We start from the raw sequence: 56,133 nt of genomic DNA, 5'->3' as shown, positions 1-56,133 counted from the left end.
ATCTGAACTGATCCGCAGTTTGATAGCAAAACTTCCTGACCCTTCGCCCAAAAAGCATTCGCGAGACTAAAGTCTCACGCGGAACCCCGGTCTAAAGACACGGGGCTTGCGCGCTTTGTTCTGTCAATATAGTTCCCAAAATCTCATACAACTAAGGGTCGAGCTGTTGCTTGGGCGGTTTCTACCCCCAGAGCGATAAAGTGAATTTGAGCGGTTGTTAGCCTGTGGATGTAGATTGAGCGTGCCAATAGAATGCACCGATTAGGGTCACCATCGGTGCTTAAACCTTGGATGCATTTGCTCCAAGGCGATCGCGAAAGCGCGTGCATTCCCTAGGAGAATTTTATGCAAACTAATGAAAGACTACAGCCACCGCAACACCAGGATCGTCAACCGGGTATCGAAGCCGAAATGACGCCGCAACCGATTGTAGACGACCCGAAATATAAAGGTTGCAATAAGTTACGCGATCAAGTTGCGTTGATTACTGGCGGCGATAGCGGCATCGGTCGTGCGGTGGCGATCGCCTACGCTAAAGAAGGCGCTGATGTAGCGATCGTGTATCTAAACGAACACGAGGATGCCGAAAAAACCAAACAAATCGTCGAACAATACGGACGCAAGTGTCTGTGCATCCCAGGTGACATCGGCGACGAAAAGTTCTGCCAAGAAGCGGTACAAAAGACGGTTCAAGAATTCGGTAAACTCGATATTCTGATCAATAACGCCGCCGAACAGCATCCCCAACAAAGTATCGAAGATATCAGTGCCGAACAGTTGGAGCGTACTTTCCGCACCAACATTTTCGCCATGTTCTTCCTCACCAAAGCCGCACTCAAACACTTAAAAGAAGGGAGTGCCATTATTAACACGACTTCGGTAACAGCTTATAAGGGAAATCAGCAACTGTTGGATTATTCTTCCACTAAAGGAGCAATAGTTGCATTTACGCGATCGCTTTCCCAATCTTTGGCAGAAAAGAACATTCGCGTCAACGGCGTCGCACCCGGTCCGATTTGGACACCTTTAATTCCCTCCACTTTCCCAGAAGATAAAGTTGAAAGTTTTGGCGCTCAAGTGCCAATGGGACGCGCCGGACAACCCGTAGAAGTTGCGCCTAGCTATGTATTTTTGGCCTCAGATGACTCTTCTTATATGTCAGGTCAAATTTTACATCCCAACGGCGGCGAAGTTGTCAACGCTTAAAAGTTTGATCGAAGGTTGTGAGTAAAGGCACGGCATTTAAAAGTCTTGTGGTTTCTGCCAGAAGTTATTAATTTGCTCGCCGGTTGTGATTCGGGGCACGGCATTTAAAATTCTGGTGGTTTCTCCCAGAAGTTATTAACATGCCGTGCCCCTACAGCCATAAATTTATTTAACTCAAGTTGCTAGTTATCTCATTCTCATGAATAGAAGCGAATGGCTAATGGCTAATGGCTAATGTGAGTAAAAATCCTAGATTAGCAATTAGCTATTAGCCATTAGCAACGCCCTTGTTTATAACTAGCAACTTGCGTTATTTACCTTCATAGAGCGAGCCATCCGGCATAATAGCCCCGGTTAAATCAGCCCCAGTTAAATTAGCCCCGCTTAAATCAGCCCCAGTTAAATTAGCCCCAGTTAAATTAGTTTCACTTAAATTAGCGCCGCTTAAATTAGCCCACATTAAATTAGCTTGAGTTAGGTTAGAACGAAATAAATTTGCCCCGATCAGGTTGACTCCAGAAAGCTGAAAGCCACTCAAATCTGTTTCTGGCAGCGATATTTCCGGGCCAATAAAATAAGCTTCAAACTGGGTTAGATCGAAACCTTCAGGAAATTTAGTGTTTTCGTTATAAATAATTTTTTGAAAATTAGCCTCGCAAATATTCGCCTCGCTCAGGTCGGCTTCAAATAATTGACTGCCGCTTAGGTTTGTTTGATTTAGGTTTGCTCCATTCAAATAGGCTCCGCGCAAGTCAGCAAAATACAAGTTGGCTTGGCTCAGTTCTGCGCCAATTAAGTCAGTCCCTATCAAGTCAGCAAAACTCAAATTGGCACCCCTGAGATCGGCAGCAGTCAAGTCAGCTAAACTCAGATTGGCTCCGCTTAAGTCAGTGCCAAGTAAATCGGCTCCGCTTAAATCCGCTTTACGCAAGTCGGCTTCGCTCAAATCGGCTTCACCCAGAAATGCTTGGCTCAAAATCGCCCTTGCTAAATTGCTTCGCCTTAAAATCGCCTTCTCTAAGTTAGCCTGACTCAAATCTATGCCGCTCAGATTCACCTCGCTTAAGGTGACTCCACTCAGGTCGGATAGATAAAATTCTCTCTCTCCAGCTTCATACAGGCTCAAGAGTTCATCAGAATTCATATAGTTTTCTTGATCTTGTTCTAAGGATAACTCTGTTTTAACAGTTAACCCTTAAATCAGACAAATGCCGCTTATTTTATGGGATTGTTAGGAGCAAGTCAAGTAGTTTATGAGTCTAGAAATTTCTTTAATTAATTGAAATAAATATTCTCTCGCGCTAAAGAAACCCGGTTTCTTAAAGAAACCGGGTTTCTGATTAGGCAGCGATGTCTTCCTGAAGCTTGGTTTTTGTTTGCTGGAACTCTTGGGCAAGTTGCTGCAATTCTTTTTTCTTCATGCACTCACTGACTGTAGGTAGCAGTGAGTTTTCTTCTTCTTGCACGTGATGCTCAACAGCTTCTTTCAGTTTCTTAATTTTGGATTTAAACTGCGAGGAGTCGGGGTCGAGAGATTTAATTTCCTCTAGCAGTTCTTTGGCTTTGACATGCTCCTCTTCAGCTGCTTCAACGAATTGATTGGTTTCTTCGTATTCGCGCATGGCTGGGTAGAGGACTAACTCTTCTGTTTGAGCGTGTAAGTTGAGTTCTTGGTAGATTTGCTGAAAGTAATCGTAGCGTTGGGTAGGGTCATCTGCACTTTCAATCGCTGAGAAAAGTTCTTCAGCTTTGCGATGCTCGGCTTTGATTAATTCAAAAACGTCCATTTTGTTGCACCATTGAGATACTGGGACTCGAATTAGAGAAAAGCGGGTTTAGCTGTTTACAGCAGATTGCAAGTCAGTGAGGTACAGCCTTTGGGCTCTCGTTTGTGTAGCGGCAGCGTTAACGCTGCCGCTACACAAACTCAGGTGTACCTCATACGGTTGCAAGACTCTATAACCAGGTACTTGGTAGAGACACCCATCAATAAAACCCGCTTTGACGACTCAATTTTGATTGGCAAGATTCTACTTCATGGCAGATGCCATTTCTTCTTGAATCTTGCTCTTAGCTGCTTTGAATTCGGTAGACAGTTGCTCGCGTTCCTCTGCGCTCAAGTTGTTACCAATTGCCGCGAACATAGTGCTTTCTTCTTGACGGATGTGATCGCCAACTACGTCGATCAATTGCTTGACTTTGTCTTTGAATTCAGGCGCAGAAGGACTCATCGATTTGATTTCGTCGAGCATCTGCTTCATTTGGGCTTGCTCGTCGTACAATTCTTGAGTGTTGTCGTCGCCGTAGAAACCGCGAACTTTGGGGTAGACGACTTGTTCTTCTGCGATCGCATGGACAGTGAGATCCTTATAAAGCTGCCCAAAATATTCTTGGATCTTTTGCGGATCGTCAGTCGCGCCGATTTCGGTGAAAATGGTGTTGGTCTTGTTGTGGTCGAGTCGGATCAGATCGCGGATGTCCATATCCTGCTTATCAGAAGTTTGGGTAACGGCACTGCCAAACACCCCTGATAAAGCTGCGATCGCATCTTGTACTCGTCCCCACAATCCTTGATCCGGATCTTTGCCAGTTAGTTCGCGAACGCCCAAAATTTCGAGTATTCCTTTGAGTTGTTCTTGGTGCGCGCGGTTTTCAAAGTTGATCGTATTTAAAGGTGCGATCGCAACTGCAACATCGGCACCCACAACTTGAGCTACTTTGTGAATTAACAATCCGGTCATTACCTGTTGGTGCTTCAGCAATTCGTGCTGAAATGCCTTTTGGTAAAGCGTCAATTCGGACCCTTCCATCATTTGCTGAAGCTTCTCTACCATCTTGTTAATCGTATCGCGGGGTTCTGCTTTGACGCCGTATTGAACCATGACTGTTTCTAAAACGCCCATGTTCTTGCGATCGTCTTCCAGCATATGCTCGAAGCGCTTGCGAATTTCTTCATCGCCGATGGCAGAAATCAGTTTTTCTTCGTTGGTAATTAGCAGGTTTTGCACTTCTTTCATGTCTGCTAATTCCATTGCGATCGCCATGCGCTTGGTGTCGTCAATAGTTTGTACCATATCTTTTGTTCCTTGCCTTTTTTAAGCTTTCTGAGTTGATTTTCACACAATCTTTCAAGTCAATACATCTTTCTCTTGACGTAAAATCCTTCTTATGTATTGACAACACTTCTCAACTTTCGCAATGTAAGTATGAATTGACATTAAGTAGGTGAATATAAATAAACTGAACACGGGGCGGGCGGGACGCCCACCCCACAAGAGAGCTGAAATTATTGTGGGGTGGGGATTGGATCCCACCCCACAAGAGAGCTGAAATTATTGTGGGGTGGGGATTGGATCCCGCCCTATGCTTACATAAAAAACCGGGTTTCTTCCAACCAAAAAACCCGGTTTTTTATAAGTCAGATGACTACTTCATCGAAGCTGCCATCTTTTCCATGAACTGGGATTTAACTGTCTTGAATTCCGTAGCCATTTGCTTTTGCTGTTCGTCGCTGAAGTTGTCGCGAATCTTCGGGAACATTTCGTTCTCTTCTTGACGGACGTGGTGCATCACAGCATCCATTAGCTGTTTAACATGGTCTTTGAAGTTGGAAGAAGAGGGGCTAAGAGTCTTAATTTGCTCCAGCATCTGCTTCATTTCGGCTTGCTCTTGATACAGCTCTTGGGTATCTTCGTAATAAGGACGCACTGCCGGATAAACGATTTGCTCTTCAGCTTCAGAGTGAGCGCTCAAGTCTTTGTAAATTTGACCGAAGAATTCTTGAATCTTTTGAGGATCGTCAGTTGATTGGATCTCGCCGAACAGGGTATTTACCTTGGTGTGATCCATGCGGATGAGATCGCGGATGCTCATTTCGGTATCGGTACGAGTAACGACGCTACCGGCGACGCCTGTGAAGGCTGCGATCGCATCTTGCACTCTTGCCCAAATGCCTTGATCTGGGTCTTTACCCGTCAATTCGCGAACGCCCAAAATTTCCAGAATTCCCTTGAGTTGCTCTTGGTGAGCGCGGTTTTCAAAATTGAGCGTATTTAACGGAGTAATTGCGGCTTCGATGTCAGCGCCAACGACTTGAGCTGCTTTGTGGACTAACAAGCCTTTCATGACTTGACCGTGTTTGAGCAGTTCGTGCTGAGCGAATTTCTCACATAGAGTCAGTTCCGAACCTGACATCAATTTGCGAGTTTTTTCAACCATTTCTAAAACCGTTTGTTTTGGCTGTCCCTTGACACCGTATTGCACAATCACCGTATCGAGAACGCCCATGTTTTTTTGGTCATCGCGGTGCATATCGCGCAGGCGAGCGCAAATTTCTTGATCCGCGCATTGACCGAGCAGGGTTTGCTCGTTTTCAATTATCAGGTTTTGGATCGCTTTCATATCTTCTAAAGCACCTGCGATCGCTAGACGCTTGGTGTCGTCAAGAGTCGATACCATGACTTGGTTCTCCTTTTGTTCTTCTTAAATAATGCAACAAGCACTATCAAGATAATGTCATGGCTTCTTAATCGACTTCATCTCTCTTTTGACTGAATTATCCTAAAATTAATTAACGTTTATTCCGACTAAAAAATTGCCAAAAAGGGGCAATTGTAAAATTTACAGCCAAGCAGATTAAAGAGGCAATCTACTTAGAGATAGAGAATGTTTGGTTAGTGCTTCCACCGTAAGACAGATACGAGATAAAAAACTATATTTTAAAGTAAATCAAAAGCTTGCCATTTCCTTAGTAAATTCTTGCCTTTAGGCTTAGGTATCCCCCTCGACCGATTAGCTATTAGCCATTACCCATTACCAAGATAGAAAAATATGACGCGAACTCCAGATATCCCGCCCGTTATAGAAAGTGACGAAAGAGAATATCGCGACACGGGTATACCGAGTACAGTAGCGATCGCCGGACACCCCCTCCATCCGGCGATTGTCACCCTACCAATCGGTTTTCTAGTCGCGCTACCGTTAACCGATATCGTCTACTGGTTCACGCAAGATGCGTTTTGGGCGCGAGCCTCTTTTTGGCTGGTATTAGCTGGGTTTGTAACCAGCATCGCCGCCGCCCTCACCGGGTTAATCGACTTCCTGAAAATCGAACGAGTCCGCAAGCGCACCGCTGGGTGGGCGCATCTGTTTCTTAACGTAACTGCAATGGCACTAACGCTGATCAACTTAATCTTGCGTTGGGGTAACGTCACCGGAGCAATTTTGCCCACAGGGATAATACTTTCTATCATTGTCGCCACCCTTCTCGGTGCTTCGGGTTGGTACGGCGGCGAACTTGTATATCGCCATAAAATTGCCGTAATTGGCTACGGCAATCCTCACGAGCCTTAACAGTTCAGCGTTCTCCTCGACATTGATAATTTCACCTGTCCGAGCAATAAGCTATACTCGGACAGGTGTTTTCCTTTGGTTTAACTAAAATCTTGTTCCAAAAAATAACTATTCGCAACTTAACCATCCTCTCGCTGTTAGTCTCGTTCCTACTCGGCTTGCTGACTAAGTTTTACACTGGGCCTGCTCAGTTTTTGGTTAATAATTATGTCAGCAGCATTCCCTACGAAACTTGCTGGTGTTTGTTATTCTTTTGGCTGATTCCCACTCGCAAGGCGGTGCAACAAATTCCGATTTGGGTTTTCATCGTCACCTGCATCCTCGAAGTTTTGCAACTTTGGCATCCGCCGTTTTTAGAACTGCTGCGCTCTAACTTATTGGGAAAACTAATTTTGGGTATTCAATTTGACGCTTGGGATTTTATTGCCTATGTTATAGGCAGCTTTTTGGGTTGGTTGTGGTTGCGGCAAATTTGGCAGATAAGCTATGAAAAAGCAAGTCAAGGTTAAACCGAATTCAAAACGTCAAAGTATCGAAGAACAACCCGATGGTAGCCTTACGGTACATTTAAAGTCGCCGCCAGTGGATGGTAAGGCGAATCAAGAGTTAATTGCACTGTTGGCAGAAAGGTTTAACGTATCAAAATCAAAAATCAGCATTAAGTCAGGTTTAGCGTCAAAAACTAAACTGGTTGAAATCGATACTTAGAACCCACATTCCGGGATCTTCCATTTTTAGTATGCTTTCGCGAGCAAAGGGGATGGGGGAGCAAAGGGGATGGGGGAGAAGAAGAGTAAAAATGTTCGTGATGAACATTGGCATACCAATTCCGAAAGAGCCAAAAACACCGAATATCTGACTCTAAAAGTTTTGATATATCTTAGGACTTACGCAACTGGCATATTTTTTCGCTCCGGGTGCGTGACGCTGCGAGAATATTTGAACGTAGCAATGAGACTTGTAGCGTCACGCACCAACCACCAATTGTGACTGGCATATTTTTTCGCTCCGGGTGCGTGACGCTGCGAGAATATTTGAACGTAGCAATGAGACTTGTAGCGTCACGCACCAACCACCAATTGTGACACGCAGCTTTAGTCCTTTAACAAAAGGCATCACCTTGGGGCGACCTTAATGCCTTACCCAATTCAGTTTGAGAGCCGTCGTCGTAGCGCTGCATTGGTTTCTCAAATTATCTTGCCTTGAAATAGAAACTCTGTGGTTTCCTCTGGTTCAAGAAATTATCAAGACAAAATTTTCACGCTCCTCAACCGCTTAAACTAACTATTGCTCGCACTCAATGGCGAGACAAAAATGTTTTTGTAATTAACGTAAGTTGCTAGTTATATCCAAGAACCCTGGTAATGGGTAATGGGTAATGGGTAATTGTCACGATTCCAGCACCAATTAATCCAATTACCAATTACCTGAGTCAGAAACAAAGGTGATGCGTCGATTTCTCGCTGTCAAACCGACGATTTTTCAGATCGCCTTTGTTTCTTTGCCGCCAAAGCTGATAACTAGCAACTTGCGTTAATTAGTTTGATTTGGCACAAGCGAGCTATTCCATTATACTGGCAACTGTTGAATAAAAGAGGAAGTAGTAACCAGGCCGATCATAAATCTCTAATTACGCCAAAAAAATAGCTCTATGAGCGGCAATTAAAGTTTGTAATTAGAGTCAAAAAAGAGCATTATATTCAACAATAATCTTCAGAATACACTCGCCTATCAGAGTTAGGATTGCTGCCTGGAACTAGCTTTTTATTCACGGTTGTTAAAGTCACTAAACAACCAGGACAGAACTAAAGCTGCGTGTCACAATCGGTGGTTGGTGCGTGACGTTACAAGTCTCATTGCTCCGTTCAAATATTGAAGCAGCGTCACGCACCCGGAGCGAAAAAATATGCCAGTTGCGTAAGTCCTGCAGGATTTGGCGAGTTTAACGTGGCGGGTTATTGGCGACGTAAATATCGGGTAAGGTCGAGGATGATGGTTGGTAAGCTGCTGGGCACCTAATTTGAGAGCCAAATTTTACCTTCTTCTTGTGGGGTGGGCATCTTGCCCGCCCGTTTATTGGATTTAAATGCTCCCGCAGCTTATCTTCTGACTAACTTAGGGAGATATGCCCCAGCAATTGCTGCTCCAAGTGCAGTGGGATAGAAGCCATGTTCAAATATTGTCAGACAGGTGGTTATAATTTAGAGAAGAGTCACGCTAATAATGAGCGGTTAAAAAACTTACAGCAGATTGCAAGCGAGTGAAGTACAGCCTTAAGGCTGAGTTTGTGTAGCGGCACCCTTAATGCTGCCGCTACACAAACTCAGCCGTACCTCATACGGCTGCAATCCGCTATAATTCTCCTGATTTCTCTAGCTTACACTTGTGCTATTCTCCCAGGCCAGAGAATCAAGCACATGGGAATTCAAAAATATGTTGGTCGGCTAACCGAATTCAAGCGTTCGCAGCGCCGACACAGTAGTTTTTGGATTGGATTATACGGTCAATCTTGGGTATTTGAAATGGAATTTTGTCAATAAATTATAGTCGATTTAATCAGAATAAGACGCAACAAACTGCCATTCTTTCATAGAGGTTTGAGGGCTATGTCCTTGATTTTACAAATGTTTTGACGGGGTTGTCACCCCGTCAGGCAGTCTCCGCCAGCCGCGCTCGACTACATTTTGTTGTATTTTGGAGTCATTTTTGCAGACATTATAGGTTTTTTATATCGAGCTGAGGTTAGTATAAATAATAGCCATCTTTGCTTAAAGATTTGTATGGAAAACAACGCAAGTCAATCGATAGATCAGACAATCTCAAGCCAAAATCACCTCGTGCCTCGCTTCTTCCAAATGGCTCTAGCCAATGTCCTCTCCAACATCATGGTACCTCTGGCGAATACGCTCAACGTGGCTTTTTTGGGTCATCTGTCAGAGCTCGATCACCTAGCGGGGGTGGCGCTAGCAGGAAACCTGACTAGCTTAGTCTTCCTGCTGTTAATTTCTTTGCGGATGAGTACCACTGGACTGACTGCTCAAGCGGTGGGACGAGATGACCAGGAGGCAATACTACTGGTAGGACTGCGTAATAGCTTAATTGCTCTGGCGCTTGGTGTTGCCATTGTAAGCTTGCAGCACCCTTTGCAAGAACTGGGGTTTGCCCTGCTCAGTGCCACCCCAGAGGTCAAAGCTTCAGCAATTACCTACTTCAACGCCCAAATTTGGGGAGCACCTGCCGTTTTGCTCAACTTTGTGCTGATTGGTTGGTTTCTAGGACGGGAAAAAAATGGCTTGGTTGTGCTGTTGTCCGTCGTTGGTAATGTTGCCAATATCGCACTCGACTACTTATTAATTATCCGGTGGGGCTGGGAAAGTATGGGGGCTGGAGTGTCCTATACTACCAGCCAGTATCTAGCTCTGTTGGTGGGATTGATTGTTTTCTGCGTAGAAGTCAAGTGGCAAGATTTACGAGCCATAGCTGGAAAAATTTGGGACACCTCAGCTATAATCTCCAGTTTCACCCTAAATGGAAACATTTTTGTCAGCAATTTTATTTTTCTCTTAGCTATCTTAATCTTCAACTACGAGAGTGCAAGCCAGGGGACAATTACTTATGCTGAAAATGCCTTACTCTTACAGGTATTTTTGTTCAGTAGTTATTTTACTGAAGGACTGGGATTTGGCACGGAAACCCTGAGTGGAAACTTTAAAGGCAAAGGAGCTTCCGAGCAGCTAGTAGCTCTAGTTAGGATTTCTGTGGGAACCAGTCTGGTAGTGGGGATTGCTTTGGCTGGTGTTTGTGTGCTATTTCCTCAAACTGTATTTCGGCTATTAACCAACCACACCGAAGTCACCGAACACATTAATCTTTATGTTTTTTGGTTACTACCCGTCCTAGGATTTAGTTCAGTTGCTTTCATGCTAGATGGATACTTCTTGGGTTTAGCAGAAGGGCATACCCTCCGCAATATTAGCTTAGCTTCGTTTGCCGTGGGATTTCTACCTGCAGATGTTGCTTCTTTTTCTTTTCATAGTAACGATAACCACATCTTGTGGTTAGCTTTGTCTTTGTTCTTAGGAGTTCGACTGGTGCTGTTTGGAGTACAGCTGCCCAGGACATTTAAAACCGAGATGACGCAACCAGCACTGTCACAATCGGTTATTACTGAGACGAAAATTTAATCTAGTACAAGCGTATTTTCATCGACATACACGGGACTTACGCCAAGAAACTAAGGGCGATCCGAAAAATCGTTGGTTTGTCAGCTCGAGATTGACAAAGAAACCGGGTTTCTGGTCTAGTCGTGCGTAAGTCCTGATACAGATACCTGACGGGGTGACAACAATCGTTCAGGGGGCGACAAGCGCCCCCAAATATAGATAAGGAAATGGTTTTAGTTTCCAACCCCTCAATAAAATTTGGTCGGGTGAGCAGACCAGAATTAGTAGCAACAACCGTAGAAATAGCTTTGATATCGTTTCCTTAGGCATCGGAATTACGACCTGTAGGGGCAATTAGCAATTAGCAATTAGCAATTAGCAATTACCAAGAAAGGCCGATCATTCCGATGCAACAGGATTTGATATGAGATGCTCACCCGACCGAGCTATTGTCAATAAGCCTGTCAATAAGCTCAAATGTCTTCGAGATTTAAGAGAGCCAAAACCTTGATAAATAAGGGATTCAGCACAGTTGTCGCCCCCTGAAGCAATGGCTTCTGAATCTACTGTTAAGCGATGTTTCTTCTTTGCTACGAGGCATCCCGCGCTATTTAGGTGTGCTGGCTCGTTGTTTTAATTCTAGAATTTTGTCAACTGCCCTTTGAGTGCCGCCTGCTTCTACCAAGGATTTGCCTAATCGCTCCACATTGCGACGAATGGACGAATCCTGCATTACCTTTTCCACCAATTCGCGCAATTTATGCGGCTGAATGTTTTGCTGTTTAACCCATACTCCCGCACCCAATTCCTCTATCCGACTGGCTACTAAGTACTGATCTGTAGCTTGGGGAAATAGAACGAGTGGCACCCGGTGTTCTAGTGCTTCCATAGTGCTAGTCATACTAGCATGAGAGATGAAGACGCTGGCGTATTTGAGGACTTCTAATGGTGGCACATCATTTCTGACAATAAAGTTAGGCGGAATCTCTCCTAGCAAATTAATATCCACAGACTTTCCCACTTTCATTACTACCAGATGGTTACTATAACCGAACGCTAGTAGGCACTTTTTATAGAAGGGAATGTTGTCAGTAAAAATCGTTCCTAACGAAATATAAATAACCGACTTCCCCTTAATATCTGCTAAAGAAAAGTCAGGATCAAGGAGGCTGTTAGTATAGCACCGACCGACAAAAATGTAACTAGTATCAAACAATTCGCGCTTAAATTGGATGGCTTCTGAGGTGAAGACAATATTTAGATCGCCCCGTGAGTGGAACAGCTCGTTAATTTTTAATCCTTCTACTTGGTATTGTTGTCTAAATTGCGCCCAAAGGATTCTGTGTTTATGGACTAGTCGCAGTTTTTCTAGAGGTGTGTAGAAGTTGGAATCTGGAAAGAAACACGGTAACACTGGGAAAATATGAGGCGGTAGGAAGGCTAGCAACAGCTCCGGTGAAATTAGCGGAGAAAAACTAGGTGGTAGGATCGCCGAGGCATGAGTTGACACAGTGGGAAGCTTTAGCAATTTACCAAGAAGATATCCCCAGAGGCACGTTGCATCAAAAATTAGCACCTTTGGCGGAGTCTGTCGGAATTGTTTTAACAAAATCGGCAACACTTCTAGGCTAGTTTCTATCAAATAAGATTTGCCTGATGCTGAACTAAATAGATCTACAGTAGACGGTAGCACTTGAAATTGTACACCGGCTTTTTCAATTAGATACCGGAATTCTTCAGTGCAATAATAGTCTACTTTTTCTCCACGTTGAACCAGTTCCTGTGCTATTCCTAGACTAGGATTAATATGTCCGTAAGCCTGAAAGTTAAAGAAAACTATATTTGACACTTTATTTTATCCTTGCTTTATTTAAAGGAAGAAAACATTTCAAAAGCTTGGTTGCGATTTAATCATTGACCCCATAGCATTCATCATATCGGTCAGCAACTTCATAATAATTTTTTTGTACAACATTTATTTCTTTCATTACTTTATCCTTTATTTAAAATCTGCGAAATTGCTGTTTGAATTCTAGAATTTTGTCAACAGCCCTTTGAGTGCCGCCTGCTTCTACCAAGGATTTGCCCAATCGCTCCACATTGCAACGAATGAACGAATCCTGCATTACCTTTTCCACCAATTCGCGCAATTTCTGCGACTCAATGTTTTGCTGTTTAACCCATATCCCCACACCCAACTCCTCTAATCTATGGGCTGTCAAATACTGCTCTGAATATTGAGGAAATAAAACTAGCGGAACTTGGTGAGTTAGCGCGTCCAAAGTACTCTGCATACCACCATGATAAATAAAGACACTAGCGTACTTAATAACTTCTAGTTGCGGCACAAAATTTTTGACAATAAAGTTAGGTGGAATCTCTCCAAGCAAATTAATATCCACAGAATTGCCAACAGTCATTACCACAATATGATGACTATTGCCAAACGCTTGCAGGCATTTCTTAAAGAAGGGAATATTCTGATTGAATACTGTTCCAAGTGAAATATAAATCACCGACTTTCCTTCAATTTTCGCCCAGCAAGACTCCGGTTCAAGCGAGCTTTTGCTGTAACACGGACCAGTGAAGATGTAACTGGAGTCAAAGTTTTCTCGCTCGATCTGGAAAATTTCAGATGTGAAGACAATATTCAGATCGCCGTGGAAGAAGAGCATATAGCGCATTAGCTTGAACAAATCGTTTTTGTTCACGCGCTCAAACTGATATTTTTGCTTCAACAGAGTCCAAAGGCTTCTGTGTTTGTCAACAATTTTTGGGTTTTCAGAAAATCTTCTGATGCAGTTTGGTGCTAAAAGTACTGGAAGCGGTGGAATAAATCGACGTGGTACAAGGTGATGGATGTGAGTAGCAACTGTGGGAAGCTTCAGCAACTCACCAAGAAGGCATCCCCATAAGCAGGCTGAATTAAAGATAAGTAGCTTTGGGCGATCGCGTTGGAAATGTTCCAATAGAATCGGGATTGCTTCCAAACTCGTTTCCATTGAGGCAGATTGCGGCGTTGCGGTTTCGTCCAACCACAAATCTGGATTGGCAGGAAGCTGATGGAATTGGGCACCTACAGACTCGATTTTATTGCGGAATTCCTCATAACAATAGTAATCTACCTGTTCTCCCCGCCGCACTAACTCCTGCACTATTCCGAGAGTGGAATTAACAGTTGAGTGGGCACGTAGGTTGAAATAAACGATGTTCGACATTGTACTGATAAAGTGAGAAGAAACCAATATGGCTGCAAGTCCCTAAGTTCACATCTTGCAGCAGTATCAACAACGAGGCGGAGCCTCGATATCTCGTTCCCAGGCTCAGCCTGGGAACGAGGGTTAACTTAAGTATTTAGTTTACTGCTCCCAACGCTCAAAGACAACAGGTATGCCCTCAGATGTTCGGCTATGACTTGGGCGTTGGGAGCGTAATTCATAGTAATGTGATTACCAGGGACTTCGTGAACCTCTAATCCTCCCGCTGCCAAATTCACCCAAGCTAGCTCTGGGTTTTGGGGATTAGTTGCATCCCGCTCGTTGGCGCGGAAAAAGATGACCCGACCTGGGTAGATTCGTGGTATGTAGCTCCGCATAGCTTGAACGTCCACCTTGAGGAGGTGAAGGAAGAAGCGAAGCTCGGCAAGCCCGTAATCAGGAGGCAATCTCATAGAGTGCCTAACCTGCTCTACAAATTGAAGCAATCGCTCGTCCGGTTCCATTTGTTGAAAATCTTCTGGAGAAAAGGAAAAGTTAGCACCGACATTGAGTAAATAAGCCAACAAAAGCAGATCATCATCTTCCACTTTCGCGGGCATTTGACCAGGACCTGGAGTATCTATGAGTGCGAGCAGTGCTACTTGTTCACCCAGTGCCAACAATTGCTGTGCCATCTCGAAAGCCACAGTACCTCCAGAAGAAGCACCCCCAAGAAAATATGGTCCATCAGGCTGGACAACGCGCAGTGCTTCGATATATTTAGTCGCCATCTCCTCAATTTGAGTGAGTGTTTGTTTTTTCCCATCTATCCCTTGTGCCTGTAGCCCATAGACTGGATAATCTGAGCCTAGATATTTTGCCAAATCACGATATATGTAGACTTGTCCGCCAGCAGGATGTATTAAGAAAAGAGGTTGTTTAAAACTACCGGACTTAATTTCGACCAGTAATTCGGGCAGGGCTTGTTTAGGTGGTTGGTTAAGAAGGGTAGAGGCGGTCGCGGTTTGTTCTATTAATTCAGCCAAACTCGCAATAGTGGATGAACTGATCAAGCTGTGAGAAGACAATTCTATTTTCAGGGTTTCACATAATTTAGAAATCAGGTGAACTGCCAGCAAGGAATCTCCCCCCAATTCAAAAAAGTCATCGTAGATTCCCACCTGCTCAATACCAAAGAATTTTTGCCATATTTCAGTTATGGTTCGTTCGATCTGATTGCGGGGAGCAACATAGGGATTCGGTAAATTCGGTCTTGTTGAGTGGAGTGAGGAGAAATCTTTCTTTGGAGACTTTGCCTGCAAAGTTTCAACATCGGTCTTGATAGCATCATCAGGGCATACTGTAAATGCTGTAGTCGCCGATACATTCGCGAATCCAGAAGCCTTAGCCAGCAAAATATGGAATCCTAAAACTTCTGTTTCAGGCAAAGCAGCTACCTCAACAAATCCATGTTCCCGTAGCGCCCAGATCCACTGTTGTTTTGATAAAAATGGATTACTTTGGCTTCGTTCTCCATCATCTAACGGTTTCATCAGAAAACCATCGGTGATATCAAACTCTAACAGAGGTTGCGTTACTTCCCAAACCAGCAGAAAACCTCCAGGAGCCAATAAAGAGCGGACATGCTCTAGGGTTTCTCCCATATTACGAGTTACATGTAGCACATTTGCGGCTACTACCATATCAAAGCTATGTTCCTCATACCCTTGAGCCTTGGGTGATTCCTCAATGTTTAGTAGGCGGTATTCGAGAAATGGATAAGCACTAAACTTCTGTTTGGCATTGTCCAGGAAAAGACGTCCCACGTCAGTAAAGGTATAGCTAGTTTGTTGCAGTGGCAGAACCGGTAGCAATTCTGCTGTGGTGAGTCCCATTCCCGCCCCGATTTCCAAAATTCGGAGCTTAACTTGGGGTGACAATAATTTCACTACCCGTTGCAAACTTGCCCGCGCGATCGCATTATAGTAATGCAGCATGGGCCAATCTCCAGCTACAGTTTCCGCCTTATCGAAGGAGCCTTTAGCAAAAAACACATCCCGCGAGTTTTCTCGTCCCGTTAGTAGGGCAGCAAGCTTTTCGCGAACAAGCAGAACCGTTTCTGCCCATAGGGGCGTGTCTGCCCATCTGACTTTGACCTCTTCTGCAAGCGCATTCCAAGACTCTGTTGAAATTGGCACAAAGTTGGTAAACCTTTCCCCATCTTGCTGTAACTGATCGTGTTCGACCAAAACTTTCAGCCATCGAGACAGCAATTGCTCATATTCCGGCAGAATCGAAAATTGCGACAATAAATCTTTAATCGAATGTTTTTCGGCTGGATTGCTAAAAGCACCTAAGTCTCTCAAAGCAAGGTTCATGTTAGCAACGCACAAAAGATTCAAACACTGTTGTTTTGCGTGGTACGTGGGGTTGTCAAAATTCGGGAGTTCAGATAGTGCCTGCGTCCGACCGGCTTCTACTATTGATGTCCATTCCGGGACAGCGTTGTGGAAGTGGGAATTTAATTCTTTTCGCGTCCCTGCTTCTTTAGGCGGTTCAATCCAGTAACGCTGCCGTTCAAATGGATAAGTCGGCAACGGTAGGCGGTAACGTTGGGAGCCAGCATAGAATCCTGCCCAATCTACTTGTATTCCTGCAAGCCAGAGTTTGCCTAATGCGTTCAACAAAAAAGCCACATCAGATTGTTGGTCTTGGGGATGTCTTAACGAAGAAAGTATAACCTGTTCTGCCGCTTTATCTACATGTTTTTTCGCAATCGCACTCAGCGTCTTTCCAGGACCAACTTCTAGTAAAATAAAGTCTTGTTCTTGCAACAACCTTTGCAAGCCTGAACTGAAAAGTACAGTTTGGCGTAAATGTCTAGCCCAATAACTTGGATTTGTTGCCTCCTCTGCTGTAATCCAAGTTCCGCTCACGTTGGAAATATAGGGAATTTGAGGGGGTTTTAGGTTGACTTTTTTCACCTGCTCGGTAAATGTCTCTAAAATGGGTTCCATCATATAGGAATGGAAGGCATGAGAGGTATGCAGGAGGCGACATTCCACGCCTTGTGCTTGAAGTTGCTGTTGCAGTGCTTCTATTGCATCTGTAGCACCTGAAACCGTGCAAAGGGATGACCCGTTAATTGCAGCTAGGGAGAGTTTATTGTCAAGGAGGGGTTGCACCTGCTGTTGGGGAAGTGGTACAGCAAGCATCGACCCTGAAGGCATTTGCTGCGTGATCTGGCCCCGTGCAGCAACGAGGGATAATGCTTCTTCTAAGGAGAAAACGCCTGCAAGAGTTGCAGCCACATATTCGCCAATGCTGTGACCAATTGCTGCTTTGGGATGCACGCCCCATGACATCCATAATTTAGCTAAGGCGTACTCAATGGTAAATAGTGCGGGTTGTGCGATCGCAGTCTGCTTCAATTGTTCTGCCGCTTGTTCTGCTTGTTCTTCACTCGGATACAGCACAGAGCGCAAGTCAAGTCCCAGGTTGGGTTTAAGCAGTTCTGCACAAAGGTCGATATTTTCGCGAAATGCCGGTTCTTCTTGGTAGAGTTCCCCAGCCATATTCACATATTGCGATCCCTGACCCGAAAACATGAACGCGACCGAGCGATTTTTAGGTTCTTGGACGTTGGGAAAAATTCGTTTCGGATCTTGGGTAGAAAGTGTATTGGCAGCATCTTCCCTGTCACGGCACACCAATATCCGTCGATAGTTGAAAGCTTTGCGACCAACCCCTAGCGTGTAAGCTACATCAGCCAGGTTAATATCAGGATGATGAGTTAAATGTTCAACCAAATTTGCAGTTGCAGTATCGAGTGCCCTCTCAGTTTTGGCGGAGAGTACCAACAACTGAAACTTTCTCCCCGGCTCCCCAGATTCCTGACTTTTGTACTCAAATTCAGCAGGAGTTTCCTCCAAAACGACGTGTGCATTAGTACCCCCCATACCAAAAGAACTGACCCCAGCACGGCGGGGAGTGCCGTTTGTTTCCCACGGGGAGAGTTTGGTATTGACGTAAAAGGGACTGTTGGCGAAGTCAATCTGGGGTGATGGTTGTTCAAAGTGCAAGCTAGGTGGCAGTAACTTGTGTTTTAGTGCTAGAACAGTCTTGATTAGACCTGCCACCCCAGCAGCCGTATCTAGATGTCCGATATTTGTTTTCAGCGAACCGATTGCACAGAAGCCTTTCTTCTGGGTACTGGCACAAAATGCTTGTGTTAGCGCTGCAATTTCAATGGGATCTCCTAGAGGAGTTCCAGTGCCATGAGCTTCTATATAAGTAATTGTCTCGGCATCAATTCCGGCTACAGCCTGAGCTTGAGAAATTACTGCGGCTTGACCATCTATACTGGGAGCTGTATAGCCGACTTTCAATGAACCGTCGTTATTGATGGATGAGCCTTTAATCACTGCATGGATGTAGTCACCATCGGCGATCGCATCTGCTAAGCGCTTGAGAACGACAATTCCCACACCGTTACCACCTACAGTTCCCTTTGCTTTGGCATCAAAAGCTCGGCAGTGTCCATCGGGAGATAAAATTAAGCCTTCTTGATACAAATAGCCTGTCTTTTGGGGAAGATGGATGGAAACGCCACCCGCGATCGCCATATCGCATTCGCCATTCAGCAAACTTTGACACCCTAAGTGTACGGCAACTAATGAAGTAGAACAAGCCGTTTGTATGTTAAGTGCAGGTCCTTTGAGGTTGAGTTTGTAAGAAACCCGAGTCGTCAGATGATCTGGAGCATTGCCAAAACTCAGGTTGTCAAAATCGTTCAACTCTAAAATATCGCGGTTAGGATAAAGATTTTTTAGTAAGTAATCATTCCCGCCACATCCTGCGTAAACCCCAATCAACCCCTTGTAGTTTTCTGGGTCATAACCTGCTTTTTCTATGGCTGACCAAGCACATTCTAAGAATAAGCGTTGTTGCGGATCTATCAATTCAGCTTCTTTGGGACTATAACCAAAAAAATAAGCATCAAATAGCTCTATGTCTGACAATACACCGCTGGCTCTTACATGTTTAGCGTTATTCAGCCACTTTATGTTAACACCTTCGGCGACCATTTCTTGTTCCGAAAAAAATGATATAGATTCTATCCCGTTGCATAGGTTATTCCATAAGGAATCTATATCTTGAGCTTTTGGAAACTGACCCGACATAGCAATAATGGCTATATCTGACTGATAATGCTGCCTAAGTTGCCTTTGTAGCTGCATTGAAGCTTGGCGAGCGCGAAGATTCAACCCATGACCATTGCTTTGTCTTGAAGCATCCTGTATACCTAAATTATCACTTAAGTGTTCGCTCAAAGAATGTATAGTTGGGTATTGAAACATTTCAACTACTGATAACTTCACTCCCAAGATTTCTTGCAATTTGTGGTGAACCTGAACCACAAGCAATGAGTGACCTCCCAACTCGAAGAAATTGTCATAAATCCCCACTTTCTCTACATGAAGCATCTCTTGCCAAACGGCTGCGACGATTTGTTCGACCCTAGTTTGCGGCATTACATAAGTTGCGTCGGGTCTAGTAGTTTGGTCTGGGGCTGGTAGGTTGTGGCGGTCTATTTTACCATTGGGAGTCAGGGGTATTGCCTCTAATATTACAAAGGCATTTGGCACCATGTAGTCGGGGAGCTTACTTTTGAGGAAGGAGCGCAACTCACTGACTGTAGGTAGTGCTGCGTTTGGTTCCGTCTTGGTCTTGGGAACGATATAGGCGACGAGGCGCTTATCGCTTTGGATATCTTCTCTGACGATGACTGTGGTTTCTTGAACTTGGGGATGAGTGGCCAGCACAGCTTCAATTTCTCCAAGTTCGATGCGGAAGCCGCGAAGCTTCACCTGATTGTCAATTCGACCCAGAAACTCGATATTGCCGTCACTTAGGTAACGGGCTAAGTCTCCTGTTTTGTACAGATGTGATCGTGGGTCATTACTTATGGGGTTGGGGATAAATTTTTCAGAAGTCAAATCGGGACGGTTCAGATAGCCCCGTGCCAGACCATCTCCACCGATGTACAGTTCTCCAGGGACACCGACGGGAACAGGTTTTAGATGCTCGTCGAGCAGAAAACAATGAGTGTTGGCTATGGGGCAACCGATGGGAATGGTTTTTGCCCCTTCTGGAACAGCTTGTATCAAATACCAAGTGGTGAATGTTGTACTTTCGGTAGGCCCATAAACATGAAGCAACCGTACAGGTGGACCATTCTTCAGCACTTCTTTAACCCACCGAAGTTCGACAGCTTCTCCTCCAAATAAAAGGTGTTGCACTGAAGAGAAAGCCGACGGGACTTCTCTTGCTAGCAAATTGAACAAAGCAGTCGTCAAGAACAATACGGTAATTCCTTGCTCTTTGATCGCGGCGGCAAAATCCAAGGGTGAAAGCGCTACATCCTTAGTTATAACAACGAGCTTCGCCCCGTTAAGTAAAGCTCCCCAAATCTCGAATGTAGCAGCATCGAAAGAACTGTTCGAGACTTGAGCAATTACATCTTTTGAACCTAAGTTAATGTAGTTTGTGTTAAGTACCAAGCGGTTTACTGCCAGATGAGGAACAGCAACTCCCTTAGGTAACCCCGTTGAGCCGGAGGTGTAAACGACATAGATCGTTTTGTCAGGCGTCACGCTGGTTTTAAGATTCTCCTTGCTTTGTTGGGCAATGACTTCCCAGTCTGTGTCTAGACAGACAATTCGTGCTTGATGTTTAGGAAAAGACTCTACTAACTTCGCCTGAGTCAGCAGCACTGGCACTTGAGCGTCTTCTAGCATGAAGACCAAACGCTCGGAAGGATAAGTTGGGTCAAGAGGTACATACGCGCCACCAGCCTTGAGGATGCCCAGCAATCCTACTACCATCTCCAGGGAGCGCTCTACGCAGATCCCCACTAGCACTTCTGGCCCCACGCCCAGGCGTTGCAGGTGATGTGCGATCCTGTTCGCCCGTTGGTTAAGCTCATTATAGGTCAGTTGTTCCCCTTCAAAAACCACCGCAATGGCGTCGGGCGTAAGCGTAACCTGTTCCTCAAATAACTGGTGGATACACTTATCTTTGGGATACTCTTTTGTGGTGTTGTTCCACTCTATCAATAGCTGGTGCCGCTCTCGCTCTGTCAGCAGGGGCAATTCAGAAACCCGCTGTTCTGGATTCGCGACGATCGCCTCTAGTAAAGTCTGGAAATGTCCTACCATCCGCTCGATGGTGGTACCATCAAACAGATCGGTATTGTATTCCCATTCCCCAATTAGTCCAGAGGCGGTGTTTTCTAAAGATAAAAGCAAATCAAACTTCGCCGTAGCGCTTTCTACCGCTAATGGACTCGCCGTTAAGCCTTCGATCTGTATCTCGGGCATCGGCACATTGTGAAACGCCAACATCACCTGCACCAGTGGTGTGTAGCTTAGGTCACGTTTTATCTGCAATTCCTCTACTAACTTCGCAAACGGTAGGTCTTTATGGGCATAAGCTCCCTGCGTCACTTCCCGAACTCGATACAGTACATCCTCAAAACTCGGATTGCCCGACATATCAGTCCGCAGGACGAGGGTATTGACGAAAAATCCAATCAATCCCCCAATTTCGGCGCGATCGCGGTTAGCGTGCGGCGTCCCTACGCAGATATCAGTCTGCCCTGTATAACGGTAAAGCAATGTTTGAAACGCCGCCAGAAGCGTCACAAAGAGGGTGACTCCTTGCCGCTGACTTAAACTCATCAGCTCCGCAGTTAGCTCTTTTGAAAGTGTAAATCTTTGATGCGCTCCCCGGAAGGTTTGAGTTGCTCTTCGCACTCGGTCGGCTGGCAGTTCCAATAAATCTGGCGCACCGGACAGTTGTTGCTTCCAATAAGCCAGTTGAGACGAAAGTAGCTCTTTATTTAACCACTGACGCTGCCAAACAGCAAAGTCTTTGTACTGAATCGGTAGAGAGGGTAACTCGGGGAACAAGTCATTGCAAAAGGCTGAGTAAATAGTTGCTAACTCTCGTAAAATTATTCCCCATGACCAACCATCAAAGACAATGTGGTGTATTGTTAGCAGCAATACGTGTTCTACCTCTGTTAGCTTAAGCAAAGTTGCTCGGATTAAAGGAACACTTGCGAGGTCAAAGGGTTGTTGGGCTTCTGCCGTTGCTAATTGCTGTACCCGGATTTCTCTCTCACTTTCTCTTAAGTGTTGCAAGTCTACTACTGGTACACTTAAGGTCAAAGATTCAGTAATTACCTGAACTGGTTGCCCATCAACCGTTACAAAATTTGTACGTAAAGCTTCGTGACGTTGGATAATCTTGTTGAGACTTTTCTCTAACGCAACGACGTTCAGGAAACCATGAAATCGTAGAGCTTGTGGTTCGTTGTAAAGGGGGTTAGTTGGGTCTAACTGGCTCAAGAACCACATTCGTTCCTGGGCAAAAGACACAGGCAAGTTCCCAGTTCGTGAAACAGGTACAATGGGTAAGTGAGTATCATTTGCCCTCGCGTTGCTATGCCGCAGCAACTTCACAAGCTCTGCCTTATGCAATGCCAGTAAGTCACGCAGATTTGGTGTCAATACTCCTTTTGCAGCACGAACGCGCAACTGATCGTCTTCGACCCACAACTTTACACCCTGCTCGGCAAGTTCACCTACAAATTGCTTAAGGTTCATTAGTTTTTTCCCTGGTCACTCACGCTATACCTGTTTCCCTAAACTCTTGACAAACATGCTATTTTCTATTTTCCATATCTGTACAAAGTAGTACCTACAGGACAGGTGTTACAACCGCAAACAGAGTTTTGATCTTCAACTGTAGTAACCCATTCACCGCTCCAGCCACCATGTTCGGCACAAATAGAGGGACATTTGCTTTCTGCATCCTGCTGATTCCAAATTGATCCTGCAACAATATCGCAACCGCAGACATAATTTTCGCTCACCATTCGTGACAGTGTGCCTTTCATGCTCTCCAACCAGGTCTTTGCATCCTCATCTAAGGTAAACAAGATCGGATTAGCGCTGTTTACTAGGTCGTACATTTTTTGATAATTGGGATAAGAATTGGCCAATTGAGAAAAAACTGTGTGGCGAGTAGGCATTAAGTACTGTGGCTGACCAGATTGCTCTGCCCCAATACTATCAATCATATTTTCAGAAGACGCCAATAAATTGGCCAGTTTCACAGCTAATTGACGGGTACCGCGTTGCTCAACATTTGGATGAATGCCAATCACGTCCGCATAAAATAGGGCTTTTTCGTCATTATCGGAAAGTGGCATCACTTTGAAATCAATGTGCTGTAGGGCTTCTGGACTTATTGCCGACATTGATTCGGTAAACCCTACTACAGCTCTACCATACCCATTGCTAAACCAAGAAGCAGCTTCATAAGACTGTTGCTGAGTACCGTTATAGTAACTGCCCATCTTTAACAGCGTACGTAAGTTGTCCATCGCCTGGGTGTCAACCTGTTGTTCATCCCCAGGCTGTGGCACAGGGAATTCATTTTTCACGCTGGCAAGGGCATCCATGTAAAGGCAAGAATTCGTGGTTCCGCCTCCCATATCAATCATTAACCCCCGTGAATCAGGAGGTATCTTACTGGTGTAACTACACTTGCCTATTGTCTGATATATTTCGGTTAATTGTGTAGCGTTTTTCAGGGCAGTATCTGTGTCCCAATAAAACAACATATTAGAACAACCCAATTGAGGAATCGCATATAATTTGTCGTCAAATTGCACACCCTCACTGGCATAGCTTAAGAAGTCTTCCTTCCCTTCAATCTCGGTTTTTTCCAATGGCAATAACAGCCCATTTGATTTGAAATAATTGAGAAAAATGGCATCAAATACATAAACATCCACATTCTCTGGAGGATCTTTTTCATATCCCCCATCCCAATCCTCTGAGGACAGTATTTTCAGAGTAACGTTGGGTTCAACCTCTTGCCATTTTTGCTGAATTGAATTTTTGAATTGTTCAAGTCTGGGAACGTAAGGGTACAAGGCTAAAACAAGTTCTTGCGGATTCTCAACAGCCAAAACAGGAGCACAAAGGGCGAAAGTACTCGTTATAACGATAAATCCAATTACTAAGATGGAGATAGCGCCTTTTAGGACTTTTTGAAATTTCATTGGCTTACTCTTCAAACAGAACATAACGGTTAATGAGTTTATACAGTAGATTCATGCCAAGCAAACGAACATTAAACTACAACGAACGCAGCAATTATAAAAGTAATACAGCAGATTTCAGGTTTATGAGGTACAGTAGCAGCAGTTAGCAAACCAATTTCTTAAATGTCTAGGATTAAACAAATCGAGTGCGATCGCAATTAATGTATCAACCATTTTTGTTGTTTTAGGAGAAAACTGGCGTAAGCTTTCATTGTCGTAGTTGATGCACCAAATCTTAGTGTACCTCATTACCCGCAATCTGCTGTATCTTACAGAGTGATTTCCTCCATATCCTCAGCGAGTTCAGTGGATGGTAGCGCTGACAGCATTATCTTCGCCAATGCTAATTCCTCAAGTATTAGCTCTGCTAGTTGGGAAATGCTTGGACCTTGAATGATTTTCATTACGGGCAAGTTTACCCCCGTCTCCTTATTGAGCCTATTCCTCAGTTCGATTGCCATTAAGGAGTCAAGTCCTAGACTGGTCAACGGTTTCGCGATGTCCAATTTGGTGGCAGAAAATCCTAGTACCTTGGCTACTTGTTCGCAAATGTGAGACTTCAATAATTGTTTACGCTCTGCTAGCGTCGCAGACACAAGAGCGTTGCGAAGCGAAGGAGATTCACTCTTTGGACTCTCTTCCCAAGACTGAGAGCGCAATCCCTGAGTTTCTCCGCTCAAATCAGCCAAGAATGGCGATTTCGCCAATTGTCCTACCAGGAAACGCGACCAGTTGATGGACATAACCCCAAGTTGTACAGGTGCTTCTTTGAAAAACTTCTCCAGTACCTGCAATCCTTGCTGAGGGGCCATATTTTCCATTCCCATCCGATTAAGCCGTTCTGCTAGCTGTTGGTTTCTCGCTCCCATTCCTACCTCGCCCCAAAGTCCCCAGTTGATACTGGAGCCAGGTAGTCCCTGCGCCCGACGATAAGAGGCTAAAGCATCCAGAAAAGCATTGGCCGCAGAATAACTGGTTTGATTCACAGCGCCGAATAAAGAGGAAACGGAAGAGAACAGCACAAAGAAGTCTAAAGCCTGGTTTTGGGTTAACGCATGTAGATTCCATGCCCCAAGCACTTTTGGAGCCATCACTCGCGTAAACTGCTCCCAGTTTTGCTGCTGCATTAACCCCTTATCCAAAACACCAGCAGCGTGGATAATTCCTCGCAGAGGTGGTGAGGATTGCACAAGGGAGTTCAGCAACTGGGACACTTGCTCGTAGTCAGACACATCTGCTTGCGCGACTACCACCCTTGCGCCAGAGAGTTCTAGTTGCTCTAACTGACTGCGGACAGCAGGCTTAACTGCACTGCGCCCCACCAGCACCAAATGTCGTACACCACATTCTACCATCCAGCTAGCCACCAGTAAACCCAAATCGCCCAAACCGCCAGTAATCATATAGCTGCTATCCTGACGAAAGCTAACACTATGGGAAGCGGCATCGCCTATTCTTTGTTCAGATGTCTTTAGCTGGAAAGACTCTGAGCGTAACCAACTAGCTGGGGGTTTTCTGCGTACCAGTCGCGCCACATAGCGCGTACCCTTACGAAAAGCAACTTGATCTTCTGGAGTCTGTGAACTTATTTCTTCAAAAATTACCCGAACTGCGTCTGGCGCGTCGGGGTCTAAGTCCAAGCGCACACAGTTCAGTTCGGGATGTTCCAGAGCGATAACTTTCCCCATGCCCCATAAGGAAGATTGAGCTACTCCGGGCACACCAGACGCTATTCCTACAGCTTGTGCCCCTTGGGTTACTAACCATAAGGAAGGAGGTTCAGAATAGTTCTTAACGAGAGCTTGGACTAAGTATAAAGTACTACCACAGCTTACCTTTGAGGCAATCTCTAAGTCCGAGCTTGCCTGGGTTTGTGGTGCATCTAAACTCCACAGATGCACTACTCCTTGTATGCTAGGGACAGCTTCACATAGTTGCTGAAAGTGTTCGGCATTAGCTGGGTCTATCCTGAATTCTCGATCAGTTATTTGTTGGTATTCGTTTCCTGGCAATACTATGGTACAATTCTCTTCCTTGCCACGCAGGAGTGCTGCTAACTGCTGACCAACCTCTAGACCATCAGCAAAAATCAGCCAGTTCTTCTTTGTGCTTGGATCTGGAATAGCTGCGGTAGCTTGTGCCACGATCGCGGACTGTGGCATAAAAACTATTCCTTGGGTAACACTGAGATCCGGCTCAACCTTGAGGATTTCTTTAAACCCTATCTCCTGTAATAGTTTTTGCCACGAGCGAGTAGGTAGCAAGGGATAGTCTGGTCGTAACTGATGGTCTGCAAACTTCCACCAACCTTCAAGTAACCCAAATGTCAGATCTATCCAGCGCACAGGAGCAGTTCCTTCCATCAACACCAGCATACCACCAGGAGCCAACAACTGCTGTACGTGTTGCAAAGAGGTACGTAAATTTCTCGTGGCATCCAGCACGTTTACCGCCACTACTAAATCGTACTGATGGCGTTTAAATCCTTGAGATTGTGGGTCTTTTTCAATATCCAAAACTTCATAGCGCACAAACGGGTAAGCTTTAAACTTCTCCTGCGCTTGCTCGACAAACAAAGCTCCAATATCGGTAAAGACATACTCAGTTCTTTCTGTAGATAGATGCGGTAGGATGTAATTCGTTGTACTGCCAGTGCCAGCACCAATTTCTAAAATTCGCCACCCGCGTCCTTGGGGCAAACGCTCCAGTGCTGCTATGACTGCTTTTTGCACCAGAACGTTCATTGTCCGCAACATGGGGGAGTGCTGATAGAGTTTGGATAAAGTTGTTGTGTCTCCTTCGGGGAATAATAACTGTAGCGGCTCGCATGCTCCCTGGAGTACCTGCGCTATTTTGAAACCGCAACGCGTTAGTAGGGTGATTTCGGCTTCGGCTTCTGGGCAGGATAAGGAATTTATTACCTTGCTTGGGTCTTGAATTTCAGGGGTTGAGTTTACTTGCCACTGTTTACCTATTTGTTGGAGGATTCCCTCGGAGGCTAGCATTTGAAGCAAACGACTCAACAATTGCCGATGTTGACTGACCACACCTAAGTACTGGGCTATTTGCTCTGTGGAAAAGCGCTCACCAAGCTGAAACTTCCATCCCATTTCCTGGAAAGCCACCAGAACATAAGCGACACTCAAAGCTTCGAGTTGAGTAAATATTTCCCCATAAACTGCCAGACTGGGGTGGGTCAATAAATCAGTGAATTGGGGCAGGAGGCGATCGCTAATTTCATTGGCAGTAGGCATATAATCCACTGGGAGACCATAACGCACCTGAGGTATCCACTTTACCTCATAAAGCCAGTTCTCCCAGGATTCTTGTGGGATGCCTAACATGGCTTCGCGACGGACAGGCTTAAGTTGAACGCCTTCTAAAACAGCAATGAGTTCTCCAGAATCAGCAAACAACTCTATATCAGCGTTCAGGATCTGTTGTTGTTGACCTTCGCCCTCTACTTTTCGCTTTCGTGCATAACTCCACATAGAGACGCTAGGACGACCGTAAACCCGCAGGCGTTCTAAACCCACTGGCACATAGGTATTTTGTTTTTCATCGTCAGGGGAGATGACATCTAAAACCTGTAAGGCAATGTCTAACAACACAGGGTGCAGCTGATAGTCTTCCAGTTGAGAAACCACTTCCTCCGCTAATTCTATCTTGCCCAGAGCCACTCCTTCATACCTAAAGAGCTGTTTAATCCCCTGGAAGCTTGACCCATAATCCAGTTTCTGCTGTTGAAACCGTCGGTACAACTGATCGATGGGAATCTCTTGGGTGCATTGCGCCTTTATTTCCGCCAAATCTACCGACTCAGCTACTAACTCTTTTTCTTCTTTAATAACTAGCTTGCCAGAAGTATGCAGCGTCCACGATGGGTGAGGATTGTTTTTATCTGTAGAAGGTTCAAGGCTGTAAACTTTAAATGAATAGACATTAGCTTCTTGGGGAGCCAAAATCACTTGAACGGTTTTGACTTCATCCTCCTGCCAGATCAGAGCTTGTTGGAAGACAACATCTTCTAAGCTAAGATTATCAGCTTTGGCTACAACAGACCCTGCTGCTAACGCCATTTCCAAGTAACCTGTTCCTGGCAAAATCGTTTTTCCAAAAAGACAATGGTCTTTTAGCCAGAATGGGAAGTCTTGGCTAATTTGGGATTGGAAACGAATTTCTTGGGTTGCTGCTAAATATAATTGTTGCCCTAGGAGAGGATGAAGGTTCTGGCTGCGGGCAGTATTATTCTGGGAAAGCGTTCTATTCGCACGCTCCCCGCCTGCTTCTACCCAATAGCGCTGTCGCTGGAAGGGATAAGTCGGCAGGTGTTGTCGGCGACGGGAATAGCCTTGGTCAAAGTTCAACCAATTTACAGAGGCTCCGCGCACATATAGTTCTGCCAAACTGGTCAATAGCACCTGCCAGTCGTCTCGATCCGGGTGCAAACTGGGGAGCCAAAGTGCTTTTTTATCGGGCAGGCAAAGGCTCGCCATTCCTAATAAAATTGGCTTTGGTCCAATCTCAACGAATACTTCCACTCCATGGCGCTCAAGGCTTTCCACACTTGCAGCAAATCTAACAGGTTGTAGAACATGGCGACACCAATATTCTGGAGTTGCTATCTCCTCTGTTGCCTCCGTACCAGTAACATTAGAAATTAGCTTAATCCGTGGTAAAGAAAAGCTTACTTGTCGTGCAACTCGCTCAAATTCTACCAACACCGATTTCATTAACGGTGAGTGAAAAGCATGAGAGACATTTAATTTTTTGGTCTTGATCCCCGAAGCTTCCAACGTAGCGCAGATGGAGTTAATCGCCTCACGCCTACCGGAAATTACGATGCTTTCTGGAGCGTTGATAGCAGCAATTGATACCTCTTGAACATAGGGTTGAATGGCCGCTAGTGCCTGTGCTTCATCTGTTAACAGCGCTACCATCTCGCCATCTTGAGGCAGCGCTTGCATTAAACGCCCCCTAGAGGCAATCAATTTCAAGCCATCTTCCAGGCTAAAAACTCCAGCTACACAGGCTGCTACGTATTCCCCAACACTATGGCCTGTGACGAAATTGGGTTCTATGCCCCAAGATTTCCACAACTGGAAGAGTGCGTATTCCAGGGCAAATAAAGCAGGTTGAGTGTAGGCAGTCTCATCTAATTTTGGATGAGACCGATCGCTGTTGGGATACAAGATTTCCAGCAAGGATACTTCTAGGTACGGACGCAGAATTTCATCGCAGCGATTGAGGGTTTCCCGGAAAATCGGTTGAGTCTGGTAAAGTTGGCGTCCCATATTCACGTACTGGGACCCTTGACCCGTGAAAAGGAAAGCGATTGCGTCTTTTGATTGGGAGTTGTTCGCGCTCCCTATCGCCACATCAGCACTCTCTTGTCCCAAATTACTCAGGCGATCGCAAAGCTGCTCTAAAGAGAAAGCCGTAACTGCGAAACGATGGTTAAAGTGCTTGCGCCCTGCATTCCCTGTGAAACAAATATCTGCAAGGGAAACATCTGGATGGGACTTTAGATAAACTACATAATTTTGTGCCAACTCTTCCAGAGCCTTCTGTGTTTTTGCCGCTAGTGTCAAAATATGTAGCGGACGTTCATTTGACTCTTGATTTTTGGTTTCTTGGGGTGCTTCTTCCAGAACTAAATGACAATTCGTCCCCCCCATGCCGAAAGCACTAACTCCAGCACGTCTTGGAGTCCCATTCGCTTTCCATTCAGATAGCGTTGTATTAACGTAAAAGGGGCTGTTAGCAAAATCAATATTGGGATTGGGTTGACTAAAGTGCAGACTAGGTGGTAATTCTTTATGTTTTAGTGCCAGGACTGTCTTGATCAAACCTGCGATACCTGCTGCTTCAGCGATATGTCCTATATTGGTTTTGACAGAGCCTATTGCACAAAAACCCTTTTTATTGGTACTTTGGCGAAAGGCTTTTGTCAGCGCTGCGATTTCAACGGGATCTCCCAGACTGGTAGCGGTTCCGTGGGTTTCTAAGTATGTGACCGTGCTTGGGTCAATTTGTGCTACTGCCAGCGCCTCAGAGATGACAGCGGCTTGACCCTCCACGGAAGGAGCTGTATAACCCACCTTCGCTGCACCATCGTTGTTAATAGCTGACCCTTTGATCACAGCGTGGATGCAATCCCCATCGGCGATTGCCTGACTGAGCAATTTCAGGACAACGATTCCGCCGCCATTGCCGAACACAGTTCCCTTCGCTTCAGCATCAAAGGCTCTACAATGTCCATCGGGAGACCAAATCATGTCTTCTTGGTACAAATACCCCATTTTTTGCGGAACGCATACGGCAACTCCTCCTGCCAGAACTATGTCGCATTCACCGTTGAGCAAACTTTGGCAGGCCATATGAACTGCTACCAGTGCTGTGGAACAAGCCGTTTGAATATTAACACTTGGTCCAGTTAAATTGAGCTTGTAAGAAACCCTTGTGGGCAGAAAATCTTTTTCATTCCCAAGCCTAACTTGTAAATCGTTGGTTGATTCTAAGAAGGTGCGAGCCGGAGAAAAGCCCCTGTTGGGATGAACGTTGTTGTGCAGGTAAGTGTTCATGCCCGAACCTGCGTAAACTCCTATCAACCCTTGATAAGTTTCTGGATTGTAACCAGCACTTTCAAGGGCTTCCCAGGCACATTCTAAAAAAATCCGTTGTTGCGGGTCCATGATTTCGGCTTCTCTGGTGCTGTAGCCGAAAAATTCTGCGTCAAACTCTTCAATGTTGGGTAAAACAGCGCCTGCTTTTACATACTTGGGATTGCGCAGTAAACTCTGGTCTCCTTGCTCCAATTCATCATTATAAAAAAAGGAAATTGATTCTATCCCATCTTGCAAGTTCTGCCAAAATGCATTAACATCCTTAGCGCCAGGGAAGCGGCATGATATACCGATGATGGCGATATCTGATTCTCTAATATTAATAGTCATAATTTTTTCTTTTCCCGATGGCTTTGCCTTAGATCTCTTTGTTGCTGCTGTCTTGGAAACTGCCGGTCAATTCTAGCACTTTGCTGGTGTTTAACTGTATAAAATTCTCCATTACTTTGACTTATCTGTTGGGCTAAAGTATGAATCGTAGGGTATTCAAACAGCGATACAATTGATACTTCTGAACCCACAATTTCGCCTAGTTTATTACGAACTTGGAGGAGGAGCAACGAATGTCCGCCTAAATCAAAAAAATTGTCATGAATTCCTACCACCTCCAATTGAAGGACTTCCCGCCAAACCTTAGCAATGAGTTGCTCAGCATCTGATTGAGGCATTACTAGAGCTGTTGATAATTCAGGTCTAGCCATTTCTGGGGCAGGTAGCGCACGACGGTCTACTTTTCCATTAGGTGTCAGAGGCATTTTATCGATTACAACAAAAGCTGGAGGCACCATATAGTCAGGTAGACGTTCTTTCAAATAACTTCGTAATACCGATCTGAGCTGGCCAGCCTTTTGTCTGTGAAGGGGATTATTAGCATAAGCTGTCCAAGGTTTTATCTGTTCATTGGACACCGAGTTCGACAAAGTAGGTGAAAATGTATTGCTTTGTTGAAAGATTATATCGTAGCAATCTAAAGCCTCTGCCCCAGAACAGTTAATGTAAATCGTATAAGATAACTCATCACTCAAAGCCCACCAATCTTCTGGTTCCACCCCATGTCCGTAAAACGGTTGCAAGGCTTCTCGCAATTCACCTACTGTAGCAGATCCTTCATTACAAGAAAGCAAATCTAGGAGCTTGATTTCTGCACTCAGACGGGCGTTGGGTACGTGTTTGATCCCTAAAATTTCTGGTTCGGTTTCTGTAAGTATCTGGCGGACAATTGGCACGCTGAGTTTATCTTTCTGCCAATCTAACCAATGTGCTTCTCCTGTGGGGCAAACCTCTTTTTCTATGTGAAGAATAACATCGTAGCGGAATTTAGTTAGTTCATTATGGTAGCGACCGCGCTTGATTTGAATTTGGACATGGCTGATTGACGGGATAAGTTGCTTTAGTGCCGTGAAAAAATTTGGCTCGACCACTAACTGCTCTTCCCGGTTCATGCTGTTTTGCACGTACTGCCGCAACTGGTCTCTGGATAGCTCGGCGGGAGCTTTATACAGTTCAACGTCGGCATAGAAAGCTTCTAGCAGTGGCAAGCTACGTACATCCCCGATAAAAACGATTCCTCCGGATTTTACTACCCGCACGGCTTTTTCCAAGACACTGACTAAGTAATTCATGCTGGGAAACAGCTCGATTACAGAATTGATCACCACAGTGTCAAATGACGAAGGTTCGATTCCCTCAAAATTATCTGCTGCTCTGTGCCAAAGGGAAACTTGCGACCAAGTGCCGTCTAACTTTTGCAACTGCTGCTCGACGTACTGCAAAGCCTCATGAGAAATGTCAGTGCCCAGGTAATAACTACAGTGAGGGGCAATCTTAAACAACAGCATTCCGGTTCCGCAGCCGATTTCCAATACGCGGTTTGGTTGCCAACAGAGAATACGCTCTACTGTAGTATCCAGCCATTCGCGCATCATGTGGGGGGAAATTGGCTGACCTGTATAACTATCTCTCCAACCTACAGTATTAAAGCTGGGATCGCCTTCAGCAGCTGGCAGGCTGTAATTTGTATCCCATATCAACTGCCACTGTGCAATTTGCTCAACATCAGATTCTTGGTTTAAAGCAAAAGCTGCGTTTGAGTTTGGAACTACATAGGCGACTAAGCGTTTGTCGCCGGGGACATCTTCGCGAGGAATGACTACGCTCTCTTTAACGATGGGATGTTGTGCCAGTATGGCTTCTATTTCCCCCAGTTCAATGCGGAAACCCCGCACCTTAACCTGATGGTCAGCACGACCAAGATACTGGATATTGCCATCTCTTAGGTAGCGGGCTATATCTCCAGTTTTATACAGGCGACCAGAACCGAAAGGATTGGAAATGAACTTCTGTTGAGTTAACTCTGGGCGGTTAATATAGCCCAAAGCCAGACAATTGCCACCAATGTAAAGTTCACCGGGAATCCCGATGGGAACTGGTTGCAGAAATTTATCGAGTATGTATATTTGTGTATTATTTATAGGACGACCGATAGGAGGAAGGGCAGACCAGCTGCTTACTTCTCCTGTCAGCTTATAAGCAGTGACCACATGGCTCTCTGTTGGTCCGTAATGATTGTACAGAATGCAATCTATTTGACTGAACAAGTTGGCGATCGCACTTGTAATCTGTAACTGTTCCCCAGCAGTAATTACTTCCCGCAATGTAGTAGGAACTGATGCTGAGTTTGCAGCAATAGCCAATTGTTGTAAAGCGACAAAGGGAAGAAATATTCTTTCAATTTCTTTGTCAGTCAGGAAATTTAACAAAGCTACCGGATTTCGTCGCACTTCCTCTTTTATCAAAACCAGCGTTCCCCCAGAACACCAAGTAGAGAAGATTTCTTGAAAGGAGACATCGAAGCTTAAGGGAGCGAATTGTAGAGTTCTCGCTGTGCTGGAAACTGTCGTATTTTGGAGTTGCCAGGAAATCAAATTACAAAGAGCAAAATGCGTCATGGCTACCCCTTTGGGTTGCCCTGTAGAACCTGACGTATAAATGACATAAGCCAAGTTGCCCGGTTGAATCTGACTGACTAGATTCTGCTCGCTTTGTTGAGAAATGACCTCCCAGTCTTTATCTAAGCAGATTATTTCATACCCTTGGGCTGCCTGAGCTAGCTGTGGTAATGCACTCAGTAACTTCTTAGTCGTCAGCAGTACCCCCACAGAGGAATCTGACAACATATAAGCTAAACGCTCTTGAGGATAAGCTGCGTCTAACGGAACATAAGCGCCACCAGCTTTGAGAATCCCCAACAGTCCCACTGCCATATCTAAGCAGCGATCAATACAGATACCCACCAGCATTTCTGATCCTACTAAGAGCGATTGCAGATAGCGCGCCAGTTGATTAGCTTTTTGATTCAGCTGTTGGTAGGTTAGCTGCTTTTCTTCATAGACTACAGCTTCTGCTTGGGGAGTTCGTTCCACCTGAGCTTCAAACAGTTCGTGGATACACTTATCTTGCGGAAAGTCTGTTTGGGTATCGTTCCATTCTACTAATAACTGATGTCGCTCTTGCTCTGTAAGCAGTGGCAAGGTGGAAATACACTGGTCTGGATTGGCGATGAGGTTTTCCAGTAGGGTCTGCAAATGCCCCAACATCCGCCTAATTGTGGCTGACTCAAACAACTCGGCGTTGTATTCACAGGTTATGATTAAGTTCCCTTCTTTTTGAGAAGCCAAAAAAACTAGATCGCACAAGGTGCTATGTTTCTGAATAGACACCATATTCTGTTCTTCTATTGGTGCTTCAGAAAGACAAAACGGTACACCGCACAGCACCAACATCACTTGAAAAATCGCTGCCGCACTTAAATTTTGCTTCCCATTAAGTGCCACAACCAGCTTTTCAAATGGGTAATCTCTATTCTGTGCAGCCTCCTCAACTGTTTTAGCAACGCGCCTTAAAACTTCTTTCGCAGTTAGCTCTTCGGTTATATTGGTTCGCAGGACTACTGGATTGATAAATTTCTCATGACTCGCTCCCTCTTTTTCCCGAATACTATCGGCGGATATGGCTCCTACAATTATATCATTCTGTCTCGTATAACGAAGCAAAATAACTTTAAACGCAGCCAGGAGCGTGGTAAAGGTAGTAAAGTTCTCATCTAGACAAAATTTATCTAATTTTAGGCAGATATTTTCATTAAGCTCAACTGCTTCCTTATCTCTAATAAATGATTTGATTACCGAGGAGCGTGGATAATCTGATGGTATTTCTAATAAAGGCAGCTCGCTATCAATCTGCTGTAGCCAATATTTCTGCTGCTGATTTAGACTATTTCTGCTATGCATCGCCTGTACATACCTCCATTAATCACAACCTATTACTAGCAATGCAACTTTGTCATATGTAACTTTTTATTTTTTATCTCATAAATAAATAAATAAATAAATAATTTCTGCTTTAAAAAAAGCAGCCCGAAATATTTGGTTTATATCCCTAATTTATAGCAATCCACAAAGCAAATAACAATAATATATTTATCATATTGTTAGCGCGTTGTCAATCTCCTTTGCAATAGGTTTTTGTCGCCAGTTTTCACAGTTAACTTAAAAAATTTTTTTCCGCTATATATATAATTTAAAATAATTAATCAACGGATGCGGAAAGCTTGCATTCCTCTGCTTGACGGTGAAACATATGCCAGAATTAATTTGACGCTCCCCATGCATAAATGCAAGGGGATTCTCTAAGAGTTTCTGCCGTATCTCTTAGATTTCCGACTGTCGGCAGTTGTGTACGCAGTTGTATCAAAGAGAGACAACTGAACACCCAACTGCTCAGAGGCATGGTTCCTACGCTCAGCACGTTGTACTGATAATCTCGTAGGCGTGACTTTCCGAGAGTCCCTCGGTAGAGTCTTTCTGATTTTTTTTGGGAAGACTAGCCCCACTCTCTTCCCGACCGTTCGAGAAGCTTTTGTGTCTGCGTGGTCTGTATAGTTGCAGTTTACACACAGAAATTTTTCGCCATCACGGTTGCTTTTGTCGATGTGATGGCACTTTGGACACTCTTGACTGCTGTGTTTGGGATTGACTTTGACTACTGGTTTTCCCGCTTTTAAGGCAAGCCAAGCAATCTTATTGAACAGGTCGTTCCATCCGCAGTCTAAAATGACTTTGTTTAAGCCTGTTTTGGCTTTGGCTCCATTCTTTTTGTAGCCACCTTTCCCATCATGTTTGGGCTGGGCACGCTTGACCATGTTGCGGACGTTAAGGTCTTCGTGTCCAATCACGTCTGCTGTGTTGACCATCTTTTGCGCTGCTTGCCAGTTGCGTCCATCCCGCTCTTGGGCTATTTCATGCTGCATCTTGGCAACACGTTGATATGCCTTTTTACGGTTCTTAGAGCCTTTGAGCTTCCGGCTTGCAGCACGTTGACGCATTTCTAGGCGTCGTGCAGTTCTCTTATTAGTAGCTGGACGGGTATTCTCGATGAAGCTACCATCCGACAGGGCAACTAGCTTGTTGACTCCGACATCAATGCCGACAACGGATTTAGCGTTTTCTAGCTTTTTGGTTTCTGGTAGGTCGGGAACCTCAAATATTGCTGATATGTACCAGTTGCCGCCTTCACGCTTGACAGTACATGTTCCAAATCTCTCAATGCCGCTTAAATCACGGCTATTATGAATCTTGACATCACCGATGCCAGGAAGATAGATGGTAGCATAGTTGTCTCTAGCGTCCCTGACGAGTACTCTGCCAGTTTTGAACTCGAAAGAATCAAGCCTCTTTATGTATTGAGGAAAGCCACGCCCATGCTTCCAGAAATTAGAGTACGCTGTATCTAGCTTAGCTAGATTGGTTTGCAATACACACGAATCTATCTCGGCAAAGTTAGCGCGAGTTTGTCTCAACTCGGTTGTGATTTTGGATTGGATGCCACTTGCTGAATCCCATCCAACAATGCCCGTCTTCTTGTTAGCCTTTTTGGCAACGTTCAAGTCTTGAGGAACTACGCCATGCTTGAGAACAGGGCAAGTTAAAGGGCAGCTTGACCCATACTCTGTTTTGGTTTCGATGTCGCAGAACGACCCAAAAGCATAAACAATTTGGGTATCAATGTTTTGGTTGTTGGTGTTGTAGCCTGTTTCTCGTTCCCGCAAGGCAAAGTTACGATGCTTCCTCAAAGTGTCAAGGTGACGTGACATCATTTGGTCTTGCGTCTTGGTTGCCTTGATGCAAGAAGTTCCATCTTACTTGCACTTGCCTGAACCTCCTTGTTATTTGCTAGACTTGATATAGTATATACACAATATCTAAAAATGGCAACTAAAAAGCGATTAAGAAATGTACCAATTTTGCATGATGAAGTAAAGGAAAGGCATCAAATAGTGGTAACGCCTACGGCTTGGGAGAATATGAGGCGAGAAGCCGAAAAGCGGAAAATTAGTATCAGCGAACTAATTGAGGAGTTTGCACGGGGAATAAATTCCCCTACGGGCTTACCCCATCCCTAAAGGGTAGGGGCTTGCGCCCTATGATTTTCGGTCATTACGCTTCTGCCACTGTATATGCGACGGTTGAGGGTGCGGAATGTGCGTTAGAATCCCGGTTTCTTAAAGAAACCGGGATTCTGCTGCTGAGAATCCCGGTTTCTCTAAGAAACCGGGATTCTGCTGACCATTCTTAAACTTGAGTAATGCTAATATGTCGAGGTTGCGCTTGCACTCGTTTAATCCAAGCTTGGATAGCCGGAAATTGAGTTAGCTCGAATCCGCCTTCATCGGCGACATGAGTGTAAGCAAACAAGCCAATATCGGCAATCGTGTATCGCTCTGCAACGAAAAAATTATGATGGGTTAAATGCTTCTCCATCACGGCGAGTGCTGCATATCCGGGTTCGCGTTTTTGCTTGAGTGATTCCCGGTATTCCTCAGCCTTTTTTAAGATAGAAATCCAATATCTGGAAGTCGCAATAAAAGGCTCGTGGCTGTACTGTTCAAAAAATAACCATTGCAGCACTTGCGACTGCTCAAAAACATCGTTAGGGAAAAAGTCTGTATCCGCACTGAGATAAAATAGGATAGCGTTTGATTCGGCGAGGAATTGCCCTGAGTCTGTTTCTAAAACCGGAACGCGCCCGTTGGGATTTTTGCTTAAAAATTCTGCCGTCCGGCTTTCTCCTTTGAGGATATCAACGTCTATCCTTTCAAAAGGAATGCCAAGTTGGGTTAACAAAAGGCGCACTTTGTAGCAGTTACCGGAGGGCAAAAAGTCGTAGAATTTAAACATGGCAATTTTGGCAGCAGATCGTTAGTTTACAGCGGATTGTAGCCGTATGAGGTAAACCTTCGTTTGTATAGCGGCTGCCATTTTTGCTGCCGCTATACAAACTAAGCCATAAGGCTTTCCTTCACTCGAAAAGCAATCCTCTGTAACATTTTAAACTCTGGAGAAATGGGAGGATAAAAAGATGTGCGGACGATTTAGCTTTACTCAGTTAGCGCAAGCGATCGCTGAATCATTCAACCTCACCTCAGTTCCTGAACTCTCGCCGCGTTACAACATTTCCCCAACCCAGCCAGTAGCCACAATATTGCAAAATTCTCAGGATAGCGCTCGCGAGTTTAAATTATTGTACTGGGGTTTAATTCCATCTTGGGCAAAAGACCGCAAAATGGGCGCTAAACTGATTAACGCCAGGGCAGAAACAGTCGAGGAAAAGCCAGCTTTTCGTTCGGCTTTTAAGAAACGGCGGTGTTTGATTTTAGCGGATGGTTTTTACGAATGGCAGCAGCAAAACGGCAAAAAGCAACCCTATTATTTCCGGGTGGAAGATGGTAAAATGTTTGCTTTTGCCGGACTGTGGGAACATTGGGAAAGTCCTGAAGGTGAGGGGATTGATTCTTGTACGATTATAACGACTGAAGCCAACGATATTTTACGTCCAATTCACGACAGAATGCCAGGGATTCTCGACCCAAAAAACTACGAACAATGGTTAGATACAAAGCAAAAACCTGAAGCGCTGAAAGCTTTGTTGCAACCTTATCGCTCGGATGTGATGACTGCCTATCCGGTAAGCGCAAAAGTGAATAATCCTAAAAATGATAGTAGGGATTGTATTGAGGCGATTTGAAGGGAAAGTAAATACTAACATTATGAGAAAAATACGCTTGTTCATTGCTTCTAGTCTCGATGGATACATCGCCAGGACATCAGGAGAAGTAGATTGGCTATTTACCGACGCTGACTACGGTTACGCTGAGTTTTTTGACTCGATTGACACCGTAGTCATGGGTGGTAAGACATATCGCCAAATTCAAGAATTTGGGGAATATCCATACAAAGGGAAGAAGGGTTTTGTTTTCTCCAAAACTATGCAAGGTAAAAATGACGACGTGGAATTTGTGGGGGAAGATATAAAAAACTTTACCAACAAGCTGCGCCAGCAGTCCGGTGGTGATATTTGGTTAGTTGGGGGAGCAGAGATTATTCATTATTTCATCAAAGCTGGTTTGCTGGATGAACTGATTCTTTCAATTCACCCAATTATTTTAGGGGATGGCATTCCATTGATTGTGAGAGATGCAAGTTTGGAGACAAAACTTGAGTTGAAAGAAGTTAAAAGATTTGACTCTGGACTGTTGCAAGTGTCTTACAATTTCACGAAGTACACAAAGATTATAGATGTAGGGTGCGTTAACCCAGTGTAACGCACCGCCACCACCATATATGGAGTTGCGGCGTAAGATGCGTACAGATGTTTTGTCGTAGGGGCACGGCACCGAAAGTCTTTTGGATAGTGGGAAATATTGTCTATGCCGTGCCCCTACGGCTGCGTATTTTATATTACAGCGGAGCAAGCGAGTGAAGGAAAGCCAAAAGGCTGAGTTTGTATAGCGGCAGCAAAAATGGCAGCCGCTATACAAACTCAGGTGTACCTCATGCGCCTGCAATCCGCTGTAAAATGTTTCCAGCATTGACGAGGGATTTAAAATTAAGTTAATGCAGGCAATATGACAAAGCTCTTACTAATCGAATCTCCCGGTAAATTAAAAAAGTTAGGCCAAATTCTCGGAACAGGTTGGATTGTCAAAGCTAGCATGGGTCATATTCGAGAGTTAGCTGACGATGGGGAAGATGCTTTAGGGTTTGATTTAGAGGGCGATCGCATTCACTGTCGCTACACTCCCAGAAGCGATCGCGCTCGTTCTATCCTCAAGGAACTGCGGCAAGTTGTCCAGCAAGTAACAGAAGTTTACATCGCCACCGACCCCGACCGGGAAGGGGAAACTATTGGTTGGCACTTAGCGCAAGAATTGCGATTAAACCAACCTTTTCGCATCACTTACAACGAGATTAGCAAACCTGCCGTCATGGCAGCGCTTGCCAATCCAAAAACCCTCGACCAAAATTTAATCGCTGCCGGACGTGCTAGAGATTGTTTAGATAAATTGGTCGGATATAAAGGCAGCAAGCATTTAGTATGGGCGCTGAATAATGGTGCAAAATCAATGGGAAGGGTGCAAAGTGCTACCCTGCATTTACTGTGCCAAAGAGAAACAGAAATTATTACGTTCGTCCCTCAAGATTACTGGTCGGTTTGGGTTGAATATGTAGAAGGATTTAAAGCTTTTTATCGGGCAAAAGGGAACGAAAAGAAAGATGAAACATCCTCAGAACCCGATGATGCAGCGACTAAAACCGATGTCTTACCGGAATCAGACTGGGTAACTTCCCAAGCGGAAGCAGATCGCTTGGTTGCGATCGCTAAATCGAATCCGCATCAAATCGTTCAAGTTGAAAAGAAGACGATAAACCAATCGCCACCTGCACCATTTACGACTTCTAGCTTGCAGCAAGCGGCGGGAGCAAAATTGCGCTTTGCCCCAGAATTTACGATGAAGGTCGCCCAATCTTTGTTCGAGGCGGGTTATATTACCTACATGCGAACCGACTCGGTAATGTTATCTGACCAATTTTGCGCTGCGGTGCGTCAGTATTTAGAGCAAAACGACCCAGATAACGTACCCGCTAAAGTAACCAGACATCGTTCTAAAGCTGGCGCACAGGAAGCGCACGAAGCGATTCGTCCGACGGATGTGTATCTCACACCAGAGCAACTTTCCTCGCGGGTGAATGGGGACGAAGCTAATCTTTATCAATTGATTTGGAATCGTACCGTCGCTTCCCAATGTCGTGCAGCACAAGTCGCGAAAACTAGAATTATTACCCAATCTGGAACGGCGTTTTGGGAAGCTAGGGGACAAGTTTTAATCTTTCCCGGTTATACCGTTTATTGGAACAATATCAGCGATGATAGCGAGTTACCAAACGTGCAGCAAGGACAGGTGGTAAATCTTAAACAAGCAGCATCCGAGAAGAAACAAACCCAGCCACCGCCTCGCTATACCGAACCTAAATTAGTGCAGTTGATGGAGCGTAAAGGCATCGGTAGACCTAGTACTTATTCTCCCACAATTAAGACTTTAAAAGATCGTCAATATGTGGAATTAGTTAAGGGTAAATTGCAACCGACTCAATTAGGGATGGAGTTGGATGCTTTTTTAGCGCAGGTTTTACCGGACTTAATTGCAGCGGAATTTACTGCCAAGATGGAGCAGGAATTAGATGCTATCGCACAAGGAAAACTCAACTGGGAGCGCTATCTAACCAGTTGGAACCGCGATTATTTTGCCCCAGCTTTAGCAAAAGCTGTGGGAGAAGTTGCCAAGGTAAAACGCAGCTTACCTAATCAAAATCGTGGAAAAGGTTCAGCACCATCTTCCCAAAAGCAAGCAGATATTCAATGTCCCAACTGCGGGTGTCAAATGACCAAAGTTTCCTCCAAGTCTCAAAAGCTAAAAGCCGACCATTTCCTCAGCTGCGATCGCCAGACAGGCGGTTGTGGAACGGTGATGTTTTTAAATGTTAAAAGTGGGAATTACGAACTACCATTATCCGAGGGGAAATCTGGATCTAGTCCTAAATCGCTTAGCGAGTATTCTTGCCCGGTTTGTCACAATCCTCTGGAACGTTACGAGTATAGTAAAGACGGTCAAGCAAAGGTGATGTTGCGATGTTGTAATCCCAAAACTAGACCGAGTAAGTGTAAAGATGTAGCATTCTTTAAAACGAAGCAAGGCAACTGGTGGTCGCCTAAATTTGGGGAGTTGAAACTACCTAAATGAACTGATGTCAGTCAAATCAATCGGGGGTAGTAGGGAACATGAGTAAGTTTTGTCGTCAGCTCAAAGGTTTTCTCTTGCCGTGCCCCTACCATGTTGTGTTACTCTTAGCGATCGCTATCCAAATACCGATCGATTAGGGTAATGAGTTGAGCGATTGCTTGGTGTTCTTCTAACAGCAATTCCTTCATCTGACGCATCTGTTCGGTATTAGGAGGGCGATGCACCAAATCGTCAACGAAGTCCAGCAAAGGAGATCTCAGGTTGCGCGAGAGAGCATTTTCGGTGTTAAGTATTTCCCAGCGCTGCTTGGTAACCTCAAATCTCTCCTTCATTAAGATGGCTTTTTCTTGCTGTTGCTTGGCTTTTGCGAGACGCCTTTCGGTGAGAAGTTTGAGTCTTTGACATTTTTCTTCTTCAGTCATCTTCCTGTTTGCGAATTTCTCTTAGTTGCCGTTTTAACTCGTTTATTTCCTCAGTCAATCTGCCAACTTGAGCTTCAAGAGAGTTAGTTTTGTCCTCTAGATCGTCGGTTCTGTTTTCCAGAATGTCAACAGATATATCCAAAGCTTCAACGAAACCCTCTAACGTATCCATCCGATCTGGTTGAGGCGTGTCGCCGTTGGGTTGGTTACCGTTGCTTCCATTGGTCATTGATTTTCCTCCTTGATGGGAGAAACAGGCGATCGCAAGTCTTGCAACTCATGTAGGTAAGCGATATGCACACCCCTAGCACTCGCGGAAAGCATCTGGTGTTACTCTTAGCGATCGCTATCCAAATACCGATCGATTAGGGTAATCAGTTGAGCTATGCTTTGCTGTTCTTGTAATAGCAGTTCCTTGAGTTGGCGCATCTGTTCGGTATTGGGAGGACGATGCACCAAATCGTCAACGAAATCCAGCAGGGGAGAGCGAAGGTTGCGCGAGAGAGCGAATTCGGTGTTAAGTTTCTCCCTACGCTCCTTAGAAGCTTTTGTCCTTTCTTCGGTTTTTGCAAGGCGCTGCGCGGTGCGCTCAGGTGATAGACATTTTTTTCCAGTCATCTTCATCTCCATAAGCTTGCTTTTCTAACTCTGTTACCCGCTGTTTCAGCTGGGCAATTTCATCTTCACTCGAATCAGCTCTGCTTTCCAAATTTTCGATCGATATATCTAAAGCTTCAACGAAACCCTCTAATGTATCTATCCGATCTGGTTGAGGCGTGTCGCCGTTGGGTTGGTTACCGTTGGTCATGGTATTTCCTCACTGGTTGATGGGAGAAACAGGCGTTTGCGTAGATTGCGTGCAAAGAAACCCGGTTTCTGCTGTAAATACCTTCGCCAAACCGAAAAATGGACTATTTTGTAGGTTGGGTTGAGGTACGAAACCCAACGCAAAATTTGGGTTGCGCTTCACCTAAAACCTCCGGGAGTTGGAGAGCAACCGAGTTTTAACCGGGGGATGAAATAAGACACGAGCGGTTTTAACCGCCGTGAAAATTCATGCCGCATAAGTATAACCGTCTTTTTTGTGAATTGACTTGCAATATTTGTGACTTATACCAGCCACTCGTCCTGACTTGGTTGCAATATCGAAACTGCCACTGGCTCGACACAAAACACGACCAACATAAGTGCCGATTTTCTTACCGTTGCTGACCACAGCTTTAACAATGTCGCCAGTTTGAAACCCTTTGTGAATTTGGATTCTAGACCGATGACGATAGGGGAAGCCGTATCTATCCGTGCCACAGATCTGGCGATTACCATGCCCTGTAGCTTTGATTAGTAGCGATCGTTGAGTTAAAACCGTTAACTGCTCAACTTTCCCAACACAAGCCGCATCAATATAGTGCTGCTTCGCTAACTCCAAGCGACATCGGTTATACTTGGTTCTTCCACCACTACCTGCCTCAACAGGCAAGCCAGTTTGTTTGAGCCTCTGAAACAATGCCCAGCGGGTTGAATTGACTGCTGCTGCATCTTTTAATGGACGCTTAGCTTGAGCCAAAATTTGCTTTAAAATCTCAGGCTTTTTCTGAAGAAATACCTCAATGCTTTGAGTGCCTTTCTTGATGTTGCAGGGTGAGCAAGCTAGGCATAGGTTGGTAATTCTGTTTGTTCCTCCCTTAGATTTGGGGTGAATATGCTCGACTTGTAGCGGTACATTTTCCTCACCACAATAAGCACATTTCCGCTCGCATTTAGCTAATAAATATTCACCTACTTCGTAGCCAAACAAGCAGCCTTGCTGGCTGGTACTCAACGCCTGCTATTTCTGGGTTTTCCATTTGCTGCAAATCAAATCGAACAAGTTCTTGAGATCTGCCTGTAATTGGGGCATAACGACGCAACCGATTAACCCAAGTCAAAATTGTTTCAACCCGATGTTGAAGACTGGGGGCTAACCAGCCTGACTTACGAGTACGGTTCAAAAATCGCGGTTGACGATAGCGAGTCTTGCGATTTCTCCTTCCTCTTCTTAACAAGCTTCGTGCCTCAAGAGCATTCTTAATCTGTTGTCCACGATGCGTAAGTTCTGCCCCCCAAACAACTTTTTCTCCTTGAAGTAAGGCTATCCCTGTGGTCTTTGAACCAGGGTCTAGTTTCAGTTGCATTGATTGGGGAGTATCATCAACAGTTTTATTCAAGATAATCGTGAACAGAAACATTCGAAACAATCAAGCTTTCCCTGATTTGAGTAAACCTCTGGCAACTCCTGGAGTACAGGGGTTGAGTGGTTTTCGGTTGGGATCTAGAACCAGAACAAAGTTAGACATTGTTGCGTCTCTCCTGATTTCTCGTAACGTTAGCTAATGCCTCCGGCACGCTGCGCGAACGCCAATGTTCAGAGTCGGTACTTTCCAAAACGCACTTCCTTAAACCCCTTAAAGATGTTTAACGTTTTGGTTCTAGGGCGTGGGTCTAGCTACGCAACCCAAGGTAGGAACTTAAACTCACAGCGAAGAACGTAGCCCAAGGGCTTAGGCTGGTCAGCTACCTGAAGTTAGGCGCCAGAAGCCCCCGTGCTTCAGCCGGGGGTGCTGACTCAAACCAATCTACAAAGAAATGGCGTGTTGTACTTGGAAACCGGGTTTCTGCCTAGACAGTGGGACCAGCAATCCTCCGGATCAAAATGCTCATCACTTCGCCTGGAGTAGGCGCAGGTAGCAGCCGACTCCATTGACCAACATCAGCAAAACGTAACACGTGCAGGGTGTGGATAGTCAAAGTGACCCCATAGCGAGATCCAATGACTAGAACCTTCACTTGTTCAAAGCTGCCGTTGCTATGACCAGGCAAACTGTCTGCAAAGGGTGTTGCAGTCAGAATTTCCAACGGAAGAAAGCATTTTAATTTGCCAATTTCTGCCATGATAAAATGAGCCTCCTAGTCCTGATAGGGGGAAGTCGTCGTATCGTTGGTCTGCTACACCAGCGATGCGGCGCACTATTTGGTTAATGCAAACTCTACCACAAGTCTGCGAAATAGGATAGACCTAGCGCGCAATCGTCCAATACGTGGTCGCAGTAGCTAAGTGTAAATCAGATGCGACAATGCAAGTATGCGCGTATGGAAGAGACAGTGGCTAAAAAGATTCCACAAGGAAGCACAGAGTTGAGCCTTTATATCAACAAAGAGCTAAAACGAAAATTCAAACTGGCCTGCACGGCTGAAGAAAAGCCGATGAGTGAGGTCGTCACCGCACTGATCGATCAGTGGCTGACGCAAAAAGAAACTGACTCAGCACGCCCGGTCAGCGAGGACTCACCAGGCGAGGTCAGCGAGCAGGTCAGCGAGAAGGATAATGGGGATAAAGGTGGCTAGAGCGCGTATAGCGCAGCGTCTAGCAGCGATGGGGAGCTTACGCTCTCCCATCCCCTAAAAAAACCGCCCCAATCCTGGGGCGGTTCGTGTTTTTCAGTCTTTGCACGGCTATAGTACCCAGTCCAGCGGACAAGTTGAGTTTTTAGGCGATCGCAAGCAAGTCTTAGCGGTAGTGTGGCGATTGCGTAAAAACTCAGTAAAAACACCGTTATATCTTTCGGTGTGAGTTAAGTATCTTAAACTTACATCTTGCACCACGGGAGGCTCTGCCTCCAGGATCTCGTTCCCAGGTTCAACCTGGGAACGAGATCCTGTGGGCTGCTGCCTCAAGGTGCAAGATGTGAGTTAAAAAAAGGGCACCAAGCAACCATATTTAGTATCACTGCGTCAGTCCTGCATTAGTTAAATGTTAGAAAAATAGGAAAAATTACCAATGGTACCACGCTTTCTGCAAAAGGCTGCTAAAAATATAGTCAAAGAGGCTATCAAAGAAATCCAAAAAACTTTACTCGATACCTTTAAAGACATCATCCTCGGACAAGGAACTCTAGACAGAAAGGAACTCGGTCAGCTTGTTGGTCAAATTGACAAGATGACTGGGGAAGAATTTGAAGAATTTCTGTCTATTTGTTTTAAAAGGCTCGGTTATGTTGTCAAAACAACCCCAAAGTCTAACGATTTTGGAGCCGACTTAATTTTAATCAATCAGGGTAATAAAACAGTAGTTCAGGCAAAAAGATATAAAAAGACAGTTGGCAGCGCAGCAGTTCAAGAAGTAGTAGGTGCAATTAAATACTATGGAGCTAACAACGCCATAGTCATTACTAATAGTAAATTTACTTCAAGTGCTTATGCTTTAGCCCGTCCAAATGGAGTGGAGCTTTGGGATAGAGAGAAATTAATTGATTTGATCCTTCGCGCTAAAACAATGAATCAACAATAAACTACGGCGATCGCTTTGCCCGTGTTTTTCCAGTCCTGTTGGTTGAGAGCGAGAAAAGCGATTGCCTACCTCAAACACCAGTCAATTTCCCCATTCCCGGAGAATAAGCGGGAATCGAATATCTTTTCGCAGTTTCTATAAATGCCACTACATCTTCTTCCTTTGTATTAAAAGCAGTCACTAAACGCACAATGGTCGAACCTTCTCCTTCCCAGCGATAAAATTGAAAACCCTCATCATACAATCCTTGAATTACTGCTTCTGGCAATTCCGCGAAAATTTCATTAGCTTGAACGGGATGAAGTAACTTTACTCCTGGTATAGAAGTTAATCCATCTGCTAATTTAGCAGCCATTTTGTTAGCATGAATAGCATTTTGCCGCCATAAATTATCTGTAATGTAAGCTTCTAACTGCGCCGATAAGAAACGCATTTTCGAGAATAAATGTCCGCCACGCTTGCGCCGGAAGTGAAATGTTTCGGCTAAATTGCGGTTAAAAAAGACCGCCGCTTCTGCTGCCATTGCGCCGTTTTTAGTGGCGCCAAAAGATAGGATATCCACACCGGCACGCCAAGTAATATCGGCAGGAGTACAACCCAAACTTACAACTGCATTGGCAAAGCGCGCGCCATCCATATGTAAGGTTAAATTGTGGGCGCGAGTTACTTCAGAAATGGCGCGAATTTCATCGGGAGTATAAACAGTTCCCGCCTCGGTTGCTTGGGTTAAACTAACAGCAGCAGGTTGGACGTGATGCACGACGCCAGCACCGGCTTTTTTTAGTTTTATATCCAAGTCGGCGGCAGTTATTTTGCCGCTTTCTCCGGGAAGGGAAACTAATTTTGCGCCACCTGTATAGAATTCGGGTGCGCCGCATTCATCGAGGTTGATATGGGAGTCGGCGTGACAGTATATTGCACCATAAGAAGGTGTGATGACGGAAAGTGCGATCGCATTCGCCGCCGATCCAGTTGCCACGGGAAAAACCGTTACCTCTGTCTCGAATAATTGGGAAAATTTAGTTTGCAGTCGTGCCGTATATTCGTCGTTTCCATAAGGCATCGCCGCGCCTGAGTTGGCGGCAATTAATGCTGCTATAATTTCCGGTGAGATGCCTGTGACGTTATCGCTACAGAAGTTCATATTTTGGTAATTGGTAATTGGTAATTGCTAATTGCTAATTGCTAATTGCTAATTGCTAATTGCTAATTGGTTTTCTATTAGCTATTAGCTATTAGCAAATTGGATGACTCCCCATCGTCCGTTAGTTAACCATTGGGGATCTTCGCGGTTGAGGGTTTCTATCTGCTCTAATTGTAACCCAGATGCTAATTCTGCTTTGAGGGTACGTAACGCTACCATTGGAGCGGGGAAGTAGGTTACGATATCTTCAAAGCGAGTGGTAAAAGGCCAGTGGCGATCGCCTAACAGTCGTCGATAGTTGGCATCCCCTTTAATCAAGATTAAATCCGACTCGGATAACTCTTGGCGCAAAGCATCGGGCATTTCCCAAAACGCGAGGGGTGATGTCCAGAATAGATCGTGACAGAGACGCAAGCGATCGCTTTCAATATACCATCGCCACCGCGACGCTAGCATCTGCACCTGAGTGTCGCTATCTTTCCCTAAGAATTCTATCGTTTGGTGAATATCTTTTATCATCGCATCGGATACAAAAGTCGGATGCGCTTTCAATTGTAGGTAAATTGTTTTAGCCGCATTCGTTGCTAGCAGGAAGTCTACGAGACACAAATCGCCAAATAGTTCAAAACCGGCATTATCAATGATAAAATCGATTCTGGCGTCTTTAAAACGGGAAATTTGATTGGCGATCGCATCAGTATTATCTGCCAAAACATAAGCTTTTTGCTGATGAATATCTATACTCGAGCGATCGCCTGATTCCGCAGGCCATAAGCTCAAATCAGCGCGATTGCCCCATAAAGAAATATACAACAAAGCAATCAAATTATCTGGATGGCTATCTTGCCCTGAATTAACCCATTTGTTGAGGAGGGGGCTTAATGCTTGGATAGACTTACTTGAAGTTAAAATTCCCAGGCGTTTTTGATTTTCAAACGGATCGAAACCCTGCCAGTCTCCGGGGATGAAATAATTTGTCGCTTCTAAAATCCGGCGGTAAAAATACGCCTCGGCAAAATACCAGGGAATATCCAACCAGTTGTTTCCCTGGTAAGGTTCTAAATAGTTATTCCACGCAGCAATATCCGGCGCTTCAATATCTTTTAGAAATCGCACTTTTCCGTAGGGCAATTCCTGAATCAGAGTTTGCAGGTTCTCAACAATAGAATTCTCCAAAAACTCTTGTGGGGTAGGCGTCTCGCCTGCCCTAGACTTGATGTTCTGGAGAGGTTTAATAGCAAGCGGAAATTTATTGTCATCGATTACCCTTTGGGCAATATCCGGTAAGCGATGAGCGACGGTATTGTAAGCGAAAGAACCGATCTCCGATCCCATTATCTGGGGAGGGAGAGGAAGTTTAGGAAAGCGAGATTGAGAGAGAGAATTTTCCTGTGCCATCATTCAATGCCTTTATCGGATTTCGCATCCGATGTGTAAAGGTTATAGCGGATTGCAGCCGCATGAGGTACACCGACAGCGGTGTGCGGGCACCCTTAATGCTGCCGCTACACAAAGGAAGCCTTTTGGCTGTACCTTACACGAAAAGCAATCTGCTGTATGAATCAAGATTACACCAATATCATCCAAAAAAACGTTCCTTAAAAGCTAACTCTGTAAGCGTGAAGGGCTTTATAGTCATTTTCAAACTGTTGTGATAGCAATTTCATCAATGTATTTCGCAGTGCCACAACAACGGGATTCTCTATTCGAGCAACTTTACCAATTAGTAATGATTGTTCGAAAATCTTTTTGGTGCGAATCAGGCGCAGGGATTCATACTGACGGAAAGCTGTTGCGGCATCTGACTGTTCGAGCAAACATTTGGTGACGACAAGGGCATCTTCAATTGCCATGCAAGCACCTTGTCCCATTGTTGGCAGAGTTGGGTGTGCGGCATCACCGAGCAATGTAATGTTTGAAAAGCTCCATTTTTGCAGCGGTACGCGGTCATAGAGATCGGTTTTGATAATATTGGCTTCATCAGTTGCAGCAATCATTTCCGGAATAGGTGAAGGCCAATTTTGAAACATTTCTTGAAGCTCTCGCTTACGACCAATGGGTGCGTCGGGTTGTGCTTCTGATGCTTTAGATGCGACATACCAATACATTCGCCCTTTGCCAATTGTGACAAATCCGAAGGCTTTTCCTGCACCCAGAAATTCACAGATGTATCCACGTTTGTAGGTGTCAGGTATGTAATTTGTTATTCCTCGATATGATGTCATGCCGCGATAAATTGGTTTCGCTTCACCAAACAGTTGCGCTCGCACGCGCGAGCGCAACCCATCAGCTCCAATCAACCCATCTCCTTCGTCTGCTAAACCAGCAGAGAAATGGGCAATAACTTTGTTTCCGACTTGCTCGAACCGCTCAAACACCTGACCTAAAACACACCGATCCAACGGGAGTTTTTGCCAAAGCAACGCCTGCAAATCAGCACGATGGATAGCTACCGCTGGCACTTCAAAACCATCGACGCGGAGGTCGATCAATTGTTTGCCCCTATGGGAAAAGAACTGATAGTTCGTAATCGGATCGCTGGCGCGTAACACATCTTCTAAAACACCTAACTCTTGCAAAACACGAGTGGCATTCGCCCAAAGCGCGACTCCAGCACCGACTTCTCTCAAAGTTTCGCTGCGCTCGTAAACAATCGGTTTAAATCCAACGCGATGAAGTGCTAGTGCAGTTGCAGCGCCACCAATTCCACCACCAATCGCCAGAATTTTCTTCCCCGTTTCCATCGTGTATACACTTGTGTTGAAAGGTTATATTTGCTAATGGCTAATGGCTAATGGCTAATGGCTAATTGCTAATTGCTAATGGCTGTTAGCAAAAATATTATATTAACGCAAGTTGCTAGTTATAAGTTGTGAGATTGGTAATAGGTAATAGGTAATTGGTAATTGGTAATTGGTGGTGGAATCGTGACAATTATAGCGGATTGCTTTCTTAGTGAGGTACACCTTCGTTTGTGTAGCGGCACCCTTAAGGGTGCCGCTACACAAACGAAGCGAAAACGCTGTACCTCACAAGGGCTGCAAGCCGCTGTACCGATTACCCTCGTGACCACGGCAGAGCCTAGTAGTCAGAAACCCGGTTTCTTTGGCTCGATGTAACTAGCAACTTGAGTTATTAGCAATTAGCAATTAGCAATTAGCCATTAGCAACTTTAGTTATATTCTGGCGCGAATTGCGGGATATCTGAAGAGATTTTGAAATGCAGCTTGTCGCTCTGCAACTGGTTCTGGCGCACGCTCCCAAAGGCTTTCATAATAAAAGAAGGTGACGCCCAAACCGCGTTCTTGAGCAGCTTGTACTTGGGACTGAATTTGTTGCATGGAAACGGGACGATTTCGCAATCCTGCCATAATACCAATTCCGGTTGGAATCCTTTGTTGGCTTTCTTGAATTTCTGGGAAGTCAATCTTTGCAGTAAACGAGTTCAGTTCGTGACGATAAACTTGCACAATTAGCTCGTCTACGATATTCATTCTTACCCAGGTGAGCCAGTCTTGCAAGTGCAACTTATAAGCAAAGTCGTAATAGTTGGGGGAAACCGAGAAAATGGCTTTGGGTTTTTGTGCTTTTACCGCTTGGTTGAGTTGTAACATAAACGCGGTGATTTTATCGGATCGCCATTGCATCCATGCTGGATCGTCGGGATCGGTTGGCGGATTGTTATTGGTTTCCCGTGCGTACAATGCAACCGTGTACCGATCGTAGCCAAATTCGCGGGGCAAACTCATGTGATCGTCAAATTGAATCCCATCCACATCGTATTTAGTGACGACTTCCAACACGAGATCGGTAATAAATTTCTGCACTTCGGGATGGAAAGGATTGAGCCAACTAACCTCTCCCGCCGCGCTAATTGATGTTTGGCTACCATCTTGCTTTTGCGTCAGCCAATCTGGATGATTTAATGCCAATTCCGAAGTTGGAGGTGCCATGAAACCAAACTCAAACCAGGGAATTACCAGTAAGTTTTGGCGATGGGATTGGACAATTAAGTCAGCTAAAATATCGTGTCCATCTGAACCTTTGTAAACAAAGGGTTGGATACCTTTCCTTTGTGCGACGGGACTGGGATACATGACATAGCCAGAATTCCACACCACAGGATAGAGGGTGTTGAAATTCAGCCGTCGCAGTTGACTGGTAGCATCCTGGACTTTGGCACGATCTTTGAGAATGTCCAGATCGTTGCTGGTAATCCAAACTCCGCGAATTTCCTGGCGGGGTATTTCCGGAGTCGGTAGCTGGGCGCGCGCTGGGGCGAAGTTGTTCGCCAGTAATACCGTCAAGAACGATATCAGTGCCAGGATAGGAAAAAAACGTTTAAGCGATCGCTGCATCGAATGATGGTTTAATTCTACGCAAAATCCTTAACAGATTTTAATATAACCGCCGCCCATGAATTTTTCTATCCTCGTAGCGAGGTTGATTACCGCAGTCCAGACAAGCTTCCATCAGTAGGATGAGAGGTTTACGACAAAAAACGCATTTCCTTTCGCCAGATTGGTCATCAGTATCCACAGGTAATTCTCGACACTTCAAACATCCCCAAAATCCATCTACGCTCATTACGGCAAAACGGCTGCATTTCTCGCAGTGTTTGACTTCCCACATGACATTTTTCATTTAACCACCAGCCGGAACTATGACGCAGCACCGGGTAGAGCCAGCGAATTATAGCGGTTTGCAGCCTTAGATGGTATACCTTCGTTTGTGTAGCGGCAGCATTAATGCTGCCGCTACACAAACGAAGCCAAAGTGGCTGTACTTCATTCGCTGGCAATCCGCTGTGTTACTTTTTCTCTCGGACACCACAAGAGTGCTGTTTTAAAAGCATATCACCAATTGCACCTCATCTATCCAAAGATATACTTTTTAGCCATGTCTTCTTCAACGTTGAAGCTACGCCAAAGCCAGTGCCATATTAGGAAGAGATAAATTTTTCTGGCGGATATTATCTTATGTCGGAATGGCTGGTTGTTTGGGGCGTGGCGCAAGCAGCGGGGTTGGTATTTAAACCAATCTTAGAAGACTTGGCTAAGGAATCGGCGAAGGATTATGCGAAGGATTTCTTTAAAGACTGCCTGAAAAAGGTGATTCACCTGCCGGAAAAAGACCCCCTCAAGGAAGCTTATGGTAAGGCGTTAACTCAATTTTTGCTATTGGTACAGCAGGAATTAGAACGGGCTGATTATGATGAAATTCTGATTAAACAGTACGTTAAACCGTTGCAGGATTTTGTCAATCAAGAAAAAATTGCGGCGACTTTGGGGAGTGCTTTTAATAGCGATTCTCAGGGACTCGATATTCAAATTATGGCGCGAACTTGGCGCGAGATGAATTTGCCTTTTTTGCCGGAGGAGTTTGATTGGGGACAGATTAGCAAGCGCTATCTCAAACGAGTAAAAAATATTATTAAAGATGCCGATAAACTGCAAGCTATTTTTGCGGCGCAGGCGCAGGAAGCTGCTGCGGAACAGTTGAAAGAAATGGCTGGGATTCCGATTGAATTTGATTTGAGGCGGTATCGGGAAGCGCTGCGGGAACAGTATGGTAATCTGCGGTTGGAATCGATGGATGCCATTGCATACGCTTACAACGAGTTAAAGCTGTGGAACGTCTTCGTGCCGCAAAATGCGCGGGAGTGCCAGGAATTTTTACCCCAGGTTTATGAGATTCCCAAAGAACTGTTGCGGGAATTGCGATCGCAAAACCAATTAGATGCAGAAATTGCCGAATTCGAGGTGGAACGCTACCGCAAAGCCTACGTAGAACAGCCAATTCGCTCGGTGTTTGAAATTGTAGGCGATCCGGGTTCTCCAGAGCCGCAAAGTCGCGTATTGTCTCAGTATACGGTTATTTTAGGCGATCCGGGGGCGGGAAAATCAACGCTGCTGCAATATATTGCTTTGAAATGGGCAGAAAGACCGTTGAAGGATTTGCCTGTTTACCCAATTCCCCTGTTAATTGAATTACGCACTTATGCCCGCAATCGCCATAGCGGGAAATGCAATGGCATTCTGGAATTTTTACATGCTGGCGATATTTTGGAGCGATTGAACCAACATCAATTGGAAGAATGGTTAAAACGGGGACATGCAATTGCGATGTTTGATGGGTTGGATGAAGTATTCGATCCGGCACTGCGGGAAGTCGTCGTTACCGATATTCACAGCTTTACTAATAAGTATCCGAAAGTGCAGGCGATATGCCTCCGGCACGCTACGCGAACGCCACATCTCGCTGGCTGGGTTACAAAGCGCAACGCCTGCGAGATGCAGGGTTTCGCCACTTCATGCTGCAAGATTTGACCCCAGAACAAATAGAAGACTTTATCCAGCGCTGGCACGATCAAACCTTCCCAGAAGGAGAAGATAAAATCAGAAAACGGCAGCGACTGCGAACGGGAATTACCAATTCCAAAGCGATTCGGGAACTAGCAGGAAACCCCTTGCTGCTGACGATGATGGCAATTCTCAACCGCAGTCAGGAACTTCCTAGAGACCGCGCTACCCTCTACGAAAAGGCATCGGGGTTATTATTGCACCAGTGGGATGTGGAAGCCAAGGTTTTAGAAGACCCCGAATTAAAAAAATTTCCCGTGGTCATCGATTTGAAAGACAAACAGGCAATGTTGCGCCAAGTTGCCTACCAGATGCAAGGGAAAGAAAAGGGTTTGGCTGGGAATTTGATTGGCGAAACGCAGTTAGAAGATATCCTGACCAACTATTTGAAAACAATTAAAGAGGTGCCGCAAGCAAGAGATATCGCCCGCTTGACGATCAAGCAATTGCGAATCCGCAATTTTATTTTGTGCTATCTGGGTGCGAATAGTTATGCTTTTGTCCATCGCACGTTTCTGGAATATTTCTGTGCCTGGGAGTTTGTCTGGCAGTTTAAAGAGACGCAAACGCTGGCGCTGGAGGGGCTAATTAATGATGTTTTTGGTAAGCACTGGCAAGATGAATCTTGGCATGAAGTGTTGTTGCTGATTTGCGGGATGATTGATGCCAAGTTCGTTGGGGAAATTATTGAGTATCTGTTGGAGCAGAAAATTGATCGGCGTGATTTTCTGGATTGGAATGGACTACTGAAAAAGGAAGGGATTAGCAACCTTTTACTGGCAGCGAATTGTTTGGCAGAAGTGAGGAATAGAAGCGCGATCGCTCCTGTTGCAACTCGACTGCTACAAGTGTTGAAAAAAGAAGTTGAAGCGGAATATCCGTACAGGTTTAATGAAGAAGCGGCTACTGCAATTTTGATGGCGATCGCCATTAACTGGAAAGATGATCCAGAAACCCTGCCCTGGCTAAAATCCTGTATGCAATTTGATTCCGAGTCTTATGTACCACATTCAGCCGTGCGGGCGATCGCGCGGAACTGGAAAGATGACCCGGATACCTTAATTCTGCTTAAAGACCGGGTGCAAAACGATGCGAATGGTCTTGTGCGCTGTGCGGCGGTGCAAGGACTCGCCCGTGGTTGGAAAGATGATCCGGATACCTTGATTCTGCTTAAAGACCGGGCGCAAAACGATGTGTATTGGATTGTGCGCGTTTTCGCGGTCGCAGAACTCGCCAGTGGTTGGAAAGATGACCCGGATACCTTGATTCTGCTTAAAGACCGGGCGCAAAACGATGCGAAATACGCTGTACGCAATACAGCGGTGCAAGGACTCGCCCGTGGTTGGAAAGATGACCCGGATACCTTGATTCTGCTTAAAGACCGGGCGCAAAACGATGTGGATTGGATTGTGCGCGGTGCGGCGGTGGAAGCACTTGCCCGTAGTTGGAAAGATGACCCGGATACCTTGATTCTGCTGAAAGACTGGGCGGAAAACCATGCGGATCATTGGGTGCGCCATGTGGCGGTGGAAGAACTCGCCCGTGGTTGGAAAGATACGCCTGGGATGTTTGAGTTGTTGTGCGATCGCGCCCTAAACGATCCTTTTACAAGCGATGATGAGCGTCTAACCAATCCCCGGAAAACCGCTCTGGAGGCAATTGTCAGATACTATCACGACCATCCCCAAACCTTAGACTTGTTACGCGATCGCGCAGACAACGATCCAGATGAGCAGGTGAGGAAATTCGCCAAGAATCTATTAGAAAGGAGGAAACGAGCGGAATAGGTGGGTGTTATATCGTTTCCAATTGCATCTATTTGATCAACATCGATCGTAGGGGCACGGCGGCAGAAAACCTTCGAGTTTAGCGCAAAGTCTATTGATGCCGTGCCCCTACCAGGATCGTTGATATCATATCGTTTCCAATTGCATCTTTTCGAGCAACATTGATTGTAGGGAACAGCAAAAAAGCTTCTCGTTCAGCGCCAAGGTTATTGATGTTCCCTACCAGGATCGTT

General features: G+C 45.1%; 37 protein-coding genes and 2 pseudogenes. 15 read left to right on the top strand and 24 right to left on the bottom strand.

The window, feature by feature from the left end:
• Positions 1 to 345 precede the first annotated feature (345 nt).
• Entirely contained in the window at positions 346 to 1,206 is an 861-nt protein-coding gene (locus MiSe_RS18290) for an SDR family oxidoreductase (RefSeq protein WP_226583136.1), read from the top strand.
• Between the two features lie 310 nt (positions 1,207 to 1,516).
• Here the strand turns inward: MiSe_RS18290 and MiSe_RS18285 are convergent, their stop codons facing one another.
• From MiSe_RS18285 to MiSe_RS18270, 4 genes are all read right to left on the bottom strand, one after another.
• Complete coding sequence (locus MiSe_RS18285) at positions 1,517 to 2,350, bottom strand: pentapeptide repeat-containing protein (protein WP_226583133.1); 834 nt, start codon at positions 2,348 to 2,350, stop codon at positions 1,517 to 1,519.
• Positions 2,351 to 2,546: 196 nt separating this feature from the next.
• Positions 2,547 to 2,993, bottom strand: a complete 447-nt coding sequence (locus MiSe_RS18280) for a hemerythrin domain-containing protein (protein WP_226583130.1) — start codon at positions 2,991 to 2,993, stop codon at positions 2,547 to 2,549.
• A 243-nt stretch (positions 2,994 to 3,236) separates the two neighbouring features.
• Positions 3,237 to 4,280, bottom strand: coding sequence for a hemerythrin domain-containing protein (locus MiSe_RS18275; RefSeq protein ID WP_226583127.1), 1,044 nt, complete (start codon positions 4,278 to 4,280; stop codon positions 3,237 to 3,239).
• Between the two features lie 352 nt (positions 4,281 to 4,632).
• Positions 4,633 to 5,664 carry a hemerythrin domain-containing protein gene (locus MiSe_RS18270; RefSeq protein ID WP_226583124.1) on the bottom strand — a complete coding sequence of 344 codons (1,032 nt, stop codon included), beginning with the start codon at positions 5,662 to 5,664 and terminating at the stop codon, positions 4,633 to 4,635.
• A 372-nt stretch (positions 5,665 to 6,036) separates the two neighbouring features.
• On the opposite strand from MiSe_RS18270, the gene MiSe_RS18265 reads away from it, so the two are divergent.
• The 5 genes and pseudogenes from MiSe_RS18265 to gntT all read left to right on the top strand — a co-directional run bounded on the left by MiSe_RS18265 (position 6,037) and on the right by gntT (position 10,742).
• Positions 6,037 to 6,558, top strand: coding sequence for a DUF2231 domain-containing protein (locus MiSe_RS18265; RefSeq protein ID WP_226583121.1), 522 nt, complete (start codon positions 6,037 to 6,039; stop codon positions 6,556 to 6,558).
• Between the two features lie 92 nt (positions 6,559 to 6,650).
• On the top strand, positions 6,651 to 7,067 hold the full coding sequence (locus tag MiSe_RS18260) for a ribosomal maturation YjgA family protein (protein ID WP_226583118.1): 417 nt from the start codon (positions 6,651 to 6,653) through the stop codon (positions 7,065 to 7,067).
• Positions 7,045 to 7,266, top strand: coding sequence for a DUF167 domain-containing protein (locus tag MiSe_RS18255; RefSeq protein WP_226583115.1), 222 nt, complete (start codon positions 7,045 to 7,047; stop codon positions 7,264 to 7,266). Before MiSe_RS18260 ends, MiSe_RS18255 begins: the two co-directional genes overlap by 23 nt.
• 1,643 nt (positions 7,267 to 8,909) lie before the next feature.
• A pseudogene (locus tag MiSe_RS52745) lies at positions 8,910 to 9,078 on the top strand (IS4 family transposase); the annotation flags it as partial.
• 260 nt (positions 9,079 to 9,338) lie between these two features.
• Positions 9,339 to 10,742, top strand: coding sequence for a guanitoxin biosynthesis MATE family efflux transporter GntT (gene gntT / locus MiSe_RS18250; RefSeq protein ID WP_226583113.1), 1,404 nt, complete (start codon positions 9,339 to 9,341; stop codon positions 10,740 to 10,742).
• 586 nt (positions 10,743 to 11,328) lie between these two features.
• Here gntT and MiSe_RS18245 read toward each other — a convergent pair.
• From MiSe_RS18245 to MiSe_RS18215, 7 genes are all read right to left on the bottom strand, one after another.
• Positions 11,329 to 12,570, bottom strand: a complete 1,242-nt coding sequence (locus tag MiSe_RS18245) for a macrolide family glycosyltransferase (protein WP_226583110.1) — start codon at positions 12,568 to 12,570, stop codon at positions 11,329 to 11,331.
• Between the two features lie 154 nt (positions 12,571 to 12,724).
• Complete coding sequence (locus tag MiSe_RS18240) at positions 12,725 to 13,939, bottom strand: macrolide family glycosyltransferase (protein WP_226583107.1); 1,215 nt, start codon at positions 13,937 to 13,939, stop codon at positions 12,725 to 12,727.
• Positions 13,940 to 14,067: 128 nt separating this feature from the next.
• Positions 14,068 to 22,590 (bottom strand): non-ribosomal peptide synthetase/type I polyketide synthase, encoded by an 8,523-nt coding sequence (locus tag MiSe_RS18235; RefSeq protein ID WP_226583104.1) that lies wholly within the window; start codon positions 22,588 to 22,590, stop codon positions 14,068 to 14,070.
• 65 nt (positions 22,591 to 22,655) lie between these two features.
• Positions 22,656 to 24,056 carry a thiamine pyridinylase gene (gene bcmE / locus MiSe_RS18230; RefSeq protein ID WP_226583101.1) on the bottom strand — a complete coding sequence of 467 codons (1,401 nt, stop codon included), beginning with the start codon at positions 24,054 to 24,056 and terminating at the stop codon, positions 22,656 to 22,658.
• Positions 24,057 to 24,367: 311 nt separating this feature from the next.
• Positions 24,368 to 31,054: a type I polyketide synthase gene (locus MiSe_RS18225; protein WP_226583098.1), complete on the bottom strand. Its 6,687-nt coding sequence runs from the start codon at positions 31,052 to 31,054 to the stop codon at positions 24,368 to 24,370.
• A complete protein-coding gene (locus MiSe_RS18220) occupies positions 31,051 to 35,013 on the bottom strand; it encodes a non-ribosomal peptide synthetase (RefSeq protein ID WP_226583094.1) in 3,963 nt (1,320 codons plus the stop codon). The genes MiSe_RS18225 and MiSe_RS18220 overlap by 4 nt, the downstream gene beginning before the upstream one ends.
• A gap of 398 nt (positions 35,014 to 35,411) precedes the next feature.
• Positions 35,412 to 36,878, bottom strand: coding sequence for an RNA-guided endonuclease InsQ/TnpB family protein (locus MiSe_RS18215; protein ID WP_226583091.1), 1,467 nt, complete (start codon positions 36,876 to 36,878; stop codon positions 35,412 to 35,414).
• 111 nt (positions 36,879 to 36,989) lie between these two features.
• Here MiSe_RS18215 and MiSe_RS18210 point away from each other — a divergent pair, with 111 nt between their 5' ends.
• Positions 36,990 to 37,184 (top strand): hypothetical protein, encoded by a 195-nt coding sequence (locus MiSe_RS18210; protein ID WP_226583088.1) that lies wholly within the window; start codon positions 36,990 to 36,992, stop codon positions 37,182 to 37,184.
• Positions 37,185 to 37,353: 169 nt separating this feature from the next.
• On the opposite strand, the gene MiSe_RS18205 is transcribed toward MiSe_RS18210, so the two are convergent.
• Positions 37,354 to 37,959 (bottom strand): glutathione S-transferase family protein, encoded by a 606-nt coding sequence (locus MiSe_RS18205; protein WP_226583086.1) that lies wholly within the window; start codon positions 37,957 to 37,959, stop codon positions 37,354 to 37,356.
• 181 nt (positions 37,960 to 38,140) lie between these two features.
• Here MiSe_RS18205 and MiSe_RS18200 point away from each other — a divergent pair, with 181 nt between their 5' ends.
• From MiSe_RS18200 to topA, 3 genes are all read left to right on the top strand, one after another.
• Positions 38,141 to 38,806 carry an SOS response-associated peptidase gene (locus tag MiSe_RS18200; protein ID WP_226583083.1) on the top strand — a complete coding sequence of 222 codons (666 nt, stop codon included), beginning with the start codon at positions 38,141 to 38,143 and terminating at the stop codon, positions 38,804 to 38,806.
• A 22-nt stretch (positions 38,807 to 38,828) separates the two neighbouring features.
• Positions 38,829 to 39,383 (top strand): dihydrofolate reductase family protein, encoded by a 555-nt coding sequence (locus MiSe_RS18195; RefSeq protein ID WP_226583080.1) that lies wholly within the window; start codon positions 38,829 to 38,831, stop codon positions 39,381 to 39,383.
• Between the two features lie 303 nt (positions 39,384 to 39,686).
• Positions 39,687 to 41,861, top strand: coding sequence for a type I DNA topoisomerase (gene topA / locus MiSe_RS18190; RefSeq protein ID WP_226583078.1), 2,175 nt, complete (start codon positions 39,687 to 39,689; stop codon positions 41,859 to 41,861).
• 104 nt (positions 41,862 to 41,965) lie between these two features.
• Here the strand turns inward: topA and MiSe_RS18185 are convergent, their stop codons facing one another.
• From MiSe_RS18185 to MiSe_RS18160, 6 genes and pseudogenes are all read right to left on the bottom strand, one after another.
• A complete protein-coding gene (locus MiSe_RS18185; protein WP_226583076.1) occupies positions 41,966 to 42,283 on the bottom strand; it encodes a hypothetical protein in 318 nt (105 codons plus the stop codon).
• Positions 42,276 to 42,512, bottom strand: coding sequence for a hypothetical protein (locus MiSe_RS18180; protein WP_226583073.1), 237 nt, complete (start codon positions 42,510 to 42,512; stop codon positions 42,276 to 42,278). The genes MiSe_RS18185 and MiSe_RS18180 overlap by 8 nt, the downstream gene beginning before the upstream one ends.
• A gap of 107 nt (positions 42,513 to 42,619) precedes the next feature.
• Positions 42,620 to 42,901: a hypothetical protein gene (locus tag MiSe_RS18175; protein WP_226583070.1), complete on the bottom strand. Its 282-nt coding sequence runs from the start codon at positions 42,899 to 42,901 to the stop codon at positions 42,620 to 42,622.
• On the bottom strand, positions 42,873 to 43,091 hold the full coding sequence (locus MiSe_RS18170; RefSeq protein ID WP_226583067.1) for a hypothetical protein: 219 nt from the start codon (positions 43,089 to 43,091) through the stop codon (positions 42,873 to 42,875). The genes MiSe_RS18175 and MiSe_RS18170 overlap by 29 nt, the downstream gene beginning before the upstream one ends.
• 246 nt (positions 43,092 to 43,337) lie before the next feature.
• Positions 43,338 to 44,616, bottom strand: a pseudogene (gene iscB, locus MiSe_RS18165) (RNA-guided endonuclease IscB).
• 322 nt (positions 44,617 to 44,938) lie between these two features.
• Positions 44,939 to 45,211, bottom strand: coding sequence for a peptide ABC transporter substrate-binding protein (locus MiSe_RS18160; protein WP_226583054.1), 273 nt, complete (start codon positions 45,209 to 45,211; stop codon positions 44,939 to 44,941).
• Between the two features lie 174 nt (positions 45,212 to 45,385).
• Between MiSe_RS18160 and MiSe_RS18155 the strand changes: the two genes are divergently transcribed.
• Positions 45,386 to 45,664 (top strand): plasmid partition protein ParG, encoded by a 279-nt coding sequence (locus tag MiSe_RS18155; RefSeq protein WP_226583051.1) that lies wholly within the window; start codon positions 45,386 to 45,388, stop codon positions 45,662 to 45,664.
• 108 nt (positions 45,665 to 45,772) lie between these two features.
• On the opposite strand, the gene MiSe_RS18150 is transcribed toward MiSe_RS18155, so the two are convergent.
• The gene (locus MiSe_RS18150; protein ID WP_226583048.1) at positions 45,773 to 45,994 is read right to left on the bottom strand and encodes a hypothetical protein; all 222 of its coding nucleotides are present in this window, start codon (positions 45,992 to 45,994) and stop codon (positions 45,773 to 45,775) included.
• Positions 45,995 to 46,097: 103 nt separating this feature from the next.
• Between MiSe_RS18150 and MiSe_RS18145 the strand changes: the two genes are divergently transcribed.
• Positions 46,098 to 46,607, top strand: a complete 510-nt coding sequence (locus tag MiSe_RS18145; RefSeq protein ID WP_226583045.1) for a restriction endonuclease — start codon at positions 46,098 to 46,100, stop codon at positions 46,605 to 46,607.
• Between the two features lie 70 nt (positions 46,608 to 46,677).
• Here the strand turns inward: MiSe_RS18145 and MiSe_RS18140 are convergent, their stop codons facing one another.
• From MiSe_RS18140 to MiSe_RS18130, 3 genes are all read right to left on the bottom strand, one after another.
• On the bottom strand, positions 46,678 to 47,751 hold the full coding sequence (locus MiSe_RS18140) for a threonine aldolase family protein (protein ID WP_226583035.1): 1,074 nt from the start codon (positions 47,749 to 47,751) through the stop codon (positions 46,678 to 46,680).
• Between the two features lie 84 nt (positions 47,752 to 47,835).
• Positions 47,836 to 49,152 carry a damage-control phosphatase ARMT1 family protein gene (locus tag MiSe_RS18135; protein WP_226583032.1) on the bottom strand — a complete coding sequence of 439 codons (1,317 nt, stop codon included), beginning with the start codon at positions 49,150 to 49,152 and terminating at the stop codon, positions 47,836 to 47,838.
• Between the two features lie 197 nt (positions 49,153 to 49,349).
• Positions 49,350 to 50,495 carry an FAD-dependent monooxygenase gene (locus MiSe_RS18130; protein WP_226583029.1) on the bottom strand — a complete coding sequence of 382 codons (1,146 nt, stop codon included), beginning with the start codon at positions 50,493 to 50,495 and terminating at the stop codon, positions 49,350 to 49,352.
• A 183-nt stretch (positions 50,496 to 50,678) separates the two neighbouring features.
• Between MiSe_RS18130 and MiSe_RS18125 the strand changes: the two genes are divergently transcribed.
• Positions 50,679 to 50,870: a hypothetical protein gene (locus tag MiSe_RS18125; protein WP_226583026.1), complete on the top strand. Its 192-nt coding sequence runs from the start codon at positions 50,679 to 50,681 to the stop codon at positions 50,868 to 50,870.
• Between the two features lie 57 nt (positions 50,871 to 50,927).
• Here the strand turns inward: MiSe_RS18125 and MiSe_RS18120 are convergent, their stop codons facing one another.
• On the bottom strand, positions 50,928 to 52,109 hold the full coding sequence (locus MiSe_RS18120) for a glycoside hydrolase family 10-like protein (RefSeq protein WP_226583023.1): 1,182 nt from the start codon (positions 52,107 to 52,109) through the stop codon (positions 50,928 to 50,930).
• A 40-nt stretch (positions 52,110 to 52,149) separates the two neighbouring features.
• Positions 52,150 to 52,395, bottom strand: a complete 246-nt coding sequence (locus tag MiSe_RS18115; protein WP_226583021.1) for a hypothetical protein — start codon at positions 52,393 to 52,395, stop codon at positions 52,150 to 52,152.
• Between the two features lie 335 nt (positions 52,396 to 52,730).
• Between MiSe_RS18115 and MiSe_RS18110 the strand changes: the two genes are divergently transcribed.
• Positions 52,731 to 54,080 carry an NACHT domain-containing protein gene (locus MiSe_RS18110; RefSeq protein ID WP_226583018.1) on the top strand — a complete coding sequence of 450 codons (1,350 nt, stop codon included), beginning with the start codon at positions 52,731 to 52,733 and terminating at the stop codon, positions 54,078 to 54,080.
• Positions 53,978 to 55,900 carry an NACHT domain-containing protein gene (locus tag MiSe_RS18105; protein WP_226583015.1) on the top strand — a complete coding sequence of 641 codons (1,923 nt, stop codon included), beginning with the start codon at positions 53,978 to 53,980 and terminating at the stop codon, positions 55,898 to 55,900. Before MiSe_RS18110 ends, MiSe_RS18105 begins: the two co-directional genes overlap by 103 nt.
• Positions 55,901 to 56,133: the final 233 nt, after the last annotated feature.

Origin of the sequence: Microseira wollei NIES-4236, from assembly GCF_020521235.1 — a bacterium.
In the GTDB taxonomy this organism is placed as follows: Bacteria; Cyanobacteriota; Cyanobacteriia; order Cyanobacteriales; family Aerosakkonemataceae; genus Microseira; species Microseira wollei.
Note: the sequence above shows the minus strand (reverse complement) of the source record. Positions and strands in the feature narration are given on the sequence as shown.

Excerpts from the sequence above, each read along its gene's own strand:
- MiSe_RS18145 (WP_226583045.1), top strand. The coding sequence starts at position 46,098 with ATGGTACCACGCTTTCTGCAAAAGGCTGCTAAAAATATAGTCAAAGAG.
- MiSe_RS18130 (WP_226583029.1), bottom strand. The coding sequence starts at position 50,495 with ATGGAAACGGGGAAGAAAATTCTGGCGATTGGTGGTGGAATTGGTGGC.
- MiSe_RS18265 (WP_226583121.1), top strand. The coding sequence starts at position 6,037 with ATGACGCGAACTCCAGATATCCCGCCCGTTATAGAAAGTGACGAAAGA.
- MiSe_RS18225 (WP_226583098.1), bottom strand. The coding sequence starts at position 31,054 with ATGACTATTAATATTAGAGAATCAGATATCGCCATCATCGGTATATCA.
- MiSe_RS18180 (WP_226583073.1), bottom strand. The coding sequence starts at position 42,512 with ATGACCAATGGAAGCAACGGTAACCAACCCAACGGCGACACGCCTCAA.
- MiSe_RS18105 (WP_226583015.1), top strand. The coding sequence starts at position 53,978 with ATGCCTCCGGCACGCTACGCGAACGCCACATCTCGCTGGCTGGGTTAC.
- MiSe_RS18215 (WP_226583091.1), bottom strand. The coding sequence starts at position 36,878 with ATGATGTCACGTCACCTTGACACTTTGAGGAAGCATCGTAACTTTGCC.
- gntT (WP_226583113.1), top strand. The coding sequence starts at position 9,339 with ATGGAAAACAACGCAAGTCAATCGATAGATCAGACAATCTCAAGCCAA.
- MiSe_RS18120 (WP_226583023.1), bottom strand. The coding sequence starts at position 52,109 with ATGCAGCGATCGCTTAAACGTTTTTTTCCTATCCTGGCACTGATATCG.
- MiSe_RS18140 (WP_226583035.1), bottom strand. The coding sequence starts at position 47,751 with ATGAACTTCTGTAGCGATAACGTCACAGGCATCTCACCGGAAATTATA.
- bcmE (WP_226583101.1), bottom strand. The coding sequence starts at position 24,056 with ATGAAATTTCAAAAAGTCCTAAAAGGCGCTATCTCCATCTTAGTAATT.
- MiSe_RS18115 (WP_226583021.1), bottom strand. The coding sequence starts at position 52,395 with ATGAAAAATGTCATGTGGGAAGTCAAACACTGCGAGAAATGCAGCCGT.
- MiSe_RS18195 (WP_226583080.1), top strand. The coding sequence starts at position 38,829 with ATGAGAAAAATACGCTTGTTCATTGCTTCTAGTCTCGATGGATACATC.
- MiSe_RS18135 (WP_226583032.1), bottom strand. The coding sequence starts at position 49,152 with ATGATGGCACAGGAAAATTCTCTCTCTCAATCTCGCTTTCCTAAACTT.
- MiSe_RS18240 (WP_226583107.1), bottom strand. The coding sequence starts at position 13,939 with ATGTCGAACATCGTTTATTTCAACCTACGTGCCCACTCAACTGTTAAT.
- MiSe_RS18200 (WP_226583083.1), top strand. The coding sequence starts at position 38,141 with ATGTGCGGACGATTTAGCTTTACTCAGTTAGCGCAAGCGATCGCTGAA.
- MiSe_RS18290 (WP_226583136.1), top strand. The coding sequence starts at position 346 with ATGCAAACTAATGAAAGACTACAGCCACCGCAACACCAGGATCGTCAA.
- MiSe_RS18270 (WP_226583124.1), bottom strand. The coding sequence starts at position 5,664 with ATGGTATCGACTCTTGACGACACCAAGCGTCTAGCGATCGCAGGTGCT.
- MiSe_RS18235 (WP_226583104.1), bottom strand. The coding sequence starts at position 22,590 with ATGAACCTTAAGCAATTTGTAGGTGAACTTGCCGAGCAGGGTGTAAAG.
- MiSe_RS18275 (WP_226583127.1), bottom strand. The coding sequence starts at position 4,280 with ATGGTACAAACTATTGACGACACCAAGCGCATGGCGATCGCAATGGAA.
- MiSe_RS18110 (WP_226583018.1), top strand. The coding sequence starts at position 52,731 with ATGTCGGAATGGCTGGTTGTTTGGGGCGTGGCGCAAGCAGCGGGGTTG.
- topA (WP_226583078.1), top strand. The coding sequence starts at position 39,687 with ATGACAAAGCTCTTACTAATCGAATCTCCCGGTAAATTAAAAAAGTTA.
- MiSe_RS18155 (WP_226583051.1), top strand. The coding sequence starts at position 45,386 with ATGCGACAATGCAAGTATGCGCGTATGGAAGAGACAGTGGCTAAAAAG.
- MiSe_RS18160 (WP_226583054.1), bottom strand. The coding sequence starts at position 45,211 with ATGGCAGAAATTGGCAAATTAAAATGCTTTCTTCCGTTGGAAATTCTG.
- MiSe_RS18255 (WP_226583115.1), top strand. The coding sequence starts at position 7,045 with ATGAAAAAGCAAGTCAAGGTTAAACCGAATTCAAAACGTCAAAGTATC.
- MiSe_RS18170 (WP_226583067.1), bottom strand. The coding sequence starts at position 43,091 with ATGACCAACGGTAACCAACCCAACGGCGACACGCCTCAACCAGATCGG.
- MiSe_RS18210 (WP_226583088.1), top strand. The coding sequence starts at position 36,990 with ATGGCAACTAAAAAGCGATTAAGAAATGTACCAATTTTGCATGATGAA.
- MiSe_RS18280 (WP_226583130.1), bottom strand. The coding sequence starts at position 2,993 with ATGGACGTTTTTGAATTAATCAAAGCCGAGCATCGCAAAGCTGAAGAA.
- MiSe_RS18185 (WP_226583076.1), bottom strand. The coding sequence starts at position 42,283 with ATGACTGAAGAAGAAAAATGTCAAAGACTCAAACTTCTCACCGAAAGG.
- MiSe_RS18285 (WP_226583133.1), bottom strand. The coding sequence starts at position 2,350 with ATGAATTCTGATGAACTCTTGAGCCTGTATGAAGCTGGAGAGAGAGAA.
- MiSe_RS18220 (WP_226583094.1), bottom strand. The coding sequence starts at position 35,013 with ATGCATAGCAGAAATAGTCTAAATCAGCAGCAGAAATATTGGCTACAG.
- MiSe_RS18205 (WP_226583086.1), bottom strand. The coding sequence starts at position 37,959 with ATGTTTAAATTCTACGACTTTTTGCCCTCCGGTAACTGCTACAAAGTG.
- MiSe_RS18175 (WP_226583070.1), bottom strand. The coding sequence starts at position 42,901 with ATGACTGGAAAAAAATGTCTATCACCTGAGCGCACCGCGCAGCGCCTT.